Annotated in this window: 47 protein-coding genes (2 of these 47 only partly in view); 27 read left to right on the top strand and 20 right to left on the bottom strand. The window is 63.6% G+C overall.

All coding sequences use genetic code 11. The features are described 5' to 3' along the window. From J8I29_RS22375 to J8I29_RS22360, 4 genes are all read right to left on the bottom strand, one after another. Positions 1-944 carry the 5' portion of an ABC transporter permease gene (locus J8I29_RS22375; protein WP_209433345.1) on the bottom strand. The gene continues 85 nt to the left of window position 1, outside the view, so only the first 944 of its 1029 coding nucleotides appear in the window; its start codon is at positions 942-944; the stop codon falls past the left edge of the window. Beyond that, the gene (locus tag J8I29_RS22370; RefSeq protein ID WP_105862140.1) at positions 944-1969 is read right to left on the bottom strand and encodes an ABC transporter permease; all 1026 of its coding nucleotides are present in this window, start codon (positions 1967-1969) and stop codon (positions 944-946) included. The genes J8I29_RS22375 and J8I29_RS22370 overlap by 1 nt, the downstream gene beginning before the upstream one ends. Next, positions 1962-3482, bottom strand: a complete 1521-nt coding sequence (locus J8I29_RS22365; protein WP_209433344.1) for a sugar ABC transporter ATP-binding protein — start codon at positions 3480-3482, stop codon at positions 1962-1964. The genes J8I29_RS22370 and J8I29_RS22365 overlap by 8 nt, the downstream gene beginning before the upstream one ends. 152 nt (positions 3483-3634) lie before the next feature. Then, positions 3635-4669 (bottom strand): substrate-binding domain-containing protein, encoded by a 1035-nt coding sequence (locus J8I29_RS22360; protein WP_209433343.1) that lies wholly within the window; start codon positions 4667-4669, stop codon positions 3635-3637. 164 nt (positions 4670-4833) lie between these two features. Here J8I29_RS22360 and J8I29_RS22355 point away from each other — a divergent pair, with 164 nt between their 5' ends. The 4 genes from J8I29_RS22355 to J8I29_RS22340 all read left to right on the top strand — a co-directional run bounded on the left by J8I29_RS22355 (position 4834) and on the right by J8I29_RS22340 (position 8805). Continuing rightward, positions 4834-5874: a LacI family DNA-binding transcriptional regulator gene (locus J8I29_RS22355; protein ID WP_209433342.1), complete on the top strand. Its 1041-nt coding sequence runs from the start codon at positions 4834-4836 to the stop codon at positions 5872-5874. Between the two features lie 133 nt (positions 5875-6007). Continuing rightward, positions 6008-6415, top strand: coding sequence for a rhodanese-like domain-containing protein (locus tag J8I29_RS22350; protein WP_209433341.1), 408 nt, complete (start codon positions 6008-6010; stop codon positions 6413-6415). Between the two features lie 243 nt (positions 6416-6658). Next, positions 6659-7141 (top strand): N-acetyltransferase, encoded by a 483-nt coding sequence (locus J8I29_RS22345; RefSeq protein ID WP_209433340.1) that lies wholly within the window; start codon positions 6659-6661, stop codon positions 7139-7141. 119 nt (positions 7142-7260) lie between these two features. After that, positions 7261-8805 (top strand): RimK family protein, encoded by a 1545-nt coding sequence (locus J8I29_RS22340; protein ID WP_209433339.1) that lies wholly within the window; start codon positions 7261-7263, stop codon positions 8803-8805. A gap of 137 nt (positions 8806-8942) precedes the next feature. Here the strand turns inward: J8I29_RS22340 and J8I29_RS30330 are convergent, their stop codons facing one another. The 3 genes from J8I29_RS30330 to J8I29_RS22330 all read right to left on the bottom strand — a co-directional run bounded on the left by J8I29_RS30330 (position 8943) and on the right by J8I29_RS22330 (position 16228). Continuing rightward, positions 8943-9077: a hypothetical protein gene (locus tag J8I29_RS30330; protein WP_280871026.1), complete on the bottom strand. Its 135-nt coding sequence runs from the start codon at positions 9075-9077 to the stop codon at positions 8943-8945. Between the two features lie 452 nt (positions 9078-9529). Continuing rightward, positions 9530-14296 carry a DUF3320 domain-containing protein gene (locus tag J8I29_RS22335; RefSeq protein WP_245197247.1) on the bottom strand — a complete coding sequence of 1589 codons (4767 nt, stop codon included), beginning with the start codon at positions 14294-14296 and terminating at the stop codon, positions 9530-9532. 147 nt (positions 14297-14443) lie between these two features. After that, the gene (locus tag J8I29_RS22330; RefSeq protein ID WP_105862148.1) at positions 14444-16228 is read right to left on the bottom strand and encodes an MFS transporter; all 1785 of its coding nucleotides are present in this window, start codon (positions 16226-16228) and stop codon (positions 14444-14446) included. Positions 16229-16674: 446 nt separating this feature from the next. On the opposite strand from J8I29_RS22330, the gene J8I29_RS30470 reads away from it, so the two are divergent. After that, a complete protein-coding gene (locus tag J8I29_RS30470) occupies positions 16675-18645 on the top strand; it encodes an ABC transporter substrate-binding protein (RefSeq protein WP_348536123.1) in 1971 nt (656 codons plus the stop codon). Between the two features lie 49 nt (positions 18646-18694). Here the strand turns inward: J8I29_RS30470 and J8I29_RS22320 are convergent, their stop codons facing one another. Next, on the bottom strand, positions 18695-20209 hold the full coding sequence (locus tag J8I29_RS22320) for an FAD-dependent oxidoreductase (protein WP_209433337.1): 1515 nt from the start codon (positions 20207-20209) through the stop codon (positions 18695-18697). 44 nt (positions 20210-20253) lie between these two features. Between J8I29_RS22320 and J8I29_RS22315 the strand changes: the two genes are divergently transcribed. After that, complete coding sequence (locus J8I29_RS22315; protein ID WP_105862149.1) at positions 20254-20736, top strand: MarR family winged helix-turn-helix transcriptional regulator; 483 nt, start codon at positions 20254-20256, stop codon at positions 20734-20736. Between the two features lie 143 nt (positions 20737-20879). Further along, on the top strand, positions 20880-21407 hold the full coding sequence (locus J8I29_RS22310; protein WP_181161127.1) for a DUF1697 domain-containing protein: 528 nt from the start codon (positions 20880-20882) through the stop codon (positions 21405-21407). Positions 21408-21468: 61 nt separating this feature from the next. Here J8I29_RS22310 and J8I29_RS22305 read toward each other — a convergent pair whose 3' ends face one another. Beyond that, positions 21469-22866, bottom strand: a complete 1398-nt coding sequence (locus J8I29_RS22305; RefSeq protein WP_209433336.1) for a glycerophosphodiester phosphodiesterase family protein — start codon at positions 22864-22866, stop codon at positions 21469-21471. Positions 22867-23511: 645 nt separating this feature from the next. On the opposite strand from J8I29_RS22305, the gene J8I29_RS22300 reads away from it, so the two are divergent. The 4 genes from J8I29_RS22300 (at position 23512) to J8I29_RS22285 (ending at position 27848) form a co-directional block, all read left to right on the top strand. Then, entirely contained in the window at positions 23512-24582 is a 1071-nt protein-coding gene (locus J8I29_RS22300; protein ID WP_209433335.1) for a sugar ABC transporter substrate-binding protein, read from the top strand. A 282-nt stretch (positions 24583-24864) separates the two neighbouring features. Beyond that, positions 24865-25698, top strand: coding sequence for an ATP-binding cassette domain-containing protein (locus tag J8I29_RS22295; protein ID WP_105862153.1), 834 nt, complete (start codon positions 24865-24867; stop codon positions 25696-25698). Beyond that, a complete protein-coding gene (locus J8I29_RS22290; protein WP_209433334.1) occupies positions 25695-26966 on the top strand; it encodes a sugar ABC transporter permease in 1272 nt (423 codons plus the stop codon). Before J8I29_RS22295 ends, J8I29_RS22290 begins: the two co-directional genes overlap by 4 nt. 123 nt (positions 26967-27089) lie before the next feature. Next, positions 27090-27848 carry an SDR family oxidoreductase gene (locus J8I29_RS22285; protein ID WP_105862155.1) on the top strand — a complete coding sequence of 253 codons (759 nt, stop codon included), beginning with the start codon at positions 27090-27092 and terminating at the stop codon, positions 27846-27848. Positions 27849-28130: 282 nt separating this feature from the next. Here the strand turns inward: J8I29_RS22285 and J8I29_RS22280 are convergent, their stop codons facing one another. Then, entirely contained in the window at positions 28131-29033 is a 903-nt protein-coding gene (locus J8I29_RS22280; protein WP_209433333.1) for a LysR family transcriptional regulator, read from the bottom strand. A 101-nt stretch (positions 29034-29134) separates the two neighbouring features. Here J8I29_RS22280 and J8I29_RS22275 point away from each other — a divergent pair, with 101 nt between their 5' ends. Genes J8I29_RS22275 through J8I29_RS22265 form a run of 3 tightly spaced genes read left to right on the top strand, consistent with a single transcriptional unit; the run spans position 29135 to position 30524 of the window. Next, a complete protein-coding gene (locus tag J8I29_RS22275; protein WP_209433332.1) occupies positions 29135-29698 on the top strand; it encodes a chromate transporter in 564 nt (187 codons plus the stop codon). After that, positions 29698-30228 (top strand): chromate transporter, encoded by a 531-nt coding sequence (locus J8I29_RS22270; RefSeq protein WP_209433331.1) that lies wholly within the window; start codon positions 29698-29700, stop codon positions 30226-30228. Before J8I29_RS22275 ends, J8I29_RS22270 begins: the two co-directional genes overlap by 1 nt. A 29-nt stretch (positions 30229-30257) precedes the next feature. Next, positions 30258-30524: a hypothetical protein gene (locus J8I29_RS22265; protein WP_209433330.1), complete on the top strand. Its 267-nt coding sequence runs from the start codon at positions 30258-30260 to the stop codon at positions 30522-30524. Here J8I29_RS22265 and J8I29_RS22260 read toward each other — a convergent pair. Next, complete coding sequence (locus tag J8I29_RS22260) at positions 30521-31129, bottom strand: HAD-IA family hydrolase (protein ID WP_105862159.1); 609 nt, start codon at positions 31127-31129, stop codon at positions 30521-30523. The two genes, J8I29_RS22265 and J8I29_RS22260, sit on opposite strands and share 4 nt — an antisense overlap. A gap of 767 nt (positions 31130-31896) precedes the next feature. Continuing rightward, the gene (locus J8I29_RS22255) at positions 31897-32376 is read right to left on the bottom strand and encodes an Lrp/AsnC family transcriptional regulator (RefSeq protein ID WP_209433329.1); all 480 of its coding nucleotides are present in this window, start codon (positions 32374-32376) and stop codon (positions 31897-31899) included. Positions 32377-32522: 146 nt separating this feature from the next. Between J8I29_RS22255 and hppD the strand changes: the two genes are divergently transcribed. From hppD to J8I29_RS22215, 8 genes are all read left to right on the top strand, one after another. After that, entirely contained in the window at positions 32523-33626 is a 1104-nt protein-coding gene (gene hppD, locus J8I29_RS22250; RefSeq protein WP_209433328.1) for a 4-hydroxyphenylpyruvate dioxygenase, read from the top strand. A 181-nt stretch (positions 33627-33807) separates the two neighbouring features. Further along, on the top strand, positions 33808-34449 hold the full coding sequence (locus J8I29_RS22245; RefSeq protein WP_209433327.1) for a hypothetical protein: 642 nt from the start codon (positions 33808-33810) through the stop codon (positions 34447-34449). A 195-nt stretch (positions 34450-34644) separates the two neighbouring features. Further along, complete coding sequence (locus J8I29_RS22240; protein ID WP_209433326.1) at positions 34645-35316, top strand: amino acid ABC transporter permease; 672 nt, start codon at positions 34645-34647, stop codon at positions 35314-35316. 8 nt (positions 35317-35324) lie between these two features. Further along, positions 35325-35975 (top strand): amino acid ABC transporter permease, encoded by a 651-nt coding sequence (locus J8I29_RS22235; protein WP_105862163.1) that lies wholly within the window; start codon positions 35325-35327, stop codon positions 35973-35975. 26 nt (positions 35976-36001) lie between these two features. Next, entirely contained in the window at positions 36002-36829 is an 828-nt protein-coding gene (locus tag J8I29_RS22230; protein ID WP_209433325.1) for a transporter substrate-binding domain-containing protein, read from the top strand. 220 nt (positions 36830-37049) lie between these two features. Then, entirely contained in the window at positions 37050-37739 is a 690-nt protein-coding gene (locus tag J8I29_RS30325; RefSeq protein ID WP_209433324.1) for a CatB-related O-acetyltransferase, read from the top strand. Positions 37740-37875: 136 nt separating this feature from the next. Continuing rightward, positions 37876-38595, top strand: a complete 720-nt coding sequence (locus tag J8I29_RS22220; protein WP_209433323.1) for a WbqC family protein — start codon at positions 37876-37878, stop codon at positions 38593-38595. Positions 38596-38721: 126 nt separating this feature from the next. Beyond that, the gene (locus J8I29_RS22215) at positions 38722-39222 is read left to right on the top strand and encodes a GNAT family protein (RefSeq protein WP_209433322.1); all 501 of its coding nucleotides are present in this window, start codon (positions 38722-38724) and stop codon (positions 39220-39222) included. Between the two features lie 23 nt (positions 39223-39245). Here J8I29_RS22215 and J8I29_RS22210 read toward each other — a convergent pair whose 3' ends face one another. Beyond that, positions 39246-40121: a glycosyltransferase family 2 protein gene (locus J8I29_RS22210; protein ID WP_209433321.1), complete on the bottom strand. Its 876-nt coding sequence runs from the start codon at positions 40119-40121 to the stop codon at positions 39246-39248. Positions 40122-40283: 162 nt separating this feature from the next. Here J8I29_RS22210 and J8I29_RS22205 point away from each other — a divergent pair, with 162 nt between their 5' ends. Next, the gene (locus J8I29_RS22205) at positions 40284-41429 is read left to right on the top strand and encodes a DegT/DnrJ/EryC1/StrS family aminotransferase (RefSeq protein ID WP_105862169.1); all 1146 of its coding nucleotides are present in this window, start codon (positions 40284-40286) and stop codon (positions 41427-41429) included. Positions 41430-42808: 1379 nt separating this feature from the next. Then, the gene (locus tag J8I29_RS22200) at positions 42809-43156 is read left to right on the top strand and encodes a metalloregulator ArsR/SmtB family transcription factor (RefSeq protein WP_105862170.1); all 348 of its coding nucleotides are present in this window, start codon (positions 42809-42811) and stop codon (positions 43154-43156) included. Positions 43157-43192: 36 nt separating this feature from the next. On the opposite strand, the gene J8I29_RS22195 is transcribed toward J8I29_RS22200, so the two are convergent. Beyond that, positions 43193-43768, bottom strand: a complete 576-nt coding sequence (locus tag J8I29_RS22195; RefSeq protein WP_209433320.1) for a helix-turn-helix domain-containing protein — start codon at positions 43766-43768, stop codon at positions 43193-43195. Positions 43769-43856: 88 nt separating this feature from the next. Between J8I29_RS22195 and J8I29_RS22190 the strand changes: the two genes are divergently transcribed. From J8I29_RS22190 to J8I29_RS22180, 3 genes are all read left to right on the top strand, one after another. Next, positions 43857-44762, top strand: coding sequence for an SDR family oxidoreductase (locus tag J8I29_RS22190; RefSeq protein ID WP_209433319.1), 906 nt, complete (start codon positions 43857-43859; stop codon positions 44760-44762). Between the two features lie 201 nt (positions 44763-44963). Next, positions 44964-45836, top strand: coding sequence for an EamA family transporter (locus J8I29_RS22185; protein ID WP_209433318.1), 873 nt, complete (start codon positions 44964-44966; stop codon positions 45834-45836). 152 nt (positions 45837-45988) lie between these two features. Beyond that, positions 45989-47569, top strand: a complete 1581-nt coding sequence (locus tag J8I29_RS22180; RefSeq protein ID WP_209433359.1) for a peptide ABC transporter substrate-binding protein — start codon at positions 45989-45991, stop codon at positions 47567-47569. A gap of 109 nt (positions 47570-47678) precedes the next feature. Here J8I29_RS22180 and J8I29_RS22175 read toward each other — a convergent pair whose 3' ends face one another. From J8I29_RS22175 to J8I29_RS22150, 6 genes are all read right to left on the bottom strand, one after another. After that, on the bottom strand, positions 47679-48278 hold the full coding sequence (locus J8I29_RS22175) for a sarcosine oxidase subunit gamma family protein (protein ID WP_209433317.1): 600 nt from the start codon (positions 48276-48278) through the stop codon (positions 47679-47681). After that, on the bottom strand, positions 48271-51252 hold the full coding sequence (locus tag J8I29_RS22170; RefSeq protein ID WP_209433316.1) for a sarcosine oxidase subunit alpha family protein: 2982 nt from the start codon (positions 51250-51252) through the stop codon (positions 48271-48273). The genes J8I29_RS22175 and J8I29_RS22170 overlap by 8 nt, the downstream gene beginning before the upstream one ends. Then, positions 51249-51527, bottom strand: coding sequence for a sarcosine oxidase subunit delta (locus J8I29_RS22165; RefSeq protein ID WP_105862176.1), 279 nt, complete (start codon positions 51525-51527; stop codon positions 51249-51251). Before J8I29_RS22165 ends, J8I29_RS22170 begins: the two co-directional genes overlap by 4 nt. Before the next feature lie 11 nt (positions 51528-51538). After that, positions 51539-52789, bottom strand: a complete 1251-nt coding sequence (locus tag J8I29_RS22160; RefSeq protein WP_105862177.1) for a sarcosine oxidase subunit beta family protein — start codon at positions 52787-52789, stop codon at positions 51539-51541. A gap of 365 nt (positions 52790-53154) precedes the next feature. After that, positions 53155-57171, bottom strand: a complete 4017-nt coding sequence (locus J8I29_RS22155; RefSeq protein WP_209433315.1) for a PAS domain-containing protein — start codon at positions 57169-57171, stop codon at positions 53155-53157. Between the two features lie 210 nt (positions 57172-57381). After that, positions 57382-57671, bottom strand: the final stretch of a protein-coding gene (locus J8I29_RS22150) for an aldo/keto reductase (protein WP_209433314.1). It continues 619 nt past the right edge of the window; the window shows 290 of its 909 coding nt (coding positions 620-909); its start codon lies off the right edge, out of view — the gene reads right to left on this strand; the stop codon is at positions 57382-57384.

Genomic DNA, 57671 nt, shown 5'->3' with positions numbered 1-57671 from the left:
GCGCCCCACATCGCCGTGGCCAGATGCTGGTTGGCGCCGAGCAGGTTCAGGCCGGAGGCGATGACCTGCAGGATCACCAGGGCGATCACCACCGGGATCACTCGTCCGAATCCGCCGAAGGGATCGACGCGGCCGAGGAAGCAGGCGAGCACGGTGATCAGCAGATAGGCCTCGCCATGGCCGACACGCACCGAATTGAAGCGGGCCAGCATCACCACGCCGGCAATGCCGCACATCAGGCCGGACAGCGTATAGATCAGCGTCACCGACCGCCGGGTATCGATGCCGGAATAGCGTGTCGCCTCGATGTTGGAGCCGATCATCCGCGTGGCGAAGCCGAGCCGGGCCCGCGTCATCACCACATGCCAGAGCAGGGCCGCGGCGGCGAGGATCCAGAGCGGCACGGGAATGCCGACCAGCGTGCCATGGCCGATCTCGCGCACGAAATCGGGAAAGCCCGATATGTCGCCGCCATGGGTGAGGAATTCGCCGAGCCCGCGCAGGAAGATCATCATGGAGAGCGAGACGAGGATCGGATGGGCACCGGTATAGGCGATGATGATGCCCATCAGCCAGCCGGCCGCCGCACCGGTCAGCAACGCCGCGGCCACCCCGACGACGAAGGCACCGACACCGGCATCCACGCCGCCATAGGATTGCAGCACCCAGGCCATGGCAAGGCCGGCTATATTGGCCGTAAACGTCGCCGCCAGATTGAAGCCGCCCGAGATGATCGGCATCAGCATGGCCAGGGTCAGCAGGCCGAGCTCCGGCAGCTGAAAGGCGATGGAGGCAAAGGTCGTAGCGGTGAAGAAGCGGTCGGTGCTGAAACTCAGCACCGCAACGACCAGGACGAGGAAGCCGATCAGGCCGGCAATGTCACTGCTCAGCAAGCCCGCGAGGCCGGGCTTGCCGCTCTGGCTGGAGGTAGACGTCGGTGTCATCAGGCCGCCCTCCGGGCATTGGGCGTGCGCCGCGAGCCATTTTTCATCGATCCGATCAGCCGGGCGACACCGTCGCTCGACAGGGTGATGGCGATCAGGATGATGGCGCCGATGATCATCTTGAAGGCATAGGGGGTAATGCCGAGCAGGTTCAGGCCGTTCTCGGTGATGGCGACCAGGAAAATGCCGAGAATGGCGCCGAGCAGCGTGCCCCGGCCCCCGCCGAGCCGCGCACCGCCGAGCACGACGGCGGCCAGAACGTCGAGCTCGCGGCCATAAAGCGCGTTCGGCACCACTTCCTGGGCATAATGGGCCTGCATCAGCCCGGCAATGCCGGCCATCAGGCCGAGCCAGCCGAAGGCGAGGTAATGCATGGCGCCGATATTGATGCCCACCCGCCGCGCCGCCTCGGGATTGTCGCCCATCGCGTAAAGGCGGCGGCCCGGCGTGGTCCGGCGCAGCAAGAGCCAAGTGGCGAGTACGCATAGGGCCATGACGGCGACGGGCAGCGTCAATTCGGCCGAGCCGTCGCCCGTCGGGACGCTGACCAGCACGATGCGGTCGGTCAGCCAGTCCGGCAGGTCGTAAAGCGAGACGCCGCCGGTGAGGAACATCAGCGTGCCGAAGAAGAGGTTGAAGGTCGCGATCGTCACCACGATGGAGACGATGCGGAAATGATAGATCAGCGCGGCATTGAAGGCGCCGAGCAGGAAGCCGAAGCCGCCGGCGACCATCAGGCCAACCGCCCAATTGCCGCCGCCCAGCTGCATCACCGTCAGCGCGGTGAGGTACTGCACCACCGAGGCGCCGACGGCGAAGGAAATGTCGATGCCGCCGGCAATCAGCACCACCAGGAGACCGGCCGCGAAGATCACGTTCACCGCCGAGGTGTTCAAGAGGTCGAACAGGTTCGACAGGGTGAAGAAGGTATCGGTGGTCAAAGCGAGGCCGGCGACCAGAGCCAGGATCACCAGGATGAGCCAGCGTTCCGTGGCGCCGATCGGCCAATTGCGCTTGTCAGGCATGCACATCCTCCTCGATCTTGTCGATGGACACCTCGCCCGGAATGTATTCGTCGATGATGCGGCCATCGCGCATGTGCAGGATGCGATCGGCGTTGAAATAGACTTCGGTGATCTCGTCGGAAATCAGCAGGATGGCCATGCCCTCCTGAGCCAGCCGGTGGATGATCGCGAAAATGCCGGCGCGGGCACCGACATCCACGCCGACTGTCGGCGAGTCCAGAATCAGGAGCTTGGGCTTGGTGGCCAGCCATTTGGCCAGCACGACGCGCTGCTGGTTGCCTCCCGACAAGGTCGACACCGCGTTGTCGGGGTTGGAGACCTTGATGGCGAGAGCCTTGACCCAGTCGTCGACCAGGGATTTGCGCCGGGCGGGCGAAATCAGCCGAAAAAGATCGAGCAGCCTGTCCAGCACGGTGATGGCGGTGTTGTCGCCGATCGATTGCGGCTGGATCAGACCGAGCTGCAAACGGTCTTCGGAGACATAGGCGATGCCGGCATCGATGGCAGCCCGGTTGGAGGCAAGCGACAGGGCCTTGCCCTCGAGGCGAATGCTGCCCGCGCTCGGCCGGGTCAGTCCGAACAGCGAGAGGGCGAGTTCGGTGCGCCCTGCCCCCAACCGTCCGGTCAGGCCCAGCACCTCCCCGCGCCGGACAGTCAGGCTGATATCCTCGTAGTCGCCCGGGCGCGTCAGCTTCTCTACCTGCAGGACCACGGGCGAGGCGGCATGATCGCGCGCCTGCACGGCCTGGTCGAAGGTCTTGCCGGTCATCAGCTCGGTCAGGCGGGTCTGCGTCATGCCGGCGGTGGGATAGGTGCCGACATAATGACCGTCGCGCAGCACCGTGACGCGGGTGCAGACATCGAGCACCTCGGCGAGGCGATGGCTGACGAAGACCACGGCGATGCCATCGGCCGACAGGCGCCGCACGATCACCAGCAGCGCATCGGTTTCAGCCTGGCTGAGCGAAGCGGTCGGCTCGTCCATGAAGACCAGCCTGGCATCGGCGACCAGGGCGCGAGCGATCGCCACGATCTGGCGTTGGGCGATCGAGAGCGTGCGCACGGGCGCATCGAGATCGAGATCGACGCCCAGCCGTTCCAGAAGGCGCCGCGCATCCGCCTTCATGGCCGCATAGTTGACCAGGCGCGGCGCACCGCCGAGATTGCGTTCGAAGGCGATGTTCTCGGCCACGGCCATTTCGGGAAAGAGCGCCAGATCCTGCCAGATGACCTGGATGCCCAGCGCACGGGCCCGCGCCGGGCTGAGGCCGTCGATGGTGCGTCCGTCGAACAGCATCTCGCCGCCCGGCTCGGGACGATAGACGCCGCTGATCAGCTTGATCAGCGTGCTCTTGCCGCAGCCATTCTCCCCGGCGAGGCACAAAACCTCTCCGGGGAGCACCTCGAAGGAGACGTTTTCGAGCGCGCGCACGCCCCCGAAGCGCTTGGAGATGTTGCGCAGGAAAAGCAGCGGCGTCGCAGGCGTATCGCTGATTGCGGCTGTGGCGGCCATGACGGTCTCCCGGCCAGGGGGAAGGAATGAAGCGAAGCAGGAGGCATGCCCAAGCGTGGAGTGTCGACCTCCAGGTCGACACCCTCCTTGCCGGAAGATGTCTCGGTTCCAAGAATGTCGACCTGAAGGTCGACACTCCGAGCTTTCGATCCCTACAGGCCCATTTTGGCGAGGTCGTCGACGGTATCCTTGTTGAGGGACACGAGCTGGTCGACGATGAGGTTGTGCCCGTCGGGATGAACGACGCCCAACCCTTCGATCGTGGTGCCGTCCTTGATCTCCTGCCCCTTGGCCACCATGGTGCCCAGGGTGACGAAGACCTCGCCCGCCAGCATCGGATTCCACATGAAGCCGCCGGTCAACGTGCCGTCCTTGACGAGCTTGCGGCCCTGGCCGGGAGAGAACGGGCCGAGCACCTTGATCTGCCCCTTCTTGCCTTTCTCGGCCACGGCGCGGGCGGCACCGATCGGGCCCTGGCTGCCGAAGGCCAGGAAGCCCTTGAGGCCGGGATGGGCACGGATGAGGTCGAGAGCCGTCGAACGGGACGCATCGACATCCTCGGCGACGCCGTAGCGATCGCCCACCAGTTTCATCTCCGGCGCGTTCTGCTTGATATAGGCGATGGCCGCATCAGCCCAGGCGTTGTGCAGCGGCACCGTAAGCGAGCCGACGAACACGGCATATTCGCCCTTGCCGCCCAGCGCTTCGACCAGCTGCTTGCCATAGGCATCGCCAAAGCCCTTCACCGAGGCCAGCTCGAAATCCCAATCCGCCTGCTTCTGCTTGGGCGACTCATGCGTGATCACCTTGATGCCGGCCTTGCGGGCCCGCTCCAGCACCGGCTCGAGCACTTCGGCGTCGTTCGGCACGACGCCGATCACGTCGACGCCCTTGGCAATCAGATCCTCGATGGCGCGCACCTGCAGGGCCGGATCGGCGCTGGTGGGCCCCACCATGAAAGCCTCGACGCCGAGTTCGGCCGATTTCTTCTTGATCCCGGCTTCCATGGCGTTGAACCAGGGAATGCCGCCGATCTTCACCACCACGCCGATGACGGGCTTGTCCTTGGAAGCGTAAGCCGAGCCGAGCACGCCCGGCAGCAGCAGCGAGCCGGCACCCAGGGCAGACGCAAGAAATCTGCGGCGATCGAGCCTAGCCGCGCGAATGGAATCAGAATTCGACGCCATGGAACAGTTCCTCCCTCATTGTTCTGGCTGCCGCGGCTCCGAATTCCGCCAGCAGTACATCCGAGCTAAATCCATTCAGCATTTGTTGTCAAGGTAGCTAAAAGGATTTAGCATTGACGCGATGATCGAGTCTGCAATTCGATCCGCAAGACAAAAGAGGGACGATGGCGCGCTTACCCAGCGGACGCAGGTCCACCATCTATGATATCGCCGCCGCGACCAAGGCCTCCCCTTCCACGGTCAGCCTGGTGCTCAATGGCAGCTGGACGCGCTACCGTATCAAGGAGGACACCGCCAAGCGCGTGCTGAAGGCGGCCCAGGAGCTGGGTTACGCCGTCAACATGAAGGCCCGGGGCCTGCGGCTGTCGCGCTCCGGCCTTGCCGGAATGATCATCCCACATTACCGCAACCGCTTCTTCGCGGGCCTGGCGGAGGCCTTCGAAACCGATACGCGCCAGCGCGGCCTGTGCCCCATCGTGGTGAGCACGCAGCGCGACGAAGCGATCGAGGCAAGCGTTACGGCCACCCTGCTCTCCCAACAGGTCGAGTTCCTCTTCATCGCGGGCGTGCGCAATACGCAGCCTCTCAATGCGCTCTGCCGCGCCGCCGGCATTCCCTGCGTCAATCTCGATCTGCCCGGCAGCGACGCGCCTTCGGTGGTGACCGACAATTACGGCGGCGCACGCACCCTCACCGAGAAGCTGATCGCCAAGCTGCAGAAACGCCGGACGGCGCCGCGCGACCTGCTGTTCCTCGGCGGCATCGCCGGCGAGCATGCCACCGACCGCCGCATTGAAGGCTTTCGCGACGCCGTGGCGGCCAACGGCCAGGAGATGACGCCGGAGGTTTCCTGCTGCGGCTACCGTCCCTCATCGGCACGCGAGGCGCTCGCCGCCCGCTTCCAGGCTCTCGGCCACATGCCGGACGGCCTGTTCATCAATTCCATCACGGCCTTCGAAGGGCTGGTGCAATTCTCCCTGCAGGCGCCGCGCCAGGCCATGCGCGAGGTCAGTACGGTATGTTCCGACTGGGATCCCTTTGCGGCCCATCTGCCTTTCGACGTGACGATGACACGCCAGAACGTCGAAGCCATCATCGCCGAGGGCTATGCTCTGGTCGACAATTACGTCCCGGGCGAGAATCCGATGGTGGTGGTGCCGCCCGAATTCGCGCCGAGTTCGGAACGGGAGAGCAATTGGCGCTGAGGATCGCGCCGATCGCGCGCAACCGACCTCGCGGCAATCCACCGTCTTGAACATTCTGGCTGCCCGGGCACAAGGTCCTGACCGGGCCATGGGCGCGCTCGAAAGCCCCGCAAGCGCCAAGGGAGGGAGCATCATGAGAAAGCTGAAAATGTCATCGGCCGAGATGGTCGCGGCCGCTCGCGCCCGGATCGAGGAAATCGAGACCAGGGACGCGATCGCCATGGTCGGCGATCCCAATGTGGTCATCGTCGACATCCGCGATCCCCGGGAGAGGCAGCGTTCGGGCTATATTCCCGGCAGCTTCCATGCCCCCCGCGGCATGGTGGAATTCTGGGTCGACCCCGAAAGCCCCTATTTCAAGGAAATCTTCGGAGAGGACAGGAAGTTCGTCTTTCATTGCGCCTCCGGATGGCGCTCGGCCCTGACCGTGGCAACGTTGCAGGACATGGGCTTTGCCGCGGCTCATCTCAAGGACGGTTTCTCGTCCTGGGAAAAGGCCGGCGGGCCCATCGAGTTTCCCGAGACCCGCGACGGCAAATGAGGACGGGCGTGGTCCATCTGCCCTTTCCATCGCTGCTCGTTTCAGCCGGAGCGAACAGAATTGACCGGGGCCTGACCCCATAAAGGCAAGACAGGGAAAGGCGAAAGAACGTTTGTCTCCAACATGATGGCGGTCATCCCTGAATCGGACGCGCAGCCGTTTCCTTATGCAATCCTGATTTGTTGGAGCAGCGCCGACGCCCTACCCTCGCGCTCATTGTCGATGTCAATCTGTCTGTCGCACATGACCGTACCCTATCTGCGCGAGGCGAGTCCGGCGGATCTTCCCGCCCTGGTCGACCTCGAAAACGAGGCCTTCGCCGGCGACCGCATCAGCCGCCGCGATTGGCGCCATCTGCTGACCAGCCCTTCCGCCCTCGTCATCGTCAGCGACGATGCTGAGGGCCTCACGGGCTGCAGCGTCATTCTCACCAATCGCCGCACGGCTGTCGCGCGGCTCTATTCCCTTGCCGTCGCACCGCGCGCCCGTCGGCAGGGCATCGCACAGGCGCTCCTCCGGCAAGCCATGGCCAGCAGCGCCGGGATCGGCGCCCATCTGCTGCGCCTGGAAACCCGCAGCGACAACCTGCCCGCCCAGGCCCTGTTCAGCCGTCTCGGCTTTCGTCCCTTCCGGCGTGTGGCGGACTATTACGAGGACGGGGCCGAGGCCATCCGCTTCCAGCGCCTGATCGACCGCGACTGCCTGAGGCAAAGTGCGCTGCAGTAGATGCGCCTGCAGCCATAAGCTCTTGCTTGAACGCATCTTTCGGCTTTTCAAAATCACTTGCGGAAAGACGCATCAGGCGATCGCAACGCCGCGCGCGCCTTCCTTCTTGAAAGCAGCCAATGCCCGCTCAACTGATCATCGTCGAAAAATCCAGTGATTTTCGCTGGTCCGTCCCCGGTGTCCGAGTGGTCACCGCGCAGGACTTCATCGCAGAAGGGCCGAGCCTGCTGCAGCGGCCACGCCGCATCGTCAATCTGTGCCGCAGCTATGCCTATCTCAGTATCGGCTACTACGCCTCCCTGCTCGCCGAGGCGCGCGGCGAACGGGTGACGCCGAGCATGGAGGCGATTACCGACCTCCAGGTGAAGGCGGTGCAGAGCCAGAAGCTCGCCGGCCTCGAGCGCTGCCTCGGCCCGCTTGCTGCCGTACCCCGGGCGGTCGATGCGATGCGGATCCAGGTGTTTTTCGGCCAGGTCGAAGACAAGGATCTCGCCGAGTTCGCAAGCCGCAGCTTCGAGCTGTTTCGATGCCCCCTGCTGGCCATCGACCTCGAGCGCCTGGAAGGCGGTGGCGGCTGGAAGGTCGCAGCCCTGCATCCGCTCGATCCGCGCGATGTCGATCCGGCCCGCGACGGCCTGTTCCTCGACGGGCTTGCCCGCTTCTGCCGGCGCCCCTGGCGCCATGCCTCCTCGACCAGCGGCCCGCGCATGGACCTGGCAATCCTGCACGATCCCAAGGAAGCCCTGCCGCCTTCCAAGCTGAAGACACCCCAGGCCATGATGCGCATCGGCCAGGACATGGATATTGCCGTGGAGTTGATCGAGAAGAAGGATTATCCGCGCCTCACCCAGTTCGACGCCCTGTTCATTCGCGAGACCACGGCGATCGCGCACCACACCTTCCGGTTTGCCCGCAAGGCTGCCAGCGAAGGCATGCCGGTGATCGACGATCCCGGCTCGATCCTGCGCTGCACCAACAAGGCCTTCCTGTCCGAGCTCCTGGGCGGCAACGGCATCGCCACGCCCCGCACGCTTTTCCTCACCCGCCGCACGCTGGCGGGCTTCGAGACGCAGCTGACCTATCCCGCAGTGCTGAAAGTGCCTGACGGCGCCTTCAGCCTCAGCGTGAAGAAAGCCGAGAATTGGCAGCAATTTCAGGATATTGCCGCGGCCATGTTCAAGCAGTCCGGCCTCATCCTGGTGCAGGACTATGTCTATACGCCCTTCGATTGGCGGATCGGCATCCTCGCCGGCGAGGTGATCTTCGCCGCCAAATACTTCATGTCCTCCGGCCATTGGCAGATCATCCAGCATGGCGAGGCCGGAGCCTACACCGAAGGTCGCACCCAGGCCGTGCCAGTCGAGGAGGTGCCCCGCGAGGTGATCGAACCGGCGGTGCGGGCGGCAGGCCTGATCGGCACCGGCCTCTACGGGGTCGATCTCAAGCAGACCAAATCAGGGGTCGTGGTCATCGAGGTCAACGACAATCCCAATATCGATCTCGGCCTGGAGGATGCCGCCGCCGGCGAGGGGCTCTACCGCAAACTGCTCTCCCACTTCCAGGCCCTGGTCGATGCCCGCCATCGTCCGCCCACACCTGCGCTTCCCTCCGGGGCTATTCACCGCCCTCGTCTGGTGCATGATCTGCGCGACACGGGCTCGTAGGATCAGCTCGCAGAACTTCGGGGCTAGAGCGTTTTGCGATTAGACGGAGTCACCTAGAATCGCAAAGACGCGTCAGAACAATGAGCTAGAGCAAATAAGCGTTCACGCTTGAACGCGCTTTGCTCTAGTCCTCACCGCTACAGCAGACGCACCAGCCCTTCGTGAAGAGGGATGATGAGCACGGCGAGCATCGCGCTCAACGCCAGGAGGGCGGCAACGCTCGTCAACGCTCCCTGCAGAAAGACCGAAACGGCATTGGCTCGAAACGACATGGCAATCCTCCCGATGGAGAATGCAGTATCGGGCCCGGATGCTTCCGGCCTCGGTCTGCCATGTAAAGTTTCGTTGCGACTGCGGGGAAGACGCCAGGGTGACGCGTCGAGCGCCTTCAGATGTCGTAGCTGACGTAATAGAGGCAGCAGGCCGAGGCCAAGGCGAACAGCAACGCATAGAACATGACACGACCCTTCGTAACCAAGGCCGCATCATGCCCGGCAAACCTTTCCAGGACGTGTCTGGCCGATGGCCGGATCGTGTTAAAGTGCGCTCTGATGGACTTAGTTTGAAAGTTCGCACATCACATTGAAAATATGGAAAAAAATGGATTAACGAGACACTCTCTTCGCCATGGCTAGCCATCGGTTTGCGGGCACTCGGCTCCCTTCCGTTTCAGCCTTGGAAAAGCCTTTTCCGGCCCCGTCCCCGCCTGTCGAAAGAGGCCTGCTCAACCACCGATGATCAAATCGTTCTGCAACTTGAGCTGCCCCTTGAACAGCATCACCGTCAGCACGTCGTCGAGCCGCTCCTTGAGCACGGAGCTGGTGGCCGCAAAACCGAACAGGCGGGCGGCCGCCACGATCAAGGCGTCGCGGGGCGCCCCGTAATTGGCGGCAATCACGGCCAGGAAGGCGGCTTCTATCTCTTCATTGGGCAGCATGTCGGGGCGCCGGAGGCCGGCGCTTTCCACCGCGGAGCGATCACGCAGGACCACCTGCGTTTCCGGCAGCTTGTAGAACGGGCCGCCGACGATCCTGCCGGTGACGCGGGCGACGTCGATGCCGTCCTGCACCGCTTCGCGCACCCGGTTGCCGGCCCGTGCCAAGCCGAAGGAGTCGCGGATGCGCGCCACGATCTCCTGTTCATGTACCGGCCCCTCGATTTCGACCACATCGAGGACATAAGCCGCCATGCGGGCCGTCGGCACCTCGTGCAGTTCCGCCGTGCCCGCCACGCGGAGGCGCGCCTCCACATAGGGACGTGCCAGCGAGGACAGTGCGGGCCCTTCCGCAGGCCCGGGCCCGGCCAGCGGCTCATCAAGCGGCGGCGGCCGCGGCTCTTCTTGCATCCCGTCTTCCGGCTCGGCCGGCTCGGCGAGTTCCTCGTCCCGTTTGCGCCAGACGGCCCTGGCGCGTTCGATGGCGGCCTCCACCTTGCCGAGTTCCTCACGGGGACGCAGATACCAGTCCGTCGACCAGATGCGATGGATCACCCAGCCCTGCCCTTCCAACACATGCTGACGCAGCCTGTCGCGGTCGCGGGCCGAACGCGAGGCATGATACTGCGCACCATCGCATTCGATGCCGAGCAGGAAGCGTTGAGGGCGGTCGGGGTCCACCACAGCAAGGTCGACGAAGAAGCCGGCACTGCCGATCTGGTGTGCGATCTCATGCCCGCGCGCCCGCAGCTGGCCGGCGACCTGCTCTTCGAACAGGGAATCGGGCGCCTTGCCGGTTTGAACGGGCGCGCCAAGCCGGCCGGTCTCGGCATAGTCGAGAAATAATTTGAGCGCCGCAACGCCGCGCGCATTGGCGCGGGAAAGATCGATGTCCTCCCCCCGGATGGAGGAGAACACCTCACAGCGATATTTGGCGCGCGAGATCAGCACGTTGAGCCGCCTCTCGCCACCGTCCAGATTGAGCGGGCCGAAGCTCATGGCCAGATAGCCCTCGGCGCTGCGGCCGTAGCCCACCGAAATGAAGATGACGTCGCGCTCGTCGCCCTGGATGTTCTCCAGGTTCTTGACGAAAAAGGGCTCGTTTCCTTCGCGGTTGAAGAACACCTCGGTGGCGGGGCTTTCCCGCCGCAGCAATTCGAGTTCCTTGAGGATGGCCTGGCGCTGCGCCACCGAGAAGGTGGCCACCCCGAGCGAAAGCGAGGCGCGATGGCGGGCATGCGCCATGATCGCCTGCGCCACGGCCCGGGCTTCCTCGGCATTGGTACGGCTGTTGCCGCGATCGTAGACGGCCTTGGGGAGATAGCGGAAGATCAGGCCCATCGCCTCGCCACCGTCCGCCGTGCCATTGGGAAGGCGGCCGCCGGCATGCGGGCTCGGCACCACCAGCAATCGATTGTCGTAAAACTCACGATTGGACACGGTGATTAGCGATTGGTGACGGGAGCGATAGTGCCAGTTGAGCTGGCGATAGGGCATGCCCTTGGCGAGGCAGAGATCGAGGACGCTTTCGGCATCGCTCGCCTTGAAGGTCTCCTCGTCGGTTTCCTCCTCCGGCACCTCCCCGGTCAGCTTGGCGAAGAAGCGCGTCGGCGGCAATTGGCGCTCGTCGCCCACCACGACGAATTGAGACGCGCGCGCCACCGCACCGAGAGCATCGACCGGTTCGATCTGTGACGCCTCGTCGATGACGAGCAGGTCGAAGCTGAGCGCTCCGGGCTTGAGAAACTGGCTGATGGAGAGCGGGCTCATCATCATCACCGGCTTCAATTGCTGGATGGCCGGACCGGCCCTGTCGAGCAATTGCCGGATCGGCAGATGGTTGCGCTTCTTGGCAAACTCGCCATTGAGCACGCCGAGCGGTCCGATGCCGCCGGCCGCGGCCGGACGTTCGCGCAGATGTTTGAGCGCCACGCTCTCGCGCGCCAGGGCGATGCGCCCCTTGTCCAGGGCGCGGAATTGCTCGACCGCACGGTTCTGCAATTCACCATCGAAACGCTTGAGATCGGGGTGCCGGGCAAAGAGATCCTCGCGCAAGGCCTCGTAATAGGCCCGCTCGAAGGTCGCCACCAGGCTGGCGCCCGGGATGCGGCCATCGAGCAAGCCGCCGACGAGTGCACCGAGCCCCGCCTCTCCAGCCACACGGCAGCGATGGGTGAACGCTATCCAACGGGTGATGCTTTCGAGATTGGCCAGCCAGAGGCGCAGTTGCCGCGCAAGAACCGCTACCTCGAGGTCGGCGCAATCGGCGATGCTATGACCTCCCTCCAGGTCGTAATCGAGGAAATCACTGAGCGCCTTCAGATCCTCGAACAGGCGCGGAACACTTTGTACGATCACCGCGCCCATGGCGCCGAACTCGCGGCCGCCCGGCCGGGCAGCCAGCCGATCCAGAAAATCAGGAGCGAGCACGGGATGGCGATGATCGCGCCACCAGTCGGTGATCGCCTGCAGGCGCGCCCAGTCGGATTTCTCGCCGTCCCAGAGCGCGCCGAAGGCACGTGCACCCAGATCTTTCTGGCTCTCGAAACGGCGGCGAATCTCCTGCGCGGAAATCATGCCGTCGAGAAGCTGCAGCCGCTTCACGAGATCGCCGGGCATCTCGGTGGCAAGCAGGGCCTTGAACTGGGCCTTGGCGCTGCGGTAGCGCCCGGAGAAGAAGCGCAGGAAGGATGCGCCATGCGCAGCGAAAGCCTCGCGGACAGGCCGCAGATCCGCCATCCAGGCCTCGGCGCGATAGACCTGCGCCATGGTGTCGACGACCTTGCGATAGGCCTTGCCGAGAGCGACAAGCTCGCCGAGAGCGCCGGCATCCTCGCGCCACGCCGGCTGGGCCAGCAGACGCCGATCGGCATGGGCGGGCAGCGACACCGCCGCACAGGTGGTGCGCCAGACCGCATCGAGATCGCGGATCGTCACCACTTCCAGGGCAAAATCGCTGATGACACCGGCTGCCGCCTCCTCCACCGCCTCCAGATCCGCCTCGACGCTGCGCATCAGGCCGGCGAGCCGTTCGAGTTCGGCGGGATCGATGGCATCGCGCCTGACCCCGCGCCAGATGCTGGCGGCGGGATCGCCGACCGTGGCGAGGCGTTCGGCGAGTTCAGCCATCAGCTCCTTGTTGGCGCGCGCCTGCTCGGCGTCCCATCGGCTGGCGCCATCGACGGCAAAGCCGGGCAGGCCCCCAGCCTCGCGCAAGGCGACGAGCTGGCCGAGCAACCGGTAAGGCGTGAGGCCGCTCGGCCTCATCGGCTCATGCAACAGGGCGGCGTGGCGGTTGAGCCCGTCCTGGACGTCGGCCAGGCGTTGGGTGACGCCCGCATCCTGCACCGGCACCTTCTGGGTTAGTTCACGCGTTCGGCGCAGTTCCTCCAGGAGCAGGCGCTTATTGGCCTTGGTCGAGTGCAGTTCGAGCGCCATCGGCCCGAGCCCGATCTGGCGCAACCGCCGATGCACCACGTCGAGGGCCGCCATCTTCTCGGCTGCGAACAGCACCTTTCTGCCCTGCAGGGCGGCGCCGGCAATGATGTTGGCAATGGTCTGGCTCTTGCCGGTGCCCGGCGGGCCCTTGATCACCAGGTGGCGACCGCGCAAGACCTCTTCGATGGCGATCGCCTGTGATGAATCGGCGTCCAGCACATGGTTGAGCGCCGGCGGCGGAATGACCGGATCGATCGGCTGGCCATCGGGAACGATCGGCTCATGGGCCTCGAAACCTTCTCCCAGCAAAGCCGCCACCGGCCCATGTTCATGGATGGCGCTGCCTTGGGGCCAGTTGTCGGGATCGAGATCGCGATACATCAGGAATTTGGCGAAGGAGAAGAAGCCGAGCACCATCGCATCCGGCAACACCTCCCAGCGCGCCTTGCCCGAGACGGTCCTGCCGATCCCGGCGACATAGGCGGGAATGTCGACCTCGTCCTCGTCGGGCAAATCGTCGATCACCATGCCGAAATCGCCGCGCAGCTTGGCCTGGATCGACAGATTGGGAGAGGCCGGTTCACCCCGTGTGCGCAGGCTGAAGCGCTCGGCGGCGCTGGAGCGATCGAGACGCACCGGCAGCAGCACCAGCGGAGCGTGGCGGGCAATGTCGGATTTGTCGTCCTCGTACCAGCGCAGCAGGCCGAAGGCGAGATAGAGGATGTTGACGCCCTGCTCTTCCTCGATGGTACGGGCATCGTACCAGATGTCGAACAGGCGCTTCTGCAGGGCCTCGGCGGCCAGGCGGGTCTGCAGCCTGTTGGGGGCCGGCGCTTCGCGGCTCGGTGCGGCTTCCAGCGGTGCCGGTGCCGAAGGGGCCGCGCCTTCGATGGCCAGCTCTTCCTGTACGGTCTCCTGCGGCTCCTGTCCGGGCAGGAAGGTCAGTGCCTTGCCAGCCGCCAGCAGATCATAGGTTTCGGCCGCCTTGGCCTCGATGATCTCGATGGTGCGCACACCCTTGGTGCGCATCGGCAGGTTGATCAGCCGATTGCGCAGGCCGAGATCGAGCAAAGCCTGCCGCTGTTCCAGCAGACGCTTGCGCACCGGATTGTCAGGCATCGATTCGAACCCCTCCGCGGAAACTCTATACTGGCGGGGGTCGCGTTTTCCAGCGTGACACCGCTGGCCGGCGCAAAATACCTCACCATATGGAAAACGGCGCAGCACCGGGGTGCCGCGCCGATTCCGAGCCTGTGTGCCGGAGGATCAGGACGGAATATTGTCGAGATCGCGATCCTTGGTTTCCGGCACGAAGAGCATGCCGATCACGAAGGTCACCGCCGCAACCACGATCGGATACCACAGGCCGTAATAGAGATCGCCGCTGGCCGCCACCATGGCGAAGATCACGAAGGGCACCAGGCCGCCGAACCAGCCATTGCCGATGTGATAGGGCAAGGACATGCCGGTATAGCGGATACGGGTGGGATAGAGCTCCACCAGGGCAGCCGCCATCGGACCATAGACCAATGTGACGAGGACGATCAGCACGATCAGCATCACCACCAGCATGGGCTTGTTGATCGCGGACGGATCGGCCGGCGCCATCGCATAGGTGGTGGCGGTCTTGTCGGTACCGTCAGGGTTCTTGACGACGGCGCCGCTGGCATCCTTCACGGGTGCCTGCTTTTCGGCCACCGGATATTCGTGATCTTTCAAGGCCTTGTAGAGCGCCGTGGTGAACTCCGCCTTCTTGGCCTTGGCGGTTGCGGCGTCGAGACCTGTCGCGACATAGGACGGGATCACGGTATTGCCGATCTTCACCGATGCCGGCGTTCCCGGCGCGGCGACTTCATTGGTGTAGGACACCGAACTCGAGGCCAGGAAATTCTTGGCCACATCGCAGGACGAGGTGAACTTGGCCGTCCCGATCGGATCGAACTGGACCGAGCAGTCGGCCGGATCGGCGATGACGGAAACCGCCGATTTGGAGAGCGCCGCTTCGAGGGCGGGATTGGCATAGTGGGTGATGGCCTTGAAGATCGGCTGGTAGAACACCGCCGCTAGGAGGAAGCCCAAGAGCATGATCCATTTGCGGCCGATCTTGTCGGAGAGCCATCCGAAGAACACGTAGAGCGGCAGGCTGATCGCCAGGGCGACGCCCAGCAGAAGCGAAGCGGTGGTGAGATCCACGCGCAGGGTCTTGGTCAAATAGAGCAAGGCGTAGAACTGCCCGGAATACCAGACGACGGCCTCGCCGGCGACCATGCCGAACAGAGCGATCAGGCCGATCTTGAGATTGGACCACTTCAGGAAGGCCTCGCTCAAGGGCGCCTTGGAGGTCGCCCCCTCCTCCTTCATCTTCACGAAGGACGGGCTTTCGGCGAGCTGCATGCGGATCCAGACCGAGATCAGCAGGAGGATGATCGAGATCCAGAAGGGAATGCGCCAGCCCCAGTCACTGAAGGCGGCATCGCTCATATATTGCCGGATCAAGAGAATGATGATCAGCGAGAGCAAGAGACCACCGGTCGCCGTCGCCTGGATCCAGCCGGTATAAAGGCCGCGCTTGCCGGTCGGCGCATGCTCGGCGACATAGGTCGCGGCGCCGCCATATTCGCCGCCGAGAGCCAGGCCCTGCACGATGCGCAGCCCGATCAGGATGGTGGGCGCGATGGCGCCGACGCCGAGATTTTGCTCACACCAGGCATAGCTGGGCAACAGGCCGACCAGGAAGGTCGAGGCGCCCATCAGCGTGATGGTGACCAGGAAGGTGTATTTGCGTCCGACCAGATCGCCCACGCGGCCGAAGACGAGAGCCCCGAAAGGCCGGACGATGAAGCCCGCTGCCCAGGCCAGTAGGGTGGCGAGGAAACTTGCGGTCTCGCTGAGCGAAGAAAAGAAATGGGCGGCGATATAGGTCGCCAATGAACCATAAATAAAGAAATCATACCATTCGAAAGCCGTGCCCAGAGAAGAGGCGAAGATAACCTTCTTGTCTTCCCTGCTCATCGGAGCCGAAGGGCCCGCACTTACCGTACTGACTGACATCGATGCTCTCCCCCGCCGGCCGGGCACAGCCCAGCGCACCCCGTGCCGGATGTCGTGTTTCCTCATCGGCCGTTGACCGGTCCGTTGTCGGCTGTCATGCCGGTGGACGATGCCTGAGCTACAGGATTTCCCAGACGATCGTCGCTCTGTTCAATCAAATTTCAGCACGTGCCGGCGACTCTGTCCGGAAAAACCACGGGCTCGAATTCGAACGGTTTCATAGATACTTGGCAGCGTCAAATCGTGATTGGAGTTATACTTAGCGACGTTGAGGTGTTCAGCTTCATGGAGCAGGCATCCGGTTCGCCTTTCGCCAGGAGAGGCAGAGGCCCTGGTGACATCGCGTGTTACCGGCATGACTGTCGCAGGCGCTCGGAGTGCCGTATGATAGACTGCAACCCACGGTTGAGACTTTTTCCGATATCGTAAGGAAGCCCGTTATGCGGATGGCTTGGTTGACCTGCCTGCTCGTCGCAGCCGGCCTTTCGATCGGAACGCCGGCCGCGGCCCAGATCAAGCTCGGCGTTGCCGGCCCAATGACCGGGCCGAATGCCGTCTTCGGCGAGCAGATGCGAAAGGGCGCCGAGGCGGCCGTGGCGGCCATCAATGCCAGAGGCGGCATTGCAGGCCAGCAGGTCGAGATCGTCATCGCCGATGACGTTTCAGACCCGAAGCAAGGCGTGGCGGCCGCCAACAAGCTTGCATCCCAGGGCGTCAAGCTGGTGGTGGGTCATTTCAATTCGGGCGTCACCATTCCGGCCTCCGAGATCTACGCCGAGCGCGGCATGATCATGATCTCTCCTTCCGCCACCAACCCCAAGGTGACCGAGCGCGGCCTATGGAACGTCTTCCGCATCACCGGCCGTGACGACCGTCAGGGCGGGGTCTGGGCCGACTATGCCGCCAAGAACTTCAAAGGCAAGCGAGTAGCCATCCTCAACGACAAGACCATCTATGGCCAAGCGCTGGCAAATAGTGCCCGCGATGCCTTCGCGCGGGCGGGGTTCAAGCCGGTGCTGGAGGCTGGCGTCGACGTCGGCGAGAAGGACTATTCCGCCATCGTCGATCGGCTGGGCAAGGCGCGGGCCGACCTTCTGCTCTGGGGTGGCCTCTATACCGAGGCGGCGCTCATTCTCAGGCAGCTGCGCGAACGGGGCCTCAAGACCGTGCTGTTTTCCGGCGACGGCCTGATCGGCAGCGAGTTTCCCGCCATCGGCGGCGATGCCGTGATCGGCACGCTGATGACCTTTCCCCCGCCGCCCAGCCGGAACCCCGCGGCCGCCGACGTCCTCCGTACCGCGCCGGGCCTCGTGGAAGGCTACACCCTCTACGCCTATGCCGCGGTACAGGTTTTCCAGCAGGCTGCAGCCCAGGCCGGGACGCCCGAACCACGGCGCATGGCGGCGGTGATGCACGCCGGCGACCTCTTCCACACGGTGCTCGGCGACATCGCCTTCGACGCCAAGGGTGACCGTACCACGCCCGATCTGATCGTCTATCGCTGGCAGAAGGGCAGCGACGGCACCATCACCTACGAGCCGGTCGAACCGCAGACCCCGATCGCGGCGGCCGGCACCCCGCCGGACAATGCCGCTGACGAGATCGAAACGGCCCAGGATACGCCAAAGCCCGCGCCCGCCGTCGAGACGGCTCCCCTTGCCGAGACCGTCCCCGTCGCCAAGGCAGCCCCCGTCGTCGACACGCCCGCACAGGCGCCTCGCCGCGTCGCACTGGTCATCGGCAATTCGGCCTATCGTTCGGTGTCCCGGCTCCCGAATACCCTGCGCGATGCCGATCTCATCGGGCAGGCTTTGCGCCAGACGGGTGTGGACGACGTCACGGTTGCGCATGATCTCGATCGCGCCGGCATGATCGCCGCTCTCAAAGCCTTTGCGCGCAAGGCCGACCAGTCGGACTGGGCCGTCATCTATTATGCCGGGCACGGCATCGAGGTGGACAACAGGAACTACCTGATCCCGCTGGACGCCGTGCTCGAATCCGATCGCGACGTTCCCGACGAGACCATTGCGCTCGATCGGGTGATGAGCACGCTCGACGGCGCACGCAAGCTCAAGCTCGTGGTGCTCGATGCCTGCCGCAACAATCCCTTCGTCGCGCAGATGAAGCTGAGCGTCGCGAGCCGTTCGATCGATCGCGGCCTTTCGCGTGTGGAGCCGGCCGGCGCCACCCTGGTCGTCTATTCGGCCAAGGAAGGCACCACGGCCGCCGATGGAGATCAGGCCAACAGCCCCTTCGCCCTCTCCCTCGCCAGGCGCCTGGTCGAGCCGGGCGTCGAGATCAACAAGATCTTCCGCTTCGTGCGCCAGGACGTGCTCGACGTCACCGGCAACCGGCAGGAACCCTATGTCTACGGCTCGCTGCCGCCCACGGATTTCTTTTTCGTCTCACCGCAATGACGAGGCTCGTTCGCCGGCTTAGCCGGGGTCGCCATTCCGGCGCAACCTATCATGGATGCGTTGGTCCCGGCTGGCCGAGGCCCACCTCATCGAAATAGCGTTGCAGCACTGCCATCTCGGAGGAAGCAAGGATGGCGCCGACATAGCCATCGGGCCGCACGAGCACCCAATCGCCCGGCGTGAGAGCATAGATCTCGCCGACATGGCCAGCATGGTCGAGAATGTCACCGCGTTCGCCGATGGAGTGGATATGCAGCCCACGGCGGGGCGGCAATGGCGCCTGATTTGCCTCGTAAGCCAACAGAGTCCAGTGCGCACCTTTGAACAGGTCGAACAGGCGCATGGGCTGGCCGGCCGCCCCGCGGACCGGCGCGTCCGGCGCACGGTCTCCCGCACGCACGCCACCTTGTCGCGTCGGCCGCTCGATCGCCAGCGAGGACTTGGGATAACCGAGATCCAGCTGCTGCGTCTCGCGTCCGCGCCGTATCTCACCGCGTTTGAGATCATCCAATAATTTGGTGGAAAGCCCCAGCATGGACGCCGCGACGGGTCGGCGCTCCTCTTCATAGGTGTCGAGCAGTTGGTCGCCGGCACCAGCCAGAACAGCCGCCAGCTTCCAGCCCAGATTATAGGCATCCTGCACGCTGGTATTGAGCCCTTGCCCGCCGGTCGGCGGATGCGTATGCCCCGCATCTCCAACCAGGAATGTGCGTCTGACGCGATATCGATCGGCGAGGCGGGCGTTCATGGCGTAGGCCGAAGCCCAGGAGACTGAAATTACCTGGATGTCGTCCCGGCCGGTGCGCTGCGCAACCATGGCATTCAGCCCCTCTGCGGAAAGGTCGACGTCGCCTTCCAGCGGAACCGGCGCCTGTATCTGGAACAGATCGGTTCCCGCGAGCGGACAAAGCGAGATCTGCCGCTGCATGTCCTTTTCGGCAAAACGATGCCAGACATCGCGGCTCAGACCGGTCAGGGAAACGTCGGCGACGATGGCGCGAACGCCGAGCGTCCTGCCCGGGAAGCCCACCTCGAGCGCCTGGCGCACGAAACTGCGGCCGCCATCGGCGCCGACAAGCCAGCGCACGCGAACATTCTCTTCGCCCTCTTTGCCGGCGATCCGCAGGGATACACCGGCCTCGTCCTGGTCGAAGCCAACCAGTTCAGAGCCAAACTCGGGGCAGTGTCCCAATTCTGCAAGACGATCGCGCAGAATGCTCTCGGTCAAGAACTGCGGCAGCATCAACGGGATGCGATAAGGTTCGGCCGGTAATGAAGCCTGCTGCTCCATGATCCCGGAATCGCTATAACTGCCATCATCATGATGGCTGCGCTGCGGCGGATAGGGGCCGCCCGCCGCAACGAGGCGGTCGAGAACGCCGAGATCCTCGAAGATCTCCAGCGTTCTTGGCTGGATCCCCTTGCCGCGTGAGCCGTGAAACGGCTTGTCCATTTTCTCGATCAGCCGGAAGGACACTCCGCGCCGCGCGAGATCGATAGCCAGCGTCAGCCCGGCCGCCCCCGCCCCGCAAATGAGAACATCGACTGCGAATTGCTCTGTCATGGTCGCCTCCATATGTGTAATATGCACATAATAGGAGAGCGAAGATGCCGTCAACAGATAATGTGCAAAATACACATATGAGTGCCTTGCTGCGCGAGCTTCACGGCGCTCTGATCGATATCGCCAGCGTGATGAACCGCCCCCAGCGCGACGAGGCGATGGTGCGCGCAGCCGGCATCTCCCTCGATCGTGCTCTTTTTCCACTGCTGGTCATGGTGGAACGCCTCGGCCCCATCGGCGTGGTGGAACTGGCCGACCGCGTGGGGCGGGATTACACGACGGTCAGCCGGCAGGTGGCAAAACTCGAAAGCCTCGGCCTGGTGGACCGTCAAGGCAGCCCCGCCGATCGTCGCGTGCGCGAGGCGACCATCACGGCCAAGGGGAAGGCCATGACCGATCTGGTCGATGCCGCCCGCGAGAAGATGGGCCGTGCGATCTTTGCCGGATGGGAGCAGGATGATGTTCGCGAACTGGTGCGGCTCATGCGCAAGTTTGCGGATGACATCAATGCGACCTCTCCGGAATGACCGATAGCACCTGCCGCGTAACCCCCGAATTGGCTTGACCATGCATGCCCGGCCGGTGCTGGAATCGCCGGCCTCACATCCACGGCGTCGAGGCTGGCTCACGGCCCCGGCATCATATGTTCGCTGATCGAGGAGCCCATCATATGCGGCACATCGCCCTGCTGCGCGCCATCAATGTCGGGGGAAACTCGACGATCAAAATGGCCGAGTTGCGTGCGCTCGGCGAAAGGCTCGGCTTTACCGGGGTTACAACCCTGTTGCAGAGCGGAAATCTGACGTTCGAAGCCGCCGGAACCGAACCACAAGCCCTCGAGCAGCGCTGGGAACAGGCGGTCGTCGAGACCTTCGGCGTTCCGGCTGCCTTCATGATCCGCACCCTGCCGGAATGGCGGGCCCTGATCGCAGCCAATCCCTTCCGGGACGAGGCGGAGGCGGACCCTGCCCATGTGCTGGCTCTTCCAAGCAAGGGCGAGGTTACCGGCTCCGCCGTCGTTTCCCTGCGCGCGGCGATCCAGGGGCGCGAGCGCATCGCCGCCGGCGGCCGCTGCCTCTATGCCCATTACCCGGACGGCATCGGCCGCTCCAAGCTCACCACCAAGCTGATCGAGCGTCATCTCGGCACGCTGGTGACCGGCCGCAACTGGAATACGGTCTTGAAACTGGCCGCCTGACGGTGCCGCGCCGGGTAGCCGGAATCATCATTGATTCCTGCCGCCGCCTGGTTGGAGCGTCCTACCAGCCGAGTTCGCGCAGATAGGCCGCGCGGGCGCCGACGCCCGTATGCGTGAAATCGGTGAAGACGCCGTCCACGCCCAGGCGGAAGAACTTCAGATATTCCAGGCTCGGATCGCCATGATAGTCGGCGGCCAGATATTTCTTCTCGTTGCGGAACGTGAAGACATGCACGAACAGCCCCGCCTTGTGCGCATCGGCGACAAGGCTGCTCGGATCCTGGGTCGAGGCTTCCGGCGTCGAGCCCTTATAGGGCGTGCCGTCGGTGTTGCTTTCCTTCCAGGGCGAGATCTTGAGCGAGACGATCTGCGGCTTCCAGGGCCCGATGCCATCCGCGTAGGTCTTGATCTCCGCCAGGCCCTCCGGGCTCAGCATGGCGTCGAACCAGCGCGCATCGCCGGCGACCGTCCAGTCGAAGGGGCGTGAATTGGTGATGTCGTCATAGAGCACCTTACCGGTCTTCAGGTCGACACCATCCGCATCGATGAGTTGGACCTGCCGGGTCTCCAGACCGTGTTGACGCATATATTTCAGGCTGCTCGGCTCGAAGCTCTGCACCAGGATGGGAGCATCCTTGGCGTTCAGGCCATTGTCCTTGATGATCTTGATCAGGGCATCCTCGAGCGGACGGCTGCCCGGCGCGCCGCAGCCATTGGCAATGGCCTGCGCATTGTTCCAGGTCGGATTCTTGGTCTCGGGATAGACGGCGATGGGGCGGCCGGTCTCCTTGCTCTTGGCCCTGGCAATATCGATGATCTCTTGGAAGCTGAGGACCGGGAACTTGCCGTTGAACACTTTCGGCCGCTCATTGGCCGCGTCATAGGTGGTGCCGGCGATCCAATTCTTCAGCTCGGCCATGGTGAAATCGGTGATCGACCAGTCATTGGTATGGTCTTCGCCGTCGACGACCAGGGATTTCAGCACCGATTTGGCATTGGCCGGATCGGTCAGGTCGGTGAGATATTCGGCAGGCCCGCTGGTCGGCGTCCGGGCCCACTTCACCGTGACCATGACGCCCGGCACCGTGCGCTTGCGGGCGGCGACCTCGGCATTGGTCCTGGCCACTTCGGCGATGTTGGTATTGTCGCTCAGCCAGGGATTGTGACGTGCCACCAGTACGCAATCCTTGGTCAGGTGCAGATCCTCTTCGAGTGCATCCGTTCCGAGGGCAGCGGCCAGGTCATAGGAGGCCTCGGTCTCTTCCGGCACCAACCCGGGCACACCGCGATGGCCGATCACCAGCGGCGGCTTGCCGTCGAGGGTGAGGAAAGGCCTGGCGCCAGCCGGCGCAGCATCCGCCTGTGCAAGAGCCGCCGACGGGACGGCAAGCCCCAAGGCGGCAGCGCCAATCAACGCTACAGCAACCCGTACATTCCATCGCGCGCAACCATATCTCATGACCGGATCTCCAACCTTTTGCTCGCATCAACCGTGAAGGCCCCCCGGGTTTCTTGTCGTAATTTTCTGACAACGGGATGACCCGCGAAACGGACCGGCGAGCAGGGACAGGGACCCACTCTTGGAGCATGCGTCATTGAGCCGGGGGCAAGAACTCAGCCGAATCTGCGGCGGCGGGATCAAAAAAGTATCAACACAACTCGTGAAACGTGGTGGCACGTAGTTTCCTCAATGGGTTAGCTTGCCGTTACTGGAGAGCCGCTGGCTCGACAGCAAGAGCGGCAGGCTCAAGCCGGCCGCATTTGGGGGAGACGGTCATGCCCAGGCATCCGATAGCGGTCCTGGAGAGGCGCTGCGAGCATCATCGCCGATCCATGTCATCCCGGTCCGAAACGGCGTCGCGCTCGGCGGGTAACGCGCCGGGGCTCCCCGCCACCCCGCTTGTTGCTTTCGGCCATGACCCCGCTGCAAGCCGGGCCTGACACGCCGATCAAAAAATAGCAGCGCCTTGGCACTCCGCGGCTCGCCAATGCGTTGTACCGCCAAACTCCACCCCGGAACGCGGCGGAAGCAAGACCGGTTCTCGGCCGCGCAACGTCACCATCGCTCAAGTCCAACAATCATAAAGTCCCAGGGAGAAGCCCAATGAAACTCACCACCTTGAAATCCGCCGGTATCGCCGCCCTGGCCCTGTCGCTGCTCGGCAGCGCATCGGCCCTGGCCCAGGATGCCGCAGTCAAGGACGCCACCGTGGCGTTCCTCATGCCCGACCAGGGCTCGACCCGCTATGAGGAGCATGATCATCCCGGTTTCGTCGCCCAGATGAAGAAGCTGTGCGAGAGCTGCAAGGTGCTCTACCAGAACGCCGACGCCTCGATCTCCAAGCAGCAGCAGCAGTTCAACTCGGTGATCACGCAGGGCGCCAAGGTCATCGTGCTCGATCCGGTCGACTCGGCCGCCGCCGCCTCCATGGTCAAGCAGGCGCAGAGCCAGGGCATCAAGGTCATCGCCTATGATCGCCCCATTCCCGATGCCAAGGCCGATTTCTACGTATCCTTCGACAACAAGGCGATCGGCAAGGCCATTGCCGAATCTCTCGTCGAACAGCTGAAGGCGACCAAGGCGCCGACCGAGGACACCGGCGTGCTGCAGATCAACGGCTCGCCGACCGACGCGGCCGCCCGACTGATCCGCGACGGCATCCATGAAGGCCTCAAGGACAGCGGTTACAAGACCCTGGCCGAATTCGACACGCCGAACTGGCTGCCCTCCAACGCCCAGCAATGGGCCAGCGGCCAGATTTCCCGCTTCGGCAAGAAGATCGTCGGCGTGGTCGCCGCCAATGACGGCACCGGCGGTGGTGCGATCGCGGCCTTCAAGGCCGCCGGCGTGGACCCCGTGCCGCCCGTCACCGGCAATGACGCCACCCTGGCCGCCCTGCAACTGATCATCGCCGGCGACCAGTACAACACCATCTCCAAGCCGAGCGAGATCGTCGCCGCCGCTGCCGCCGATGTCGCCGTCGAGCTGCTCGCCGGCAAGACGCCCAAGGCGGAGGCCACCTTGTTCGACACGCCCTCCAAGCTGTTCGTGCCGGCCATCGTGACCTCGAAGAACCTGAAGGCGGAGATCATCGACAAGAAGATCGCCACGGCCGACCAGCTCTGCGGCGGCCGTTATGCCGAAGGCTGCAAGAAGCTCGGCATCACGCAGTAAGCCTGCCGTCGCCCCCGGCCGCCTGCGCGGCCGGGAGATCATGACACAGGCGCGAACTTAACGGGATGACACGGGATTGAAGGGCCGATCCCCTCAGCTCCATCAGGGGATGGAGCGGGATCGACCATCTTCGCCCTCCATCTCGCCCGATGTCGCCAAGAGGGTCGATCTGAGATCGACCCTCCGGACTTCCGTACCGCGACGCAGCGCGAGGCCGGGCCCTATTGCCCTGCCCCGCCCGACAGCCAGGCATTCCCGATCCCTCTATGAAAGGACCCCGGCATGACTGACCTTTCTGCCAGTTCCGCACCGGCCACCGCGCCAACGGGCGAGCTCATTTTAAGCCTGCGCAACGTCTCCAAGCATTTCGGCGCCGTATCGGCCCTGACCGATATCGAGCTCGACGTGCATGCCGGCGAGGTGGTGGCGCTGGTCGGCGACAACGGCGCCGGCAAGTCGACACTGGTCAAGGTCCTGGCCGGCGTCCACCAGCCGAGCTCCGGCACCATCACCTTCCACGGCAAGCCGGTGACGCTCTCGACGCCGAGCGACGCCCTCAATCTCGGCATCGCCACCGTCTTCCAGGACCTCGCTCTGTGCGAAAACCTCGACTCGGTCGCCAATATCTTTCTGGGACGCGAACTCGAACCCTACCGGCTCGACGAGGTCTCGATGGAGATCAAGGCCTGGAAGCTGTTGAACGAATTGTCGGCCCGCATTCCCAGCGTGCGCGAGCCGATCGCCTCGCTTTCGGGCGGACAGCGCCAGACCGTTGCCATCGCCCGCTCGCTGCTGCTCGAGCCCAAGATCATCCTGCTCGACGAGCCAACGGCGGCGCTGGGGGTCGCGCAGACCGCCGAGGTGCTCGACCTCATCGAACGCGTGCGGGACCGCGGCCTGGGCGTGGTGATGATCAGCCACAACATGGACGACGTACGCGCCGTGGCCGACCGTATCGTGGTGCTCCGGCTCGGGCGCAACAACGGGGTGTTCTATCCCCATGATTCCCATCAGGACCTGATCAGCGCCATCACCGGCGCCGCCGAGAATTCGGTGTCCCGACGCGCGACGCGGCGTCAGGCACAGACCGAACAGAGCCAGGAGAGCCAGCCATGACCAGCAATATCGAGCAGGGTCGCGCAGAACCGGGCCCTTCCAAAACACCGCTCGACCGCGCCGATGTGCGGGTGAAGCATGACGACAGCATCGGCGGCGCCATCAGCGCCTTCCTGGAACGGATACGCTCCGGCGATCTCGGCTTCCTGCCGGTGATCGTGGGCCTGATCCTGATCTGCATCGTCTTCCAGAGCCTGAGCCCGGTCTTTCTCTCGGCCAACAATCTGGTCAACCTGCTATTCGACTGCTCGACGGTCGGCGTGATCGCGCTCGGCATCGTCTGCATCCTGATGCTGGGCGAGATTGACCTGTCCGTCGGCTCGGTGAGCGGCCTGTCGTCGGCCCTGCTCGGCGTGCTCTGGGTCAATCTGAACTGGCCGGTCCTGCTGGCCATCCCCGCCGCCATCCTGGCCGGCATGGCGATCGGCGCCGTCTATGCCTTCCTGTTCAACCGCTTCGGCATGCCGAGCTTCGTCGCCACTTTGGCGGGCCTGCTTGCGGTCCTCGGCCTGCAGCTCTATCTGCTCGGCTCGACCGGTTCCATCAACCTGCCTTACGGCTCGGAGGTGGTGAATTTCGGCCAGACCATGACGATGCCCGACGCGGTGGCCTATGTGCTGGCCGCCATTGCCGGCGCGGTGATCTTCTATGCCGATTTCCGCACCGCATCCCGCCGCCGCGAGGCCGGGCTCTCCGCCCGCCCCTTCGCCTTCATCGTGCTCCGCGCGGCCGCGATCACAATCGCGCTCGAACTCGTGGTCTTCTATCTCAACCAGGATCGCGGCGTGCCGTGGATGTTCACCTTGTTCGTCGTGCTGGTCGTGGTGATGAACTATGCCCTGACGCGCACCAAGTGGGGCCGCTCGATGAGCGCGGTCGGCGGTAATCGCGAGGCGGCGCGGCGTGCCGGCATCAATGTCCGCTTCATCTATGCCTCGGCCTTCGTGACCTGCGCCGGCCTGGCGGCGACGGGCGGCATCCTGGCCGCGGCACGCCTGGCTTCCGCCAGCCAGCAGGCCGGCACCGGCGAGGTGAACCTCAACGCCATCGCCTCGGCGGTCATCGGCGGCACCAGCCTGTTCGGCGGTCGCGGCAGCGCCTATTCGGCCCTGCTCGGCATCATCGTCATCCAGGCGATTTCGAGCGGGCTGACGCTGCTCGATCTGTCCTCGTCGCTGCGCTACATGATCACCGGCGCCGTGCTCGCCATCGCCGTGATCGTCGACTCCCTCGCCCGCAGGTCTCGCGTCTCCCACGGCCGCGCCTGACCTTTTCCCGAGCCGACGAGCCCTTATCGATCAAGGGCTTGCCGGCTGTTCTTTTCCTATTTTCCTTGTTCGTCGGCAAAGGCGGAGACGCCTTTCCGAAGATCTCTCCAGGAGACGACCATCATGCAACAGGATCCCAACAGCCAGAATTTGTCGGGGCAGGATTTTTCCGGCAAGGTCGCAGCCATCACCGGCGCAGCTTCGGGCATCGGCCTCGAATGCGCCAAGGCCCTGCTGGCGGCCGGCGCCCGGGTCGTCTTCGTCGACCGGGCCGAGGACGCCCTCAAGACGATCTGCGAGGAACTCGGCCCCAACGCCATTCCGGTGGTCACCAACCTGCTCGACCCGGCCAGCGTGTCGCGCATGATGCCTCAGATTCTCGACAAGGCCGGCCAGCTCGACATCTTCCATGCCAATGCCGGCTCCTATATCGGCGGCGAGGTGGTCGAGGGTGACCCCGACGCCTGGGACCGCATGCTCAATCTCAACATCAATGCCGCCTTCCGCACGGTGCGCGAAGTGCTGCCGCATATGGTGGAGCGCAAGACCGGGGACATCATCGTCACCTCGTCGGTCGCCGGCATGGTCCCGGTGGTGTGGGAGCCGATCTACACCGCCTCCAAGCATGCGGTGCAGGCCTTCGTCCACACGGTCAGGCGGCAGGTCGCCAAGCACGGCATCCGCGTCGGCGCCGTGCAGCCCGGCCCTGTGGTCACCGCGCTGATCAGCGATTGGCCCAAGGCCAAGCTCGACGCGGCCCTGGCGGCCGGCGACCTCATGCAGCCGACGGAAGTGGCGGCGGCGGTGATGTTCATGCTCAGCCGCCCCCGCAACGTCACCATCCGCGATCTGGTGATCCTGCCCCAGGCCAATGATCTGTGAAAGATCGCCGGGAATGGGCGCTGCTTCCTGAACCGTAGTGTAGCCCCTCACCCTTACCCTCTCCCCGTAAGAACGGGGCGAGGGGGCGCAAGCGTTGCGATTGGTTTTTGGAGTTTTCATCTCGCCCGACCGTTGGGCGAGACAACGGGCTTTCGGAATGGAACTCGATGTCGAAGTCCCCTCGCCTCGCCACCTGCGAGGAGAGGGTAAGGGTGAAGGGCAGCACTGCTCTCGAGCAGAGCATGTGTTCTCGCCCAGGCCCGATGCTCCCCTGCGAGACGATCAGGCCTGCCGGCGCACCATGTCCAGGAACCTCGACAGGCTGGGGCTGGGTTCGTCCGCGCGCCGCGCGAGATAGAGCGGTGCGGTCAGCCGCGTCGTGCCGTCGAGGCGCCGATAGACGATGCCGTTCGTCTCCAGCTTCGCCATGGACGCCGGCACGATCGAAATGCCGAGGCCGGCCGAGACCAGGCTCAGTGTCGAGACCATCCTCGGCGTTTCCTGTCCCACCATCGGACTGAATCCAGCCGCGCGGCAGGCCGCGATGATGTCGTCATAAAGGCCGGGGCCGGAGGGGCGGCGATTGAGTACGAAGGTCTCGTTGGAAAGAGCGGCGAGCGGCAGGCGTTGCCGGCGCAGGGAAGCAGCGGCAAGCGGATGATGGTCCGGCAAGGCAACCAGCATCTCCTCGACATGGAGGGGTTCGACAAGGAGCCCGTCAGGCCTTGCAGCCGGCGCACGGACGAAGGCCGCATCCAGCCGGTCGGCGCGCAGCAATCCGATGAGATCCCCGGTGCTGCCCTCCTCCAGTGAGAGGGCGATGCCGGGCGCCGCCTCGCGCAGCCCGCGGACCACGGCGGAGACCAGCGGATGGAAGGCCGCCGAGGTCGTATAGCCCACCGCAAGCCTGCCCTGTTCGCCGCGTGCTGCCCGTCTGGCTGCCTCCAGGGCCGCATCGACATCCTGCAGGACGAGCCGGGCCCGCTCCACCAGCACCCGCCCCGGCTCGGTCAATCGGACACCGCGGGGCAGGCGCTGGAACAGGGGCGCGCCGACTGCGCGCTCCAGCACGCGGATCTGCTGGCTGAGCGGCGGCTGCTGGATGCCGAGCCGCTCGGCCGCACGTGTCACATGCCCTTCGTCGGCGACCGCGACGGCATAGCGAAGATGGCGCAGTTCGATCATGTCATATTCCATGGATATGGATATTGCAGCTATCATATATTGGACATGATGGATCAGGAAGCCTAGCGTCCGCGCAAGTTCTCCAAGCAAGGCCCGACTCCATGGATGCTGCAAGCCCTTCCCTCTCGGTGGAGAGAAAATCCCCTGACATTGCCGACCTCTTCTGTGGCTTCCTCACTCTGGGCCTCATCGGCTTCGGCGGCGTGCTGCCGCTGGCGCGCCGCATGGTCGTGGAAGAGCGCGGCTGGCTGAGTGCGCAGGAATTCGCGGATCTCCTGGGCCTGTGCCAGTTCCTGCCTGGGGGCAACATCATCAACATGTCCGTCGCCGTCGGCTTGCGTTTCCACGGTGTCGCCGGCGCCGGCGCCGCCCTCCTCGGCTTGATCGCCGCCCCGACGGCAATCGTCATCGCTCTGGGGATGCTCTATGACCGCTTCCAGGCCGATCCACATATCCACCATCTCTTCGGAGGGCTTGCCGCGGCCGCGGCGGGGCTGCTCATCTCGATGGCGATCAAGGTCGCCCGGCCGCTGCGCCGCGACCCCGCCGGCATCCTGATCGCCTGCGCCTGTTTCCTGGCTATCGCCGTACTGCGTCTGCCGCTGCTGGCCACCATGCTCGTCCTGGCGCCTCTCGGCATTCTGCTGGCCTGGAGGAAGGCGTGATGGCATCGACCCTGCTCTCCCTCGCTTCGATCTTCACGCAGCTGTCCCTGCTCGCCTTCGGCGGCGGCAATACCATCCTGCCCGAAATGCACCGGCAGGTGGTCGACATTCATCACTGGATGTCGGCCCAGCAATTCGGTGCGATGTTTGCCCTGGCGCAGGCCGCTCCCGGCCCGAACATGATGATCGTGCCGCTGGTCGGCTGGCATGTCGCGGGACTGCCGGGCGTATTGGTGACCTCGCTCGCCAAGTTCGGCCCCTCCTCGCTCATCACCGGTATTGCCCTCAGGCTCTGGGATCGCTTCCGTGACCGGCCCTGGCGGAAGAAGGTGCAGGCAGGCCTGCTGCCGATGACGGTGGGGCTGGTCACGGCGAGCGCCGCGGTGATCGCCGAAGCCTCAGCCGGAACCTGGCTGCTGGCCGGCATCATCGCCGTCTCCGCCTTTCTCACCACGACGACACGCATCCATCCCTTGCTAGTGCTGGCGGGAGGCGCCGCGGTCGGACTGAGCGGGCTTACCCAAATCTGAGGCGAGGACGACGAAGAAGGCTTTCGATCATGGCGACACCGGCATCCGATACGCTCGATCCCCTGCTGCGCGACCTCCTGGCCTGGTTGTCGCGCTGCGACCGCCCCTATGCCGAGGTGATGGACGCCTGGCGGACCTCCTGTCCGCGCCTGCCGGTGTGGGAGGAGGCCAATGATCGAGGCCTGGTCTCCCGCAACCGGATCGACGGCGCCGCCATGATCGGCCTGACCGAAGCCGGCAGGCTCCTTTTGCGGCAGGAAGACGGTGTCCGATCCGCCGCCGGCTTCGGGTTCTAGCCCAGGGCTACGCCGCGGGCCTCCAGGAATGACAGCAGCCACGGCTCGCCCAGAAATACTTCCGCCTGGAAACCGGCCTGCCTTGCAGCGTCCACATTGGCGGGCAGGTCGTCGAAGAAGATGCAGCCGGCAGGATCGATGCCGGCCTTCTCGGCCACCACCTGAAAGGAACGCAGCGAAGGTTTTTCATGCCCGATCTCATGACTGAGGAAGGGCTCGAAACCCGCCAGCACGCCGCCCGATGCCTCGCGCACGAAGTCCCAATGTTCCTGATTGGTGTTGGAGAAGATGATGACCCTGTTACGCTTCGCCAGGCGCTCCATGACGGCGAGCATCGAGGGATTGATGGCGAGATGGCAACTCCAATCCTCGACGAAAACCTCCCACGGCGCCTCATATCCACCGGTCTCCGCCAATTGCTGGTGAAACAGGCGGATCGGCGTTCCCGTTCCCCAACGCGATTGCCGGAACAGGTTCAACACGTCCCCGGCCGAGCAGGAAGGGCGGCATCGCGAAGCCAGGCGTTCGAACAGGACGGCATTGTCATGCTCGACCACGACACCGCCGAGATCGAAGACGAGCGCTTGGAAAGGCGACGACGACATGATGCCTCCTGCTTTCGACCGAATCCAACGCAAGGACTAGAAAAGCATTGCGGCGCCGATAGGTTCATCGGCGCCGCGCGATCACCTTTCCCATGTATCCGGTCGAAGACGTTGTGGAATTGGCAGAGGTACACAGCGGCGTTGGCCTTGCTACACTGCTTCCGTAGAGCAGCCATCGGTGGTTCGGTGATCCCTCCCGCGCGATAGCTTCCGACGCGCCTGGAAACTTAGCGTTCGCCGGAGCAACACTGCATGGCTCCAACCTTAGTCCGCCCATGTCACGGTAGAGTTACGCTTGTGGACGTTAGTTCACCATGCCGTGCAATGACAGGGCAGAAGACCGAAATCGGAATGAAAGCAAAAACGCTATCGATCGAAGCCATGAATAGGGAGGAAACCGTGCACGCCACCAAATCTTGGAACTGGCGGATATCCGTTGCCGCCGTATGCGTCATCGCCTCTGGTCTTGCCGCATATGCAGGTGGTGGAAGGCTCGTTAGGGAGAACGACCTTCAAGCCTGCAAGGAAAACCGAAAGCAATTTTGTCCTCAAAGCGCACCTGGAAAGGCCGGCGCCTGTTTGCGCGAGCACATGGCCAAACTAACCCTCGCATGCCAAGCCAAGATCCGAGCGAATTCGTCGAAATAATGAACCGAGTTAGGGGGCGCCGCCCCCCTGGACTGAAGGGGCAGCGTCACACATGAAATGCCTTGTCCACCAGCTGTCCGGATCCAAAGATCGGATAGCTGAGAATGGCCAGAGCAGGCTCACTCCTCATGCAGGCTCGAGAGCGGCAGCCCCTCGAAGCGCTTCAGCGTGTCCAGCACGATCGAGGTCTTCACATGCTGCACGGAATCATGGGGCAGCAGTACGTCGTTGACGAAGCGCGACAGGCCGGCGAGGCCGCGCGTGGCGACCTTGAGGTGATAGTCCATCTCGCCGGTCAGAGCGTAGGCCTCCAGCACTTCGGGCAGGTCGTTGACCAGTTGGGCGAATTTACGCGCATTGTCACGGTTGTGGGTGGCGAGCGTCACGGAGATCACCACCAAGAGGTCGAGCCCGACCTTATGCGGATCGAGGCTGGCCTGATAGCCGCAGATCACCCCTGACGCCTCCAGGCGGGAGCGCCGGCGCGAGCATTGCGAAGCCGATAGCGCGATCTTTTCCGACAGCTCGATATTGGTCAGCCGGCCGTCGCGCTGCAGCTCCCGCAGAATTCTGAGATCATAGGCATCGAGATCGATCATTGCACCATTTCAAACTTTCATGCGCGATCCGTGCATAGATTTGCTATGACCTATCAAGAATGCAAGCACATTGCGCGATGATCCTGGCAGAATCCCTCTCAATGCGGAGGGCGCCTGGCCGCCCTCCTGACAACCAGGAGGAAATTATGGGTCCCTTCCCGCACGATGCACCGCCCGCGGCGATCACACCCGAAAATCCCGCGGGGACCGACGGCTTCGAATTCGTCGAATTCGCCCATCCCGAATCCGCCAAGCTCCAGGCGCTGTTCACCAGCATGGGCTATGTGCCGGTCGCCACCCACAAGACCAAGGACATCACGGTCTGGCGGCAAGGCGACATCAACTACATCGTCAATGCCGAGCCCGGCAGCCACGCCATGCGCTTCGTCGAGACCCACGGGCCCTGCGCGCCCGCCATGGCCTGGCGCGTGGTCGACGCCAAACATGCCTTCGAGCATGCGGTGGCGCGGGGCGCCACCCCCTATGAAGGCAACGACAAGACGCTGGACGTGCCGGCCATCGTCGGCATCGGCGGTTCCCTGCTCTATTTCATCGACGCCTATGGCGATAAAGGCTCGGCCTATGACCGCGAATTCGACTGGCTGGGCGAGCGCGATCCCAAACCGGCGGGCGTCGGCTTCTATTACCTCGACCACCTGACCCACAATGTCTATCGCGGCAACATGGACAAGTGGTGGGCCTTCTACCGAGACTTGTTCGGCTTCAAGCAGATCCACTTCTTCAACATTGACGGCCGTATCACCGGCCTCGTCAGCCGCGCCATCACCTCGCCTTGCGGCAAGATCCGCATCCCGCTCAACGAATCCAAGGACGACACCAGCCAGATCGAGGAGTTCCTCAAGAAATATCATGGCGAAGGCATCCAGCACATCGCCGTCGGGACGGAAGGAATCTATGACTCGGTCGACAAGCTGGCCGCCAACGGCCTGAAGTTCATGCCGGGCCCGCCCGACACCTATTACGAGCGTTCCCATGCCCGCGTGAATGGCCACGACGAACCGATCGGGCGCATGAAGAAGCACGGCATCCTCATCGACGGCGAAGGCGTACGCGATGGCGGCATGACCAAGATCCTGCTGCAGATCTTCTCCAAGACGGTGATCGGCCCGATCTTCTTCGAATTCATCCAGCGCAAGGGCGATGAGGGCTTCGGCGAGGGCAATTTCCGCGCTCTGTTCGAGTCGATCGAAGAGGACCAGATCCGGCGCGGCGCCCTGGCGGCGGAATAGGATCCTTCGGCGCTCGCCTGGTTCGCCGACGCCAGCCTGGCACGGGCCCGCCGTCGCGTCTCGGTGGGCGTGGCTCGTGTCATCCTGCACAGTGTCTTGGCCGCCCTCCCCCTAGAAGAGCCACAGAGCAAAGCGCGTTCATGCCTGAACGCTTGTTTGCTGCGCAAGGACAGGGAACGCCATGACACGCAACGACATCGCCGAGACACTTTTTGCCAGTTTCCTGCTCGGGCTGGCGGTCCTCTTGCTGCTGTCCTCCGGCGTTCTGGCGGCCGAACCTTTCACCAGTGCCTATACCCATTTCGACACCGCCAAGTGCCCCCACCAGCCGGGGAACGACGAAGAGGATTACGGCAGCTGGCGCTGCCCCGGTTATCGCGGCCTGCCCATGCGGCTCTCCGCCGGCGACCAGCGCATGTTCGTCAGCTTCGGTAAGCCTGGCGCCCATGATCTGGCTGCCAGCGAAACCTTCACCGGATTCAACAGCGCCGATCATGGCACGGTGGAATGGCGCCTTGCCGCCGGCGAACGGCAGCCCTTCGCCACCATCCTGCAATGGCAGGTGATGACGGAAGCGGACCACCAGGCGGAGGCCAAGAGTCCCTCGCCGGCCTCGGGCCGCGTCCTCGTCGTCACCAGGCTGGGGAAGGACGGCACCTGTCACGTCGGTTATGTCGACGCCCGCGCCAATGCCGGCACAGCCAACGCCCTGGCACGTAAAATCGCCGACGAGCAGGCTCGTTCCTTCCGCTGCGGCAAGGACAAGCCGGTCGTGCTTGGAGCCGTCTCATCCGGCTTGAGCCTGCCTGGCAAAGCGCGCTGACGACCGTTCTTCAGGCCATTCCAATTCCCTTGGATATCTTCCCGGCTGGTGCTTCACCCTGTCGGCTATCCGTGCCAAGCTGCGCCCTTCGATCGAAGCCCACGAAGATCGGGCGCTTAACGGGAACGTCAAAGGGAGACGCCGCGTGGGCCGTTCCTTCCGCGCCGATGCCGGGCTGCCGCAAGAGCTTGCGGCATGAATTACGAGTTCGAGTTCGCTGACGTCTTCGCCTATTGGCCGGAGCTCGCGGCCGGCGCCCTGCATACGCTGGTGCTGTCGGGACTGGCCATGGCGATCGGCATGGTCGTGGCGGTGGTCGGCGCGCTTGCCAAGACCTCAGGGCCGCCCCCGCTGCGCTACGCCGTCGACGCCTATATCGAGCTGATCCGCAACACTCCCTTCCTCATCCAGGTCTTCATGATCTTTTTCGGCCTGCCCTCGGTCGGCCTGCGCCTGTCCTCGAACAGTGCGGCACTGCTGGCACTGGTGGTCAATGTCGGCGCCTATGGCATCGAGATCATCCGGGCCGGCATCGAGAGCATTTCCAAGGGCCAGATCGAGGCCGGCAAATCGCTCGGCCTCAAGCCGCTGCAGATCTTCCGCCTCGTCATCCTCAAGCCGGCCATCCAAGCGATCTATCCCTCGCTGACCAGCCAGTTCATCCTGCTCATGCTCAACTCCAGCGTCTGCTCAGCCATCGCCGCCGGCGAGCTGACGGCCGCGGCAGGCGACATCCAGTCGCGCACCTTCCGCAGCTTCGAGGTCTATTTCGTGGCGACCAGTATCTATCTGGCGCTTTCGATCGTGTTCTGGTGCCTGTTCGCCGGCATTGAGCGCGCCTTCCTGCGCCAGCCGAGCCGGCGATAGGAGGCAGCATGCGCACCCTCGGCGAAGCCGACATCCTCTATATCCTGCTGGCCTTGCGCTGGACGCTGCTGCTTTCGCTGGTCGCCTTCATCGGCGGCGGCATCGGCGGCCTTCTGGTCGCCCTGGCGCGCACGGCCGAAATCCGGCCCCTACGCTGGCTGGCGCTGGGCTATATCAAGCTGTTCCAGGGCACGCCGCTGCTGATGCAGCTTTTCCTCGCCTTCTTCGTGCCGGGCATTTTCGGCATCGACGTCAATCCCTGGACGGCAGCGGCGATCGGCCTCTCCCTGAACGCCAGCGCCTTTCTCGGCGAGATCTGGCGCGGCGCCATCGAAGTGGTCCCCCCAGGCCAGAGCGAGGCGGCCCGGGCACTCGCCCTCACCTATCTGCCGCGCATGTTCAAGGTGGTCATCCCCCAGGCCGTGCGCATCGCCATTCCGCCGACCATCGGCTTCCTGGTGCAGCTCATCAAGGGCACCTCGCTTGCCTCGATCATCGGCTTCGTCGAGATCACCCGCGCCGCCCAGATCATCAACAACGCGGCCTTTCGACCCTTCACCATCTTCGGCCTGGTGGCGCTCGCCTATTTCCTGGTGTGCTGGCCCCTGTCGATCTGGAGCCGCGCTCTGGAGCGGCGGCTGACGGTCGCCAGACGCTGAGATTTTCGATCAAGGAGAAAACGATCATGGCTTCGACAGATCCGATTTCGCGCCGACGGCTGGGGCTGTATCTGGCCGCGGGCATGGCCACCCTGGCCCTGCCTCTTGCAGCCGGGCCGGCGGCCGCCGCAACGCCCGATGAAATCAAGGCGCGCGGCAAGCTGATCGTCGGTGTCCTCACCGACTATCCGCCCTTCGGCGGCACCGATGCCGAGCAGAAACCAGCCGGGTATGATGCCGATGTCGCGGCCCTGATGGCCAAGAAGCTCGGCGTCTCGCTGGAACTGGTGCCGGTGACCGGCCCCAACCGCATCCCCTATCTGCTCACCAACAAGGTCGATCTTTTGATCGCCACCTTCGGCATCACGCCCGAGCGCATGAAGCAGGTGCTGTTCTCCAACCCCTACAGCACGCTGACCACCTACATCATGGGTCCGAAGGACCTGAAGGTGACCAAGCCCGAGGACCTCGTCGGCGTCACCGTGGGTGTCGCCCGCGCCTCGACGCAGGACATCACCGTCTCGCAGATCGCCCCTCCCGGCACCCAGATCATGCGCTTCGACGACGACGCCACCACCACCCAAGCCCTGATCTCGGGGCAGGTGCAGTCGATCGGCGCTTCCAACACCGTGCTTGCCCAGCTCACCAAGGACTATGCCAGCCTCGGCATCGAGGCCAAGTTCAAGATGAAGGAGCAGGCCAACGGCATGGCCTTCCGCAAGGCCGACACCGCGTTGCAGGAATGGTGCAACGGCTTCATCGGCGAGATCGTGGCGGACGGGCAGCTCAGCCAGATCAACCAGAAATGGTTCGGCGCACCGCTGGCTCCGCTGCCGCCCATGCCGAAATTCTGATGATCCCACTTTCGTAGACCGATCGACCCATCGACCTCGACGCCATCGCTTGCAGGCGGGTCTCCGGACCCGCCTGCAAGCGATGCGTTCCCCATAAGAAGCCGTTGAGGAAACCGACAGACTTGGTATAGGCAACGAAAGTCCCGGCGCTCCCGGCTCGATCACTGCATAAGGGGCCTGACCTGGCCGAGAAAAGACAGCGAAGCAACGAAAGTCTGCCGTGGCAATTTCCTCCAAAGCGACGACCCTGACCTACGCCCCCGACGACATCGTCATTCGTTCCGCCCTGCATCGGGGATTGCTGCAGATCGGCCTACCGCGTTTTGCCTTGCGCAAGGCTGCCAAATGGTCGCGTCACCGCTATGGGCCGCGCGACGATTTCATGCGGGCCCTGGTCAAGCAGCGCTTCGGCATCAGCGTGGGCAAGTATAGCTATGGATACCGCCCTCTCTGCACCAAGCAATCCAAGATCGCCGAGATCGGCGCTTTTTGTTCGATCGCGACCGAAATCAAGGTTTCCGGCGGCAATCATCCCCTCGATCTCGTCTCGACCAGCCCCGCCACCTATCTCAAGGGCTGGGGCATCGTCGACGAAACGATCGATCGCCATTATCCCAAAAACCAGCCGATCGTGATCGGACACGATGTCTGGATCGGCATGGGGGTGACCCTGATGACCGGCATCACCATCGGTCATGGCGCCGTGATCGCCGGCGGCGCGGTGGTTACCAAGGACGTGCCTCCCTACGCCATTATGGGCGGAGTGCCTGCCAAGCTGATCCGCTACCGTTTCGATGACGCCACCATCGAAAAACTGCTCGCCAGTGCCTGGTGGACTTGGCCGGACGAAGCCCTTCAAGCCAAGGCATCCCTCTTGCGAGACCCGGCCGCCTTCCTCGCCGCGCTTTAGACGCCCGGATTGGGCAATGTGAATGCCTTGGACCGATGGTGGGATATTCTCGCCCCACACATCGCTATGATAACCAGGGTATTATCTTAACGCCTTGGCGGAATAAATCAGCGGACTCACAACTCCGAAATCGAGCATGACGACTGTTGTAATCACCCAACCTATGCTGTTCCCCTGGCCGGGCTTTTTCGAGCAACTCGCCTTGGCGGATGTCTATGTTTATTTGGATGATGCTCAGTTCTCGAAAGGAAGCTTTACCAACCGCGTCCAGGTCAAGGTGGGCGATCAGGTCAAATGGATGACCATTCCCCTTGCCGGCGGCGGCACCTACAAACCCATCATGGATCTGGATGCAACCGCGGCCGATTGGCGGACAACCCACCAGTCGCTCCTCAAGCAATCGCTCGCCGGCGCCTCCCACGCGCAGGACGCGATCGACATTCTCAGCAAGTCGTATGAGCGAGAGAAACTGTGCGACGCCCTGATCCAGAGCATTGAGCTGTCCGCGGCCTATATCGGCATCGGGAAATCGCGCAAGATCACGCATAGCAGTGAGCTGGATATACCGGGCTCCTCATGGAAACGCGTGCTGGACATCGTCCTCAGTCTGGGCGGGACGCGCTATCTCACCGGGCATGGCGCCGCGCGATATATGGACCATGAGGCGTTCGAGGCGAGCGGCGTGAGCGTCGAGTATATGGACTACAGCCTGACGCCCTGGCCGCAAGGCGATACCGCCTTTACACCTTATGTCTCCATTCTCAATCTGATCGGCCATGCCGGGCGGGATGCCCATCAATATCTCAAACCCCGAACCACGCCTTGGCGTGAATTCCTCGCAAAGCAAGCGCCATGACGTGTCGGCAGTCCGCTCCATTGTCTCATGTGCTCATGGCAGTGCCATAGGACAGCCGCATACTCGTCAGGGACTTTCGATCACCTTCTTCCTGGAAAACACAGTCGAGCGGACAGGAATGCGACATTGAAGCATGTAAGCTTGAGATCTCCGGAAGAGAGTGATTTCGAATTTCTCGCTTCGCTTCGCAGAGATTCCACGCTGCAGGCCCTGCTTCTCAATGTGGTGGCGTCGACGGATGACGGCGCGGTCGCCGAATGGCTGGAACGCCGGAAAACCGACCCCAATGGCTGTTTCATGGTGATTGCGGACAGCGAGACGGACGAGCCGATCGGCTTTGCGCAGATCACCAACATCCACCATCGCAACCGGCATGGCTTTGCCGGCATCGTCATTGCGCAAAACGCCCAAGGCAGAGGCCTGGGACGCATTGCAATGGAGAGCCTCGTTGCCATGGCGAAAGAAAAGCACCACCTGGAAAAAATACTTCTGGAAGTCAGAGCGGATAACCTCGTCGCGCGCTCCCTCTATGAATCCATAGGGTTTAGGACTGTAGGAACATTACGAAGCCATTTTCGTACGGAAGACAATTTGTATGATGTCGTATTGATGGAGAAACAATTATAAAACTATATTTAACTTGAGCAATTTTATACTCTAGCCCCTTTAAACAGGGCTGCAACCTGCCTGATGGCAACACGAGTGATCTTCCCCACCCGGGCAACTCTTTTTCCGACATAGAAAAAAGTAATTCCCCTCAGGGCGAGCCTCCTTATTCCACGAAATCCGGCTTCATCAATATTGTGGAGGCAAGCCTTCCAATAGGCTCGTCGCAGCCGGATAAGATGCATGGCCGGCACGATCCTCATCGAGCGATTGGCCTCCTTCCAGATGACCCTCTGAGAAAATTGAGCCTCAGGTGCCATCGCAACGGCTCTGCGTATGAAAACCGGATACATCACCAGATGATCGGATCCCCAGGGGTCCGGATAGGCCCGATTTACATAATCCAATATTTCCCGCAGGGCTTCCGTCCGCCACATGCCGTAGAACCAGCTTGCATGGGACTTATAAAGAAGGTCGGAGATCTGTCGCAGTTGCGACCCCCGCAGCTCTCGGGGACGTGCGACGGCAACAGGCCTGTCGCTTCGATAGGTCATCACGGTCGGAACGGCCAGCAAGGCATCCGGCTTGCGATTAAACGCCTCGACCAGTCGCTCGACATAATCGGCCGAGGACAGATCATCATGCGCACGCCATAGAAATAATGGTGTCTGCGCCGCATCTACCAGGCCGCGGAAATTCTTGACAGGCCCGACATTCTCCGGTCGGCGCAAATATGTAATTCTATCGTCGGTTACTGCATATCGCTCGACGATGGCCTGCGTGCCATCCGTTGAAGCATTGTCTGATATAATAACGCGAATGTTCCTGTATGTCTGATTCAGTAAACAATCCAGACATTCCGCAATCATGTCTTCTGCATTATAGATAGGGATCCCTATAGTTACGCAGGGCTCTGACATGTTGACGGGCTCCACCGGACATCAATCGCTGCATCTCCTATTCCTTTGCCGCAATGCCCGCAACTGGCAATTCAGGCACCGGCCCCGCCTTTCTGATCGCGCTGGCGTCGCTTAGTCGGCCGCGGTATGTATCGCCCGCCACTCATATAGAGCCGAGTCCCCGTGATCATTGCTCCCGAACGCATCCCCGTCGCAGGCCCCTCCATCACAGACAGAGAAGCGGAGCTCGCCGCCGAGGCGGCCCGTACGGCATGGTACGCCAACCACTATGCCTACAATGCGCGTTTCGAGCGCATGATGGCCGACTATGTTGGCGTGAAACATGCCGTCAGCGTACCACATGCAACGGCAGCCCTGCATCTCATCCTGGCCGCGCTCGGCATCGGCCCGGGCGACGAGGTGATCGTACCCGACGTGACCTGGATCGCCTCGGTTGCGCCGATCACCTATGTCGGCGCCGAACCCGTGCTCGTCGACATTCTGCCGGACACGTGGTGCATCGATCCCCGTGCCGCGGAGGCTGCCATCGGTCCCAGGACCAAAGCAATCCTGGGCGTGGATCTCTATGGTTCCATGTGCGACTGGCGGGCTCTGCAGGACATTGCCGACAGGCACGGCATCCATCTCATCGAAGATTCGGCCGAGGCCCTCGGCTCCCGCTATCACGGCCGCCGGGCGGGCAGCTTCGGGCGGGCGGCAGCCTTCAGCTTCCACGGCTCGAAGACCGTGGCCACCGGCGAAGGCGGCATGCTGGTGACCGATGACGACGACCTCCACCAGCGCGTGCTCTGCCTGCGCGATCACGGCCGCGCGCCCGGCGATCATCGCCTGTTCATCAACCAGGAGATCGCCTTCAAATATCGCATGAACGGCGTCACGGCGGCGCTCGGCGTTGCGCAGATGGAACGCATCGACACGCTGATCGCCCATAAGCGCGCCATTTTCGGCTGGTACCGGCAGCGGCTCGGCGGGCTGAACGGCGTCACCCTCAACGCCGAGCCCGAGGGGAGCGAGAACTCCTTCTGGATGGTGACGGTGGTGCTCGATCCTGCGCTCGGTCTCGACAAGTTCAGCCTGATGGCCGAATTCGACAAGCGCAACATCGATACGCGCCCCTTCTTCTCGCCGCTGTCGAGCATGCAGGCCTTCGCCGATCGCCCGTCGGCCAAACGCCTGGTGACGCCGCATGACAAGGGGCAGGCAATCGCCAAACACGGCATCAATCTGCCGTCGGGCTACAATATGACCGAAGACAAGGCTGATATCGTCGCTGGCGCCTTGCGGGAAATTCTCGCAGGCAGGGCCTGACGCTCATGGCGGCGGCACAGCCCTCACGCCGCTGATCGATGCCGCGAGAGCGCCTTGCCGCTCCTCTCCCGAATGGCCCTCCCTGGGATTGAACGACAACAACACAAGCCACCCAGCCTGTTCGTTTCGGCGCTTTTATCGCCTCTGAAAAGTAAATCGATATAACTTCCGCAACGGATGCGTCGATTCAATTTCGTACTGGACAGCGGCGAAATTGTTTGTAGCATCCTACCTCGTTAACAAAGACGCTACTGAGGTTGTGGGCGCCATTTCTGCCAGGCGTTGCTTCACATAGTAACCAAGTGCAGATTTCGCTTGCGAAAGCTTGGCGTTTCGAGAAATCGGTGAACGGGGGAAGAAGCATTGCTTCTTCCCCCGTTTTCGTAGTCGGCCTTTCAGGTTCGAGGAATCGCTTTACCAAAATACCGCTTGTCATTCGGCGACAACCGAGAGGCACGGCATTGCGGTATGAAGGAGCGCGTATTTCCACTTTTGCTGCCGTTCCGTGATCGCCAGCGCCTTCTTCAATGGTACGGCCTTGCCGATGGTCACGATCGCGTCCGCAACGCGCTCGGAGCCTTGAATCGGGCTCTCGCTGAAAGGAAGAATCGCGGTGCCGGCCGAATGAGCCCAGCCGAATCCGCGCGAACGTTGCCTCTGTCGACGATGGATAACGCCCTCTCCTAAAGAGGTATCCGGATCGACTTCCTGTCGGCGGCCAAACCTGCTAGATCTATTCCAATCTATGCATTTACCTAAAAATGCCCTGCCCTCGCCCGCTGCGGGGCTCACGCGCTATTCGCGCCCTTCTAGCCAATCCGTCAAATTCGACACGTCATATTTGACGGAGTGTGCTCCTAGCGCCGCCCGTCTAGATTGACCTTGCGAACGGCGCAGCGATCTCCAAACAGATCCCCTCCATGCTGTGCTGTTCGCACCTTCGCTCGGTTCTCTCGATACCCTCCCAAGCCCGCGCAGCGGGCTTCTTTTTGTGATCGGCAAGACGGACAGAAGTTTGAAATTTCGAATGATATCAACTTGGTAGGCTGTTTTTAACCCAGAACGGTTTGGAAGATCATTGGCATTTTGAGGCCTGACAATGGCGCTCTCTCCCTTATCGTCTCCCCTGAACGACCGGCAAAATCGCGAGCCGGACCAGCCCCGTGAAATCCAGCCGCTCGCCGAGCCCGGCCATCCGGCGAAGTTTATAGCCGACGTCTTTCCCTTCCAGGCCAGGGACCCGCCAGCCCCCTCTTTCCATCCCTGTTTTCCCTGGCTTGACACCCCCTCCGGCCGGCGCATTGCTGGCCGGTTTCCTCCTCCGACCAAGAAAGTAGCCTGACGTGGAAGCTCGCCTCGATCCTCTCGCACTCGACAGAATGTTCCATGCGCTCGCCGATACCAGCCGTCGCACCATGGTCGATCGTCTTGCCCGCGGACCAGCCTCTGTCAGCGAACTCGCCCTCCCCCTCTCGATGGGCATGCCCGCGGTGCTCAAGCATCTCGGCGTGCTCGAAGCCGGGGGTATCGTCGTCTCCGAGAAGGCCGGCCGTGTGCGCACCTACCGCATGACGCCGCATGCCTTGGCCCTGGCCGAAAGCTGGGTCGCCGAACGGATGGCCCTGCACGACCACGCCGTCGATCACGCCGTCGATGATGCTCCCCTGCCGGTGAAGCTGCCGGAACGCTCCCTGGTGGCGCAGATTCGGTCGGTCGAAGCCAGATAGGCCTCCCCTGCCAAGGAGAGCCGGGGCGGGCGCCGTTCAGGTGCCCGCCCGTTTCGACGTGATGAACGCCACGAATTGCCTGAGTTCGCGGCCGACATGCTCCGCAACCGGGCAATTGGGCTCAAAGCCCCACCAGGCGAGCGAGCCCTGCCATTGCGAAGCCATCAATTGGCCAAGCCCCTGGCGCCTGCCGCCCTGCTCAGCCAGACAGGTATCGAGCACGCTGACGAGCGTATCCCGCCAGCGCGCGCCCCGCGCCCGCAACAGGGGATCGCGCAGATCCTCCCTCAGGATCAGCAATCCTTCGGCGTAGGATTCGATGGCGCCGTAGTCGCTGGAAAGAGCTACCAGCAGATCGACCGCGCCCGCCGGCGTGCGGTCAATACCGGCCGCCAGCTGCGAGGTTTTTTCGTCCAGACGATCCCAGGCATGGAGCAAGGCTGCCTGCTTGAGCTGCGCCTTGCTGCCGAAGCGCTGCACCAAGGTTGCGGCCGCCAAACCACAAGCCTGCGCCAATCCCGCAAATGTCAGAGCCTCAGGCCCTTTGGTGTGCAGAAGCTGCAGGGCAGCCTCCAGCACGGTCTGATCAGGCAACGTCTTGGGGCGAGTCATCTTGACATCCAATTATAAACGAATGATCATTTATATATAGGTTTGAGCTCCGGGAAAAGATGCTCGCCTGCGAAACCGGGAGTACTCCATGCTTGACGGAAAGATTGCACTGGTTGCCGGCGGCACGCGTGGCGCCGGCCGGGGCATTGCCATCGAACTGGGGGCTGCAGGCGCGACGGTCTACGTCACCGGCCGCAGCACACGGAGGCAACGCTCGGAGTATGACCGGCCGGAAACCATCGAGGAGACGGCTGAATTGGTCAAGGCGGCCGGCGGCCGGGGCATCGCCATCCGTGTCGACCATCTCGTACCCGACGAGGTGCGCGGCCTGGTGAACCGGATCCGAACTGAACAAGGCCGCCTGGATATCCTCGTCAACGACATCTGGGGCGGCGAGAAATTGTTCGAATGGAACAAGGCTGTCTGGGAACACGATCTCGACAAGGGATTGCGCCTGCTGCGCCTGGGCATCGACACCCATCTGATCACCGCGCATCATGCCCTGCCCCTGCTGATCGAACGCCCCGGCGGGCTGCTTGTGGAGATGACGGATGGAACGGCCGGCTACAATGCCGACCATTATCGTCTCTCGCCCTTCTACGATCTGGTCAAGTCAGCCGTGATCCGTCTTGCCTGGGCGCATGCCAAGGACCTTGCCAAACACGGTGCCACCTCGGTAGCGCTCACCCCGGGCTGGCTGCGCTCGGAAATGATGCTGGAGGCTTTCGGTGTCACGGAAGAGAATTGGCGGGATGCCACGGCAGCGGTACCGCATTTCGTCATTTCGGAAACGCCCCGCTTCGTCGGCCGCGCCGTAGCAGCCCTCGCGGCCGATACCGAAAAGAATCGCTGGAACGGTCAGTCTCTTTCGAGCGGACAGCTGGCGCGAATCTATGGTTTCACCGATCTTGACGGCTCCCAGCCCGACGCTTGGCGCTACATTCCGGAGGTCGAAGAAGCCGGAAAGCCGGCCGATGCGACCGGTTATCGATAGGACGTGTCGTCAGTTATGGTTTTGACCTTACCGCCTACGGCGCGGCGCCTTTGGCCGATTGGCGCGTTGCGTATCGTAGCAAGCAGAGAGGCTTGCGTCCTCGCTCTTCCGCACACTTGCTTGGCAAGTGCGGACACACTCGGCCAAAATCGCTCCCGTCCGACCCGAAACCATAACTGACGACACGTCTTAGGTTCCTTCATGGCCATGCCTGCCTCCGCCGAAACCACAGGATCTGCCCGCGGCATCCTGGCCATGATCATCGCGATGGTGAGCGTGCCGACCGTCGACGGCATCGCCAAATATCTGAGCGCGGACTATTCGCCCTTCTTTATCGGCTGGGCGCGCTACGCGGTCGCCGGCCTGGCGGTCCTGCCTCTCTCGGCCCTCCTCCATGGCCGGAAGATGTTCCCATCGGAGCATCTCGCCTCCCATGCCGCGCGCACCGTCTTCCTGGTCGCCGCGATGACGCTGTATTTCCTGGCCATCGCCCGCATCCCCTTGGCGACGGCCCTCTGCGCCTATTTCGTCGGCCCCATCCTGGCGGTCGCGCTTTCGGTCGTCGTGCTCAAGGAACGCCTGACCCTGACCAAGGGCACCAGCCTTGCCTTGGGCTTCGTCGGCTCGGTCATCATCCTCCAGCCTGGCGGCGCCATCGAACCCGGCATCCTGCTCGCCCTTGCCTCGGGCATCTGCTTCGCCTTCTACCTGATCACCACCCGGCGGGCGGCACAGCGGAGCGACCCCGTCAAGACGCTGGCTTTCCAATGCCTCGTCGGTGCGGCGCTGCTCACGCCGCAGGCCGTGCTTTCCTGGTCCGCGCCCGCCGCCGATCATCTCCTGCTCTTCGCCGGCCTCGGGCTGATCTCCGCGGTCTGTCACCTGCTCTCCATCGTCGCCTTCCGGCTCGCCGATGCCTCGACCCTGGCACCCCTCGTCTATGCCGAACTCGTCGGTGCCGCGATCGTCGGCTATCTTGCCTTCGGCGATATACCGGATGTGGTGACGCTGCTCGGCGCGGCCTTCGTCATTGCGGCCGGGCTCGTCTTGCTGTTGCGCCCGTCTGCTGTCTGACACGCGGCGAGGCAGCAGCAAGACCCGGGCTATTCCCCAGCAAATATCCAGGGTTGTCGCGGGCCAGACGAGCCAGTTTACTCGCATCATCACGAATCTCGGCACCAGCCGGGACGCCCATAGGGGAAGTCCACATGAAGCCCGCACTGAGACTGATCGCCCTCGTCCTCCCGCTCACGGCCGGCCTTCTGAGTGGTGCTGCCCGCCCTGCCCTGGCCGAGACCGTGCTTCACAAGGGCAATGGTGCCGAAGCCCAGACTCTCGATCCGACCCATAGCTCGATCATCGCCGAGCAGTTCATCCTCAAGGACCTGTTCGAGGGTCTCACCATTTTCGATGCTGCCGGCAAGATCGCGCCGGGGGCGGCCGAGAGTTGGACGATCTCTCCCGACGGCCTCGTCTATACCTTCAAGCTGCGCCCCAACGCCAAATGGTCGAATGGCGATCCGGTCACGGCCGCCGATTTCGTCTTCAGCTTCCGACGGCTCGAGGATCCCAAGGAAGCCGCCAGCTTCGCCAATCTGTTCTATCCGATCAAGAATGCCGAAGCCGTGAACAGCGGCAAGGCCGGCGTCGACACGCTGGGCGTCAAGCCCCTCGACGACAGGACGCTGGAGATCACGCTGGAACGGCCGACGCCTTATCTCCTGCAGCTTCTCGCCAATCAGGCCGCCCTGCCGGTGCATCGGGCCTCGGTCGAGAAGCTCAAGGCGGATTTTGCCAAGCCGGGCAATCTGATCTCCAACGGCGCCTATGTCCTGACCGAGAACCTCGCCAATGATCACGTCACCCTGGTGAAGAACCCGCATTACTGGGATGCCGCCAATGTCCGCATCGACAAGGTAATCTCCTATCCGATCGACGACCAGGCCGCCGCCCAGCGGCGCTTCCTGGCGGGCGAGCTCGACATGACCTTCGAGTTCGCGGCCGATCAGCTGAAACTTCTCAAGGAGAAAGTGGGCGATCAGGTTCATGTCTCGCCCAACCTGACCAATGAATACTATGCCTTCGACACCCGCACCCCGCCCTTTGACGATGCCAGGGTTCGACGTGCCCTGTCGATGGCGGTCGATCGCGACTTCCTGGCCGAGAAAATCTTCTCTGGCACGCGCGTCGGCAGCTACACCTTCGTCCCCTCGGGCTTGCCAGGCTATACGCCCGCCAAGCCGGACTTCGCCGACAAGCCACAGCTCGACCGCGAGGACGCCGCCAAGGAACTGCTCAAGCAGGCCGGCTTCGGTGAAGGCGGCAAGCCGTTGAAGCTCACCATCCGTTTCGGCACCAACGACAATAATCGCCGGATCGCCACCGCCGTGGCCGATATGTGGAAGGCGCTCGGCGTCGAGGTTTCCCTGCTCAACTCGGACAGCAAGTCCCACTACGCCTTCCTGCGCGACGGCGGCAGCTTCGAAGTGGCACGCGCGGCATGGGTGGCCGACTATGCCGACGCCGAAAATTTCCTCGCGCTACCGACGACGGCCAACAAGGCGTTCAACTATTCCCATTTCGCCAGCCCGGACTATGACGCGCTGGTCGCCAAATCCTATGCCGAAACCGATCCGGCCAAGCGCCTGAAGATCCTGGAGGATGCCGAAGCGCTGCTGGCGCGCGAGCAGCCCGTCGCCCCCCTGCTCTCCAACGCCGATCTCTGGCTGGTCTCGAACAAGGTGAAGGGATGGCAGGACAACGCCGCCAACGAGCACCTGACGCGGTTTCTCAGCAAGGAAGAGTGACGAAGTCGCCGAAGGCATAGCTTCTTCGCTGGCTCGAAAGCGACGCCGGTCGTGCCCTCTCCCCGATGAGGAAAGGGCAAAGACGATATCGTTCCCGAACAGGGCCTGATTACGCCACCAAGCCGAATTCCGCGGCGCTGTCGCTCAGCCAGTGCCAGAAACTGCCGGCCATGCTGCGGAACAGGGCGATCTCGTAGGTCGGCGTGTCGTCGAGCTGCCATAATGTCACGCCGATATGCGAGCACGCGGTCACGGCGGCATCGCCCGGTGCGAAGGCGCGCGGATGCAGGTCGATGTCCAGTCCCTTGGCGAACATGTCGCGGACATGCGGACCCGAGACCCGCAGCACGGCATAGCCGGAAGTCTGGTCGGTCACCGATGCGAGCGTGCCGACAGCCTCGATCAGATCGGAGACGAGCAGATTGGGCTCTCCGGCCTCGCGCGTGACCAGCCAGGCCGACGGCCCGGTGCCCAGGGCAGCGAGCGTACCGGACACTACCCGCTTGGGGCCGTCGGGCAACCGCAAGCCATAGGCGGCCTGCATGCGCGCGGCCAAGGCCCCCTCCTGGCCCTTGCGGGCCGCCAGGGTGACGATTTCCAGGCCCGAGCGATCCTGCACGCTGACGCCTGCACCCGTCCCAACCGGCTTGAGCAGGCCGGCAAAGGCGCTACGGGACTCCAAACGCCCTGCACTGATGGCGTCAAACATGGAGACGGCTCCCTTCAGGATCAAAGAAGATGGGCGAGACGACCTCGACCTCGATATCGCCGTTGCGCACCGGATCATAGGCGCGGATCACCTCGCCGTGGCGGGACGGGCCGTTGGCTAGCAGGCCAAGGCCGATCCAGCTTTCGAGCATCGGCGAATAGACTACGGAGGTCGCGAAGCCCTCGTCATTGGCGGCGACGGCCGCGGCACCCTTCTTGAGGAAATGCGAACCGGCGCGCAGCCGATCCGCCGGGTTGACCGGCTTGACGCCGACGAGGCCGGGCCGATCGGGGGCAACCAAGGCCGGGCGCTGGGCCAGGACCCGGCCAATATAGTCCTTCTTGGTCGACATCATCTTGCCGAGGCCGAGATCGCGGGCCGTGGTCTGGCCGTTGAGCTCGTTGCCGGCGACATGGCCCTTTTCCACGCGCATGACCCCGAGGGCCTCGGTGCCGTAGGCGCAGCCGCCCATCTCCTCGGCCAGCGCCATCAGCGCCTTGAGCAAGGCAAGGCCATAATGGGCCGGCACGGCGATCTCATAGGCAAGTTCGCCCGAGAAGGACAGGCGGTAAAGGCGGGAGCCGACATTGCCGAGCGGCAACGTCGCGCACCCCATATAGGGGAAGGCCTCGTTCGACAGATCGGCGCTGGAGCCGTAGAGCTTCTGCAGCAGGTCCCGCGCTTTCGGCCCGGCCACGGCATATTGCGACCATTGTTCGGTGATCGAGGACAGTGAGACGTCGAGTTCCGGCCACAGCGCCTGGCGGCAGAATTCGAGATGCTGCATCACCTTCACGGCATTGGCCGTGGTGGTCGAGATCACATAGTGATCGGGCGCAAAGCGGGCGGCCGTGCCGTCATCCATGACGAAACCGTCTTCGCGCAGCATCAGGCCATAGCGGCATTTGCCAACGGCGACCGTCGAGAAGGTATTGACGTAGACGCGATCGAGAAAGGCGCCGGCATCGGCGCCCTTGATGTCGATCTTGCCCAGCGTCGAGACATCACACACGCCGACGACCGAGCGGGTGGTCCTGACCTCGCGGCAGACGCTTTCGAGCCAGTCCTTCTCGCCGGGACGCGAGAACCATTGCGGGCGCAGCCACTGGCCGGCCTCCACCATGGTGGCACCGTTCGCCATCGCCCATTCATGGCCGGCGGTGAGGCGCGTCGCCTTGAAGTGCTTGTCGCGATGGGGCCCGGCCAGGGCGCCGATCGCCACCGGGAAATGCGGCGGACGCGAAACCGTGGTGCCCACCTCCGTCATCGAACGGCCGAGCAGGCCCGCCATCATGGCGTGGCCCGCGATGTTCGAGGTCTTGCCCTGGTCGGTGGCCATGCCCAGCGTGGTGTAGCGCTTGAGATGCTCGACGGAGCGGAAGCCCTCGCGATGGGCGATCTCGATATCCTTGGCCGTGACGTCGTTCTGCTGGTCGACGAAGGCCTTGCTCTTCGTCTCGGCGACATGCCAGAGGGGCTTGAGGCCGACAGGCTCGTCGTCGCAGGCCGGGATGGCAGCCTCGCCGGCAGAGAAGCCGCAATCGCCGGCCGCTGCGCGGCCCGCCTGCGCGCCGGCCCGCAGACAGGCACCCAGGGAGAAATCGCCGTTGGCAGCACCCGCCACACTCATCCCGTCGGGCAGATCGCCCGGCACGAATGCTGCAAGCTCGTCCGACCAGCGCGGCCGCGCACCCTTATGGGTGGTCAGTGCGACCTGCGGGTTCCAGCCGCCGGAAACCGCCAGAAAATCGGCGGGAATGCTCTCGCGCTTGCGCCCGGCGATCACCTCGACGGACTTGATGCCCTGGGTTCCACCCTTAGCATCGGTCACGCTTGCTCCGAGCAAAGTGCGTGTTCCGGCCTTGCCGGCCCAGCCGGACACCGCCGCGTCGACCTGCGAGCGCGGATCGACGATAGCGGCTACGGTCACGCCGGCGGCCACGAGATCGGCCGCCGTGCGCCAGCCATCGTCACTGGTGGTGAACACCACGGCCTGGCGGCCCGGCGCCACGCCGTAGCGATTGAGATAGCTGCGCGCTGCCGAGGCGAGCATCACGCCCGGCCGGTCGTTGCCGCCGAAGACGATGGGACGCTCGATGGCCCCCATGGCGTTGACGCAGCGCTTGGCCATGATGTGCCAGAGGCGCTGGCGCGGCTGATGCGCGGGCGGGACCGGCAGATGATCCGACACCCGTTCCAGGGCGCCATAGGTGCCGGTGTCGTAGACGCCGAACACCTGGGTGCGCTTGAAGATGCGCACTTCCGGCATGGAAGCCAGTTCCGCTTCGATATCGGCGGCAAAGACCGCGGCGGACTTGCCGTCGACCTCGTGCCGTTCGCTCAAGAGGCGCCCGCCGAGGCGGAAATCGTCCTCGCACAGGATCACGCGGGCACCGGCACGGCCGGCTTCCAGAGCCGCCATCAGGCCGGCGGGACCGGCGCCGATCACCAGCACGTCGCAGAAGGCGGCGGCCTTCTCGTAATGATCCGGGTCGGGCAATTGGCTGGCGCTGCCGAGGCCGGCAGCCCGGCGGATCATCGGCTCGTAGAGCTTTTCCCAAAGGGCCGCCGGCCACATGAAGGTCTTGTAGTAGAAGCCGCCGACAAAGATCGGGCCGGCCAACTGGTTCACCGACAGCAGGTCGAATTTCAGCGAGGGCCAGCGGTTCTGGCTCGCAGCCTCCAGCCCGTCGAACAACTCGACCGTCGTCGCCTTGGTGTTGGGCTCGCGGCGGGCGCCGGTGCGCAGCTCGACCAGGGCGTTGGGCTCCTCCGGCCCGGCGGTGAAGATGCCGCGCGGGCGGTGATACTTGAACGAGCGCCCGACCAGGCGAATGCCGTTGGCGAGCAGAGCCGAGGCCAGCGTGTCGCCGCTGAGCCCCTCATAGCTGTTGCCGTCGAAGCGGAACCGCACGCTATGGCTGCGATCGACCAGGCCTGCGGACGGCAGGCGGAAGGAAACGGCCTCGCTCATGATGCGGCTCCCGACGTTTGAGGCATCACCAGTTCAGCCTTTTCGATTGCATGGGTCTTGGTGTTGCGGCGGACCTTGAGCCAGGAACGGCAGCCCGAGCCGTGATACCAGAACTCCTCATGCGCTCCCTCGGGATTGTCGCGCAGATAGGCATATTCGTAGAACTGCTTGCCGGCGTCCGGCGCCGAGGCATCCGGCCGGCTTGGCCCGGCATCGCCCAGATAGGTGAATTCGTGCACGCCGCGCGCACCACAATAGGGACAGGCAATCCGCATCGAACCGTGCCTCAGTGAAGATTGGGTTGGGCACCCTGGCCCTTTTCGTCGATCACCGCTCCGGTCTCGAAGCGATTGAGCCGATAGGCGGCAGCCACTTCATGGGGCTGATCCTTGGCGATGAGGTGGGCGAAGCACCAGCCCGAGGCTGGGGTCGCCTTGAAGCCGCCATAGCACCAGCCGCAATTGAGATAGAGGCCGTCGATGCCGCTCTTGTCGATGATGGGCGAACCATCCATCGACATGTCCATGATGCCGCCCCAGCTGCGCAGCAACCTGAGACGGCCGATCATCGGCATCACCGCCATGCCGCCTTCGCAGACATCCTCCACCACCGGCATGTTGCCGCGCTGGGCATAGGAATTGTAGCCGTCGATGTCGCCGCCGAAGACCAGGCCGCCCTTGTCGGACTGGCTGACATAGAAATGACCGGCGCCGAAGGTGATCACGCCCGGAATCAGCGGCTTGAGCCCCTCTGTAACGAAAGCCTGCAGCACATGGCTCTCGATCGGCAGGCGCAATCCCGCCATGGTGCCGACCTTGGAGGTATTGCCGGCTACCGCCATGCCGATTTTCTTGGCCCGGATGGTGCCGCGGGTGGTTTCGACACCGACGATCGCGCCGCCTTCGCGGACGAACCCCTTCACTTCGCAATTCTGGATGATGTCGACGCCGCGATCGCTGGCGGCACGCGCATAGCCCCAGGCCACCGCGTCATGACGCGCCGTGCCGCCGCGCCGCTGCAGCAAGCCGCCCTGGATCGGGAAACGGGCATTGTCGAAATTGAGGAAGGGCGCCATCGCCTTGACACCGTCGCGGTCGAGCAATTCGGCATCGACGCCATGCAGGCGCATGGCATTGCCGCGCCGGGCGAAGGCATCGCGCTGGGCGTCGGAATGATAGAGGTTCAGCACCCCGCGCTGGCTCATCATCGCATTGTAGTTGAGGTCCTGCTCCAGCCCCTCCCACAGCTTCATGGCATGCTCATAGAAGGGAATATTGCCTGGCAGCATGTAGTTCGAACGCACGATCGTGGTGTTGCGGCCGACATTGCCGCCGCCGATCCAGCCCTTCTCGATCACTGCGACATTGGTGATGCCGTGATTCTTGGCGAGGTAGTACGCCGTGGCCAGGCCATGGCCGCCGCCGCCAATGATGATCACCTCGTAATTGAGGCGCGGTTCGGCGTCACGCCAGGTCGGCGTCCAGCCGCGGTGGCCGTTCAGGGCATTCTTGAAAAGGGAGAACAGAGAGTAATGCATCGGGCTTCTTGCCGGAGAAGAGTACGGGAATCTTCGGTCATCCGGTCGCGTCCTCGCCCGGCGGGAAACGGATCCAAGGGCTTGCCGCAAGAAATTGCCGCCCAGCTATCCGCGTCCAAGACCAGGCCACGCCGGCACGATCAGCGCTTGTCGTCGAGAATCATGGATACCTCTGCCCCCAGCGAATTCGGGCTGCCTCGTTCATAGGCATAGCAGCCTGTTACCCACAGTGAAAGATTATTCCTGCGCGTGCAACATCTTTTGCGACTTTAATGCGAGGAAAAAACTTTCACCAGCAAGGCCGCTACTGGCGCCGATGGCGGACGGAAGCGTTCCCGCTCGCCCCAGCCCAGGGATTTCCAGGGTCAAAAGAGGGCATCCAACGGATGCGGCCTGGCAAGGGCGAAACCCTGGGCCCGGTCGACCCCAAGGGCACGCAGCAGGGCCAAGGTCTCCTCATTCTCCACCTGCTCGGCCACCGTGAAGGCTCCCAGCCGGTGACCGACCGTGTTGATCGATTCGACGATGGCGCGGTCGACTTCGCTCTGGGCCATCTGCCGAACGAAGTCACCGTCGATCTTCAGGCCATCGACCGAGAACTGCCTGAGATAGGTGAACGAGGACAGTCCCTTGCCGAAATCGTCGAGCATCACGCCGCAGCCGGCGGCACGCGCCTTGGAAAGGAATTGCTGGGCCGCGGCGAGATTGTTGATCACGGCGGTCTCGGTAATCTCGAAATGGATACGCCGGGGCGACAAGCCGGACTGGGTGAACTCCTCCTGTAGCAGCGGCCAGAGGAAGGGATCGTTCAGCGAATTGGCCGAGAGATTGATGGAGAGGGAGATGTCGTGGGCGCCGAGCAGGCGGGCGCCATAGCGGCGGAACGTGGCATGGATAACCCAGCGATCGATACTGCCCATCAAGTCGTAATGTTCGGAGGCCGGGATGAAGGCGGCCGGCTCGACGATATTGCCGGCATCGTCGAGCATGCGCAGCAGGATCTCGAAATGCCGCTGCCCGCCTTCCTGCCCGGAAAGATCGAAGACCTGCTGGGCATAGAGGCGGAAACGATCGGTTTCGACCGCGTGGCGGATGCCCGCCGCCACCCGCATCTCTTTGTGGTTGCGATGAGCCGCGCTCTGGCCGTCGCCATAGACGGCAAGCTGATTGCGACCGGAGGTCTTGGCCGTATAGCAGGCGATGTCGGCCTGGCTCATCAACTCGTCTTGCCGCGGCGCCTCGGCATCGATCTTGGTCAGCCCCATGCTGGCCCCGATCTGGTAGGATCGCCCATCCCAGCCGAATCGCAATTGAGCCAAATCGCGCAGAAACCGTTGTGCAACCGCCTCTCCGGCGACGATCGAACAGTCGCGCAACAGGAGCGCGAATTCGTCGCCCCCCAGGCGCGCGGGCACGTCCTCCGGACGGCAGATGCGGCGCATCAGATTGGCAACCTCGCGCAGCAGCGCATCGCCGGCGGCGTGCCCGGCACTGTCGTTGACGATCTTGAAGCGGTCGAGGTCGATGAAGCACAGCACGTGCCGATGGCCGTCCTTGCGCACCTGCTCGAGCGAAAGGCGGATCTCGCGCTCGAAGGCAGAACGATTAGGCAATCCGGTCAGGCTGTCGTGATTGGCCGAATATTCGAGGGCCTGCTGCAGGATGCGGGCTCTGGTCACGTCCTGAAACACCAGGACGGCCCCGATGATCTTCCCCGATGCCGTGCGGACGGGGGCTGCTGAGTCGCGCACGCTGCGCCGTTCGCCGTCGCGCCGCAGCAACACCGCACCGTCGCTGAGATAATAGGGGCGCATTCGCGCCAGGCAGGTTTCCACCGGATCGGCGAGCGTCTCGCCGGTGGTTTCGTCGACGATGCGAAATACCTCGGGCAGGCGCTTGCCGGCGGCATCCCGGCCCGGCCATCCCGTCATCTCCTCTGCAACGGGGTTCATGAAGGTGATTCGCGCCTGGGCGTCGGTCGAGATCACGGCATCGCCGATCGAATGCAGGGTGATACGCAGTCGCTCCTTTTCCTCGAACAGCGCCTCCACCAGTTCCTTGTGCTCGGTGACGTCCCAATCCATGCCGACCGTGCGGATCGGAGCGCCCGTCTCGTCGCGGATCACCCGGGCAAGCGAATGAATATGGCGGATTTTGCCGGAACGCCGGTCACGCAAGCGGAATTCCATGTCGAACAGCGTGTTCTCGCGCAACGCCCGGTCATATTCGCGGGTTATCGCAGCCACGTCGTCCGGATGAATGCGATCGAGCCAGGCCTGCCTGCTGCCGTCGTAGCGGTCCCGCGGCATGTCGTAGAGCCGGTACAGGCGATCGTCCCAAGTGTAGCGCTGGGAGGCGAAATCATATTCGAAGACACCGACCCCCGCCGCCTCGATCGCCAGTTGCAGCCGCTGATTGAGGGCCAGGATGGCGCTTTCGGCCTCCTTGCGGGCCGTGATGTCGGTATGGGTGCCGATGACACGCAAGGCGCGCCCATCGGCCGCCCGCTCGATCACCTTGCCGCGATCATAGATCCAGCGCCAAGTGCCGTCCTTGGCACGCAGGCGGTTCTCGAAGGCAAAATCCGCGGTCTCGCCACGCAGATGTGCCTCGATGATCGCCCGGCACCGCGGCAAATCCTCCGGGTGCACCCGGTCCGACCATTCGCTGGCGCTGTTGCCGACATCGTCGTCGTCATAGCCCAGCATCGCCTTCCACTGATGCGAGTAGAATACTTCCCCGGTCGCGAGATTCTGGTCCCACACCCCGTCACCCGAACCGTAAAGCGCGAATTGCCACCGCATTTCGCTATGCCGAAGAGCCGCCTCGGCCGCCTTGGCATCGGTGATATCGCGGGAGATGCCGATCAGTCCGGTGATCTCGCCACGCTCGTCGCGCCGCGGCGCCTTGGTCGAGGAATAAGTGCGCAACACCCCGTCGAGCATCGCCGTTTCCTCCATGGTGGAGGGTTCCCCGCTCTGCATCACATGACGGTCGTTCTCGATCAGGCGGCGCGCCATCTCGGCCGGAAAGATCTCGGTGTCGGACCGGCCCAGGATCTGGTCGCTCGACAGGCCCATCAGCCTCTCGACCGACGGGTTGACCAGGGCGTAGCGCCCGTCACGATCCTTGACATAGATCAGATCGGGCGTGCCGGTCATCACCGCTTGCAGCAGCACCAGCGTATCGTGCAGCCGCTGATTGCGCTCGACGTCGTCGGTGACGTCCCAGCAGACACCGATGCCCTGTGTCAAGGCGCCGTCTTCTCCGCGGATCAGCCGGACCGTGGACCGGATGTAACGTGTCCCACCCGTCTTTGCGTCCTGGACGCGATAGTCGAGTTGATAGTGCGAGCCCGACTGCAGCGCATGCCGACGAATGTGGTCGACCCTGGCGGCGTCTTCGGCCGAGAGCAGGCCCAAGAACGCTTCCATCGTATTCTCGAACGTCTCGGGCGTGACGCCGTGAAGTTCGTAGGTTCGTGCGTCCCAATATCGGAGCCCCGAAGGATAATCGACGTGGAAGATGCCGATGCCGCCGGCCTGGACGGCGACTTCCAACCGCTGCGAAACGGCGGAAAGGCGCTGCTCCATCTCCTTTTGCCGCGTGATGTCGGTGATGGTCCCGATCATCCGCTTGACCGTGCCATCGGGCGCGTATTCGACCGCCCTTCCCCGGCTGATCACCCAGATCCAGTGACCGTCACTGTGCCTCAGCCGATAGGTCGCGTCGAAGTCCCGCTCGCCATCGAGCCCGACGCGCCCCGCCGCCTCCGCCATGCGGACACGATCATCCGGATGCATCTTGCTCAGCCAGTTGCCGATCGAATGCACGCGCTCGTCATCCGGCAAGTCGAGCATGGTACGCCAGCGCGGCGACACCCACACCATGCCATTGGGCACGTCGAAGTCCCACACGACCTGCTTGGAGCCTTCCAGGGCCTGGCGCCAGCGCCACTCCGTTTCGGCCAGACTGGTTTCGTCCGCCATTTCGGCGTTTACGGCCACGATCTGCGCAATGGCGGCAAAGGGCGAGGCTGCGTCCGCGGCGTCAAGCCGGGAGAGAGTGGTCAAGCCGGTGAAGACGGTGCCGTCATGGCGGCGATAGCGGCGCGCCACACCATCTTCGTTCCCACCATCCCAACTGAGACCGGCCCTATCCTCGGGATCAGCGAGATCGGCAAGAGTCATGCCGACATAATCGGCCGCTTGATAACCGGTGAGCCGACAAAAGGCCGGATTGGCATAGCAACACCGACCATCATGGCCGATCAGCGCCATGGCGATGCCGGCTTGCTCGACGATATGGCGAAGCAGTGCCACATCGCCCGGCAGAACCACCGCATCGAGGCGATCGGAGCCCGGCCCGGCGTCTATCTTCATCTGGCGGATCTCACCTGCGCGAGCGAAACCATAAGCACTCAACTGGTGATAATGGTACGGAGAAGCTGCGCCATTGCCAAATGCTGACGCGAGAATTCACGCCTCTTTCGACAGTGATTTGCGCTCGACCCGGCAGTGCCGCCGCGAACATGCCGGAGCACCCGGCTACCGGCCGTCCTTCTCCTGGCAGTCGAGCGAGGCTGAACGTCATCAGGGCAGGCGCTCTCCTCGCGAGGCCACCAGCACTGCATACCACTCCTCCCTGCTCCAGCGCGGCAGATAAGCCTGCGGGATCTCCCGGATACGGTCGAGATTCTGCGTGCCGACGATCGGGATGGTCCGCGCCGGATGGGCCATCAGCCAGCTCAGGGCGACGGCGGTATGGGAGACGCCGGCCTGCGCCGCCTTCGCATCGAACAGGGCTACGACGGCCCGGGCCCGCTCGTCCTGGGGCTGCGCCAGCCTCCCGCCGGCCAGGGGCGACCAGGCGAGCACCGCCA

This window comes from Labrys sp. LIt4 (genome assembly GCF_017813775.1).
Lineage (GTDB): Bacteria > Pseudomonadota > Alphaproteobacteria > Rhizobiales > Labraceae > Labrys > Labrys okinawensis_A.
This window is presented reverse-complemented; position numbering and strand designations above follow the sequence as displayed.

Coding starts and splice junctions, on each gene's coding strand:
- J8I29_RS22370 (WP_105862140.1), bottom strand. CDS start 1,969: ATGCCTGACAAGCGCAATTGGCCGATCGGCGCCACGGAACGCTGGCTC.
- J8I29_RS22365 (WP_209433344.1), bottom strand. CDS start 3,482: ATGGCCGCCACAGCCGCAATCAGCGATACGCCTGCGACGCCGCTGCTT.
- J8I29_RS22360 (WP_209433343.1), bottom strand. CDS start 4,669: ATGGCGTCGAATTCTGATTCCATTCGCGCGGCTAGGCTCGATCGCCGC.
- J8I29_RS22355 (WP_209433342.1), top strand. CDS start 4,834: ATGGCGCGCTTACCCAGCGGACGCAGGTCCACCATCTATGATATCGCC.
- J8I29_RS22350 (WP_209433341.1), top strand. CDS start 6,008: ATGAGAAAGCTGAAAATGTCATCGGCCGAGATGGTCGCGGCCGCTCGC.
- J8I29_RS22345 (WP_209433340.1), top strand. CDS start 6,659: ATGACCGTACCCTATCTGCGCGAGGCGAGTCCGGCGGATCTTCCCGCC.
- J8I29_RS22340 (WP_209433339.1), top strand. CDS start 7,261: ATGCCCGCTCAACTGATCATCGTCGAAAAATCCAGTGATTTTCGCTGG.
- J8I29_RS30330 (WP_280871026.1), bottom strand. CDS start 9,077: ATGTCGTTTCGAGCCAATGCCGTTTCGGTCTTTCTGCAGGGAGCGTTG.
- J8I29_RS22335 (WP_245197247.1), bottom strand. CDS start 14,296: ATGCCTGACAATCCGGTGCGCAAGCGTCTGCTGGAACAGCGGCAGGCT.
- J8I29_RS22330 (WP_105862148.1), bottom strand. CDS start 16,228: ATGTCAGTCAGTACGGTAAGTGCGGGCCCTTCGGCTCCGATGAGCAGG.
- J8I29_RS30470 (WP_348536123.1), top strand. CDS start 16,675: ATGGCTTGGTTGACCTGCCTGCTCGTCGCAGCCGGCCTTTCGATCGGA.
- J8I29_RS22320 (WP_209433337.1), bottom strand. CDS start 20,209: ATGACAGAGCAATTCGCAGTCGATGTTCTCATTTGCGGGGCGGGGGCG.
- J8I29_RS22315 (WP_105862149.1), top strand. CDS start 20,254: ATGCCGTCAACAGATAATGTGCAAAATACACATATGAGTGCCTTGCTG.
- J8I29_RS22310 (WP_181161127.1), top strand. CDS start 20,880: ATGCGGCACATCGCCCTGCTGCGCGCCATCAATGTCGGGGGAAACTCG.
- J8I29_RS22305 (WP_209433336.1), bottom strand. CDS start 22,866: ATGAGATATGGTTGCGCGCGATGGAATGTACGGGTTGCTGTAGCGTTG.
- J8I29_RS22300 (WP_209433335.1), top strand. CDS start 23,512: ATGAAACTCACCACCTTGAAATCCGCCGGTATCGCCGCCCTGGCCCTG.
- J8I29_RS22295 (WP_105862153.1), top strand. CDS start 24,865: ATGACTGACCTTTCTGCCAGTTCCGCACCGGCCACCGCGCCAACGGGC.
- J8I29_RS22290 (WP_209433334.1), top strand. CDS start 25,695: ATGACCAGCAATATCGAGCAGGGTCGCGCAGAACCGGGCCCTTCCAAA.
- J8I29_RS22285 (WP_105862155.1), top strand. CDS start 27,090: ATGCAACAGGATCCCAACAGCCAGAATTTGTCGGGGCAGGATTTTTCC.
- J8I29_RS22280 (WP_209433333.1), bottom strand. CDS start 29,033: ATGATCGAACTGCGCCATCTTCGCTATGCCGTCGCGGTCGCCGACGAA.
- J8I29_RS22275 (WP_209433332.1), top strand. CDS start 29,135: ATGGATGCTGCAAGCCCTTCCCTCTCGGTGGAGAGAAAATCCCCTGAC.
- J8I29_RS22270 (WP_209433331.1), top strand. CDS start 29,698: ATGGCATCGACCCTGCTCTCCCTCGCTTCGATCTTCACGCAGCTGTCC.
- J8I29_RS22265 (WP_209433330.1), top strand. CDS start 30,258: ATGGCGACACCGGCATCCGATACGCTCGATCCCCTGCTGCGCGACCTC.
- J8I29_RS22260 (WP_105862159.1), bottom strand. CDS start 31,129: ATGTCGTCGTCGCCTTTCCAAGCGCTCGTCTTCGATCTCGGCGGTGTC.
- J8I29_RS22255 (WP_209433329.1), bottom strand. CDS start 32,376: ATGATCGATCTCGATGCCTATGATCTCAGAATTCTGCGGGAGCTGCAG.
- hppD (WP_209433328.1), top strand. CDS start 32,523: ATGGGTCCCTTCCCGCACGATGCACCGCCCGCGGCGATCACACCCGAA.
- J8I29_RS22245 (WP_209433327.1), top strand. CDS start 33,808: ATGACACGCAACGACATCGCCGAGACACTTTTTGCCAGTTTCCTGCTC.
- J8I29_RS22240 (WP_209433326.1), top strand. CDS start 34,645: ATGAATTACGAGTTCGAGTTCGCTGACGTCTTCGCCTATTGGCCGGAG.
- J8I29_RS22235 (WP_105862163.1), top strand. CDS start 35,325: ATGCGCACCCTCGGCGAAGCCGACATCCTCTATATCCTGCTGGCCTTG.
- J8I29_RS22230 (WP_209433325.1), top strand. CDS start 36,002: ATGGCTTCGACAGATCCGATTTCGCGCCGACGGCTGGGGCTGTATCTG.
- J8I29_RS22220 (WP_209433323.1), top strand. CDS start 37,876: ATGACGACTGTTGTAATCACCCAACCTATGCTGTTCCCCTGGCCGGGC.
- J8I29_RS22210 (WP_209433321.1), bottom strand. CDS start 40,121: ATGTCAGAGCCCTGCGTAACTATAGGGATCCCTATCTATAATGCAGAA.
- J8I29_RS22200 (WP_105862170.1), top strand. CDS start 42,809: ATGTTCCATGCGCTCGCCGATACCAGCCGTCGCACCATGGTCGATCGT.
- J8I29_RS22195 (WP_209433320.1), bottom strand. CDS start 43,768: ATGACTCGCCCCAAGACGTTGCCTGATCAGACCGTGCTGGAGGCTGCC.
- J8I29_RS22190 (WP_209433319.1), top strand. CDS start 43,857: ATGCTTGACGGAAAGATTGCACTGGTTGCCGGCGGCACGCGTGGCGCC.
- J8I29_RS22185 (WP_209433318.1), top strand. CDS start 44,964: ATGGCCATGCCTGCCTCCGCCGAAACCACAGGATCTGCCCGCGGCATC.
- J8I29_RS22175 (WP_209433317.1), bottom strand. CDS start 48,278: ATGTTTGACGCCATCAGTGCAGGGCGTTTGGAGTCCCGTAGCGCCTTT.
- J8I29_RS22170 (WP_209433316.1), bottom strand. CDS start 51,252: ATGAGCGAGGCCGTTTCCTTCCGCCTGCCGTCCGCAGGCCTGGTCGAT.
- J8I29_RS22165 (WP_105862176.1), bottom strand. CDS start 51,527: ATGCGGATTGCCTGTCCCTATTGTGGTGCGCGCGGCGTGCACGAATTC.
- J8I29_RS22160 (WP_105862177.1), bottom strand. CDS start 52,789: ATGCATTACTCTCTGTTCTCCCTTTTCAAGAATGCCCTGAACGGCCAC.
- J8I29_RS22155 (WP_209433315.1), bottom strand. CDS start 57,171: ATGAAGATAGACGCCGGGCCGGGCTCCGATCGCCTCGATGCGGTGGTT.